The organism is Streptomyces sp. NPDC044984 (assembly GCF_040646935.1).
Taxonomy (GTDB): Bacteria; Actinomycetota; Actinomycetes; order Streptomycetales; family Streptomycetaceae; genus Streptomyces.
Window position 1 is genome coordinate 1 of record NZ_JBEZBE010000013.1, and the last position, 57,671, is coordinate 57,671.

Sequence of the window (57,671 nt, forward strand, 5' to 3'; positions counted from 1 at the left end):
CCACCCACTCTCCCGGCCCCCACCACCGCGCACCCGACGCCGAAGGTCCACACCCAAGGGACTCAACAGCCCCAGTCCACAGGGACCTTCGGCCACCACCGGCGATGAAACAGCCCGCCTGTACGCGGCGGTGTCTCACGCATCGCGTACAGGCGGGCTGAGGATCGGACAGGTGGAGGCCTCCCTCGTTGCGTTCGCTGCCCTGGGCAGTCCTTCTCGGTCAGTCGTGCGAGATCACCGCCACCGGAGCGACGGCATGATGCAGCAGCGCCTGGGTCACCGGCCCGATATGAGCGCCGACCGCCGCCCGACGGTTCTGCCTGCCCACCACCACGAGGGCGGCGTCGTAGGAGGCGTCGACCAGGTGGCGCCCGGCACCACCGATCGTGGCCTGCGCGTGAACCTCCACGGCGGGGTACCTGTCCTGCCACGGTCGCAGGACGTCGGACAGTTCGCTCCGTACCTGCTTGACCATGCCGTCGTTCAGGTCGGGCATGAGCGCGCCGCCGTAGTAGTAGGGCGGCAGCGTCCAGCCGTGAATGATCCGTAGGCGTGCGGCGCGCCGTGAAGCCGCGTCGAACGCGAAGTCGATCACCGCGTCATTGGGCTTGTGCAGGTCCAGGCCCAGGACGACGTCACGGTGGCCGGAGACGGCGGAGACCTCGCGTGCCGAGGTCTCCGCCGTCACCTCCTCTTCGCCGTGCTCGGCAGCACGGACGAGGACGACGGGCCGCTCGCACGAGGCCAGGACGGCATGGGAGACGGAACCGAGCAGGTATCCCGCCGCCTTGCCCAGTCCGCGGGAGCCCAGTACCAGCAGCTCGGCCTCCTCGGCGGCCTTCAGCAGGGCCGGGACGGGCAGGCCGGGGATCTCGTCCGTGTCGATCCGCAGCCCGGGGCGGGTCTCGCCGACGCGGGAGCGCGCCTGGGCCAGCAGGTGCTGTGCCGATGCCCGCTGGAGGTCGCTCGGCGGCACCGGCACGCCGATTCCGGTCGCAGGTGCGAAGGCAGGGGCTTGCCACTCCCACGCGGTCACGAGCCTCAGAGGCAGGTCCCTGAGCTGTGCCTCGTGCGCGGCCCAGTCTGCGGCAGCCAGGCTCGCCGGCGAGCCGTCCAGTCCGACGGTGATGGTGCGGGTCATGGAGATCCTCCTTCAGGCTGCTTCGATTCTTGGTCCCGTCAGGCGGTGACAGCAGGGGCCACTGGTCCTTGGCCAGGAGCCGGCCGTCCCGGAATCCGACTCTCCGGTGCGCCGCCTGCTGCTTGTCATCCGATGGGGAGTTCGGGTCGTACGAGCGTCCCCGATGTTCCGTGGGCGATGGCGTACGCGGCGTCGAGGGCTCCGATCGCGGCCAGGCCACCGGTCCGTTCCACGAACCGGGCAGCGGCCTCGGCCTTGGGCTTCATCGAACCCTCGGGGAAGGCGCTGTCCCGAAGTTGAGCGGGGGTCACGTCGAGCACGGGCTGCTGGCGAGGCGTGCCGAAGTCGGCGTACACGTTCGGGACGTCAGTGAGGATGAGCAGGAGATCGGCCTTGAGTTCCTCGGCCAGGAGAGCGGCGGTGAAGTCCTTGTCGACGACGGCTTCGACTCCGGTCAGCGCCCCGGTGTCGTGATCGGCCGTGACGGGGACGCCTCCGCCGCCGGCGCAGACGACGAGCGTTCCGCTGCTCAGCAGGGCGTGGACGGTGTCCGTCTCCACGATGGCCTCGGGCGCTGGGGACGGGACGACGCGGCGCCATCCCGTGGTGTCCTTGGCGATGTGCCAGCCGCGCTTGCGGGCGAGGACGTGCGCCACCTCCCGCGAGTAGACCTGGCCGACGAACTTGGTGGGCCGCGCGAAGGCCGGGTCGCCCGCACGGACCACGGTGTGGGTGACGAGCGCGGCGACCTGCCGTCCGGGGAGGGCACCTCGCAGGGCCCGGGCGAGCAACGACCCGATCATGCCCTGCGTCTGAGCACCCAGGACGTCCAGCGGGTAGGGAGTGGACAGGGCGGGATCAGCGGCGCTTTCGACGGCCAGTAGGCCGATCTGGGGGCCGTTGCCGTGCGTGATGACGAGTTCGTTGTCACGGGCGAGTGCGGCGAGGGCGGTGACGGCCCTGTCGATGTTGGCCTGTTGCACCGCGGCGTCGGGGCGTTCGCCCCGGTGCAGCAGGGCGTTGCCGCCGAGGGCGACGACGATGCGCATGGGTCAGTCCTCCAGGGTGGCGACGAGTACGGCCTTGATGGTGTGCAGCCGGTTCTCGGCCTGGTCGAAGACGAGGGAGGCGGGCGAGGAGAAGACGTCGTCGGTGACTTCGAGGCCGTCCAGTCCGTAGGTGTCGAAGAGTTGCCTGCCCAGACGGGTGCTGCGGTCGTGGAGTGACGGCAGGCAGTGCATGAACCTGGCGTCCGGGTTGCCGGTGGCCGTCATCGTCTTGTCGTCGACGCGGTAGGGCAGCAGCAGTTCGACGCGCTCCCGCCAGGTCTCCGCCGGCTCCCCCATGGACACCCATACGTCGGTGTGGAGGAAGTCGGCGCGGTGGACGGCTTCCTCCACGTCCTCGGTCAGGGTGATGCGGGCCCCGCTGCGGGCGGCGAGGGAGCGGCAGGCTGCGACGAGGCCGGGTTCGGGCCACAGTGCTCCGGGGGCGGCGATCCGTACGTCCATACCGAGCAGGGCTCCCATGGACAGCAGGGAGTTGCCCATGTTGTTGCGGGCGTCCCCGAGGTAGCAGTAGCTGATCTCCGCCAGTGGTTTCGGGCTGTGCTCGCGCATGGTGAAGACGTCGCACAGGCTCTGGGTCGGATGTGCGGTGTCGGTCAGTCCGTTGTACACGGGCACGCCCGCGTGGGCGGCGAGGTCGGTGACGGTCGACTGGGCGGAGCCCCGGTATTCGATGCCGTCGAACATGCGGCCGAGGACGCGGGCGGTGTCGGCGACGGACTCCTTGGTGCCGACATGGGTGTCGCCGGGACCCAGGTAGGTGGTGGCGGCGCCCTGGTCGGCGGCGGCGGCCTCGAAGGCGCAGCGGGTGCGGGTGGAGGTCTTCTCGAAGACCAGGGCCAGGTGCTTTCCGGTCAGGCGGGGCCGTTCGGTGCCGGCACGCCTGGCTTTCTTCAGTTCTTCGGTGAGGTCGAGGAGGTGGTGGATCTGTTCGGCGGTGAAGTCGAGTTCGCTCAGGTAGGAGCGGCCTCGCAGGTCGACGGTCATGACGGTTCCTCGCAGTGGTGCGGTCAGGTGACGGGGTCGCGTTCGATCGGGCAGCTCATGCAGCGCGGTCCGCCCCGGCCGCGGCCGAGTTCGGCACCGGCGATGGTGACGATTTCGATGCCCTGCTTGCGCAGGTAGGTGTTGGTGGTGACGTTGCGTTCGTAGCCGACGACCACTCCGGGGGACAGCGCCAGGAAGTTGCTGCCGTCGTCCCACTGTTCGCGCTCGGCGTTGCGGAGGTCCTGTGGCGCGGACAGCATGCGTACCTTGTCGAGTTCGAGCGCTTCGGCCAGCGCGGTGGCCAGGTCGGAGTTCGGAGTGACGGCGAAGCCGGCCTCGTGCCGTCCACTGGGCATCAGGGTCCACGAGCGCAGGGAGTCGGCGAGACCCGGGTAGAGGACGAAGGTGTCCCGGTCCACCATGGTCAGCACCGTGTCGAGGTGCATGTAGGCCCGCTCGGAGGGGAGTTGGACCGCGATCAGCCGACTGGCGGTGTGCTCGGCGAAGAGGCGGGCGGCAAGGTTCTCCACGGCCTGCGCGGTGGTCCGCTCCCCCATGCCGACCATGACGGCGCCGTTGCCGACGACATGGACGTCCCCGCCCTCCAGGGTGCCCACCGGTCCGTCGAGGAGCGGTGCCGGAGCGGCCCCGGCGAACATCGGGTGGAACCGGTAGACGGCCTCGGCGTGCAGGCTCTCGCGCCGCCGGGCGGGCTTGGCCATGGGGTTGACCGACAGCCGGTCGTAGATCCAGCAGGAGTTGTCCCTCGGGAAGAGGTGGTTGGGCAGTGGTGCCAGGGCGAATTCCTCGGTGCCCAACGCGTTCCACATCAGACTGTGCGGAGCGGTGAGCGGGAGGTCGCTCTTGAGCAGTCCGCCGATGAGGTACCCGGCGAGGGTCTCGCCGTCCAGATCGGAGCAGAAGGCGCGGACCGGGTCGGCCAGGGCGGGACCTACGGTGGCCGGGGTGACGATCCGCTCCAGCAGCCAGTCCCGCGCCCCGGGGACGTCGAGGGTGTGCGCCAGCAGATCGGCGAAGTAGTGCACGCGTGCCCCGTGGTCGCGCAGGACCTGGGCGAAGGCGTCGTGCTCCTCGCGGGCCCGCTTGGCCCACAGGATGTCGTCGAAGAGGAGCGCGTCGACGTTGCGCGGGGTCAGGCGGGACAGCTCCAGGCCCGGACGGTGCAGGATCACCTGGCGGAGGCGGCCGGTCTCGGAGTCGACGTGGAAGGTGTTCACGGGATGTCCTTCGGTGGGATGGGCCGCGGTCGGTCAGTCGTGGTGGCGCAGGGGAGCCCTGCCGCGGCTGCGGGGGATGACGGCCCGCCGTCCGGACGGGCCCGGCGGCGTCTCGGGGGCACGCGCGTCAGGCGCCGCGGACCCGGCCGGCCCGGGCCGCGCGGACACGTCGCCGTCGCGCTTGAGCCAGACGTAGACCGGGAGGCCGAGGAGCAGGACGAAGAGCCCGTAGTAGACGGTCTGGTAGCCGCTGCCCTGGATCGACCAGTAGGAGAAGCCCATGGCGAGCACCGCGACGGTGACGTCCCGGGCCAGTGCCCGCCGGTCCAGGCGCGCGCGGCCGTGCACCAGAAGCCAGTACAGCTGGGCGGCGGCGGAGAACAGGTAGGGGATCACCGCGGTCAGCACGCTCAGCAGCACGATCTTGGTGAAGACATCGTCGAAGCGGGTGTAGCTGAAGACGGTGATCAGTGAGGCCAGCACGGTCGAGGCCACGATGCCGAACACCGGGACGTCCTTGTCGCCGCGCAGCCTCGCGAAGGCTGCGGGGAAGAGTCCGTCGCGGGCTGCCGCGTAGGGCATCTCCGCGCACAGCATGGTCCAGCCGTTCAGGGCACCGATGCCGGAGACGATGGCGGCCACGGCGACGGCGTCACCGGCCCAGGTGCCGCCCATGATGTTGTTCGCGGCCTCGGTGAACGGCGCGGAGGACGTCAGGAGCTCGCCGTGGGAGACGGTGCCGAACACGGCGAGGGTGCCGAGGAGGTAGATGACGGCGCAGGCGAGCGTGCCGTACACGGTGGCGCGCGGCACGTTGCGGGCGGGCTCGCGGACCCGGCTCGCGACCACGGAGGCGGCCTCCAGGCCTAGGTAGCTGAACAGGGCGATGGCTCCGGCGGCGGAGATCGCGCCGAGCGCGGAGCCGCCACTGGCGTTGAAGGCGCCGAAGTTGTCCGGATCGACGAACAGCAGCCCGAGGGTCGCCATGAAGAGCAGCGGCACGAACTTCAGGACGGTGGTGACCACCTGGAAGGCGCCGGTGTTGCGGACTCCGGTGAGGTTGACGGCGGCGGGTATCCACAGCCCTGTGAGCGCGATGAGTACGGAGATCCAGGTCCGGTGGCCGGTGTTGACGAACACCTCGACGTAGCCGACCCAGGCCACCGCGATCGCCGCGTTTCCCGCCCAGGCGGTGATCCAGTACGACCAGGCGTTGAGGAATCCGGCGAACTCCCCGAACGCCTCCCGGGCGTAGACGTACGGTCCGCCACTGGCCGGTGTCCGCTTGGACAGCGCCCCGAACGTGCCGGCCAGCGCCAGCGCGCCCAGGGTGACGACGCCGAACGCGACGAGCGAGATGGGTCCGTAGGGTGCCAGGGCCGACGGGAGCGCGAAGACACCTGTGCCGATGATGCTGCCGATCACCAGGGCGGAGGCGGCGGGCAGACCGAGCGCCGCCGAGGGCCCTGCTCTGCCGCTGCTCCGTTTGGTCGAGGACATGGCTGTGCTCCTTGGGCCGGGCGCGGGAGCGCCGCGGAACGCTGGGAACGGAATCGTTCGTCACTGATCTTTCTGGTTGGGGCCGATCGAGGTGAACGGCCGCACGTCCCGTGCTGGGCCCGTTGGTCCCGGTCGCCGCGTGTCCGTTCGGCCCGGCGCCGTCGGGCGGGACCGTCGTCCGCCGTGGCGGCGACGGCCGTACGGGACACCGCCGGTGGTCGCACATCTTCCGAGCCTGTGGGATGAGCCGGACGGCCCCCGGACGTGGCCTTCCCGGCCCATGCCGGCGGACGGTGTCCCGGGAGAGGCTGGCCGTGGAAACAGAAGGCCCGGACGAGGAGGCACGGTGAGCGGTGTGGTGGTCGTCGGCGTGGACGGATCGGCGTCGAGTCTGACGGCGGTGGAGACGGCGGCACGGGAGGCCCGACTGCGCGGGGCGGCGCTGCGCGTGGTGCACGCGTGGATGTGGCCCGCGATGCACGTGCCGCTGGGACCGTCGCCGATGGGCCCGCCGGAGGGCGGTCTGCGCGGCATGGTCGACCGTCTGGTGGCCGAGGCGGTGGAACGGGCGCGTGCGACGGCGCCGGACGTCGACGTCAGTCACGTCGTGGTGACCGGTGAACCGCTGACCGTGCTGGAGGCCCAGTCCCGTGCCGCCGAGCTGGTCGTGGTCGGCTCCCGCGGGATGGGCGGGTTCGTCGGCCTGCTGGTGGGCTCGACGGCGGTCCACCTGGCGGCGCACGGCCGGTGCCCGGTGCTGGTGGTGCGCGAGCATCCGCAGGACGCCGGTCCGGTGGTGGTGGCCGTCGACGGCTCCACCGCGGGCGACAGGGCGGTGGAGTTCGCCTTCGCCGAGGCCGCGCTGCGCAAGGCGCCTCTTGTGGCGTTGCACGCCTACACGAACTGGAACGCCCCGCTGCCCTCACCGCAGGACCCGTCGGTGCCGGACGCGAACCCTCCGGGTGCGCTGGCCCGGGCCGAGGAGCGGCTGCTGGCCGAAGCGCTCGCCGGTCATCGGGAGCGCTGTCCCGACGTGGTGGTGGAGCACAGGACGGTGCACGGCGGCCCGCGCGAGACGCTGATCGAGGCGAGCCGCTCCGCCCAGCTGCTGGTGGCCGGCGCCCGGGGCCGGGGCGGCTTCGCGGGTCTGCTGCTGGGGTCGGTCAGCCAGAGCCTCCTGCACCACGCACACTGTCCGGTGGCGGTGGTGCGGGGAGCGGACGGTTCTCACTGAGCACACCTCGCCCACCGCCCGGCCGCGCCTTTCGGGGCGGTGCCGGGCGGGCGGGCGCGAGACGCGTGAGGAGGGGGCCGAAGACGGCCAGGAGCATCACGTAGGTGGTGACGACGGCTCCGAGCCGGTCCTGCGTCGGGGCGGCGAGCCCGAGGATGACGACCGAGAACTCTCCGCGCGCGATGAGCGCCGTCCCGGCCCGCAGCCGGCCGCGTCGGCCCGCCCCCTCGCGGCGGGCGGCATACCATCCGGTGGCCACCTTGGTCGCGGCCGTGACCACGGCCAGAGCCAGTGCGGCAGGCAGCTCCGGCAGGAGGTCCCCGGGGTCCACGGACATACCGAGTGCCAGGAAGAACACCGCCGCGAACAGATCGCGCAACGGGCCGAGGACGGTCCGAGCCCGGTCGGCGGCGGCGCCCGTCAGTGCGAGGCCGACCAGGAAGGCCCCGACGGCGGCCGAGACATGGACGACCTCCGCCAGCGCGGCGACGATCAGCGTGATTCCGAGCAGCCTGAGCAGCACCTGTTCGGCGTCCGCGTGGGACACGACGCGGCCGACGTGGTGGCCCCAGCGGCCGGATGCGACGATCGCCGCGACCACGACGGCCGTGGCGGCCAGGACCGCCGTGAGCGCCTGCGCCCAGGTGCCACCGGCGGTGACGACGACCAGCAGCGGCAGGTAGGCGGCCATGGCGAAGTCCTCCAGCACCAGTACCGACAACACCGCCGGGGTCTCCCGGTTTCCGAGTCTGCGCAGGTCACCGAGGAGGCGGGCGACGATGCCCGAGGAGGAGACGTAGGTGGCGCCCGCCAGCGCCAGGACGCCCGCCGCGTCCAGTCCGAGCAGCAGGCCCGCCCCGGCGCCGGGCCCGGCGTTGAGGACGAGGTCGACGACGGCGGAGGACCGGTGCCGGCCGAGGCTGGCGGTGAACTCCCGCACCGTGAAGTCCAGACCGAGCGTCAGCAGCAGGAGGATCACACCGATCGCCGCGCCGGTGTCCACGAACTCGCGGGCGGCCGGCACCGGGGCGAGTCCGCCATCGCCCAGGGCGAGACCTGACACCAGGTACAGCGGTACGGGTGACAGGGCGAAGCGCCGGGCGACCGCGCCGAGCAGGCTGAGCGCGGTCAGGATGATCCCCAGCTCCAGCAGCAGGGCGACGGGAATGTGCACCGCTCAGCCCTGGATGATGCGCTGGACGCCGGCGATGCCCTCGCGGGTCCCGATGACGACGAGCACGTCTCCTGCTTCCAAGGGCTGGACGGGGCCGGGTGAGGCGATGACGTCCTCGCCCCGGACGACCGCCACGATCGACGCGCCGGTGCGCGTCCGGGCCCGCGTGTCCCCGAGCATCCGTCCGGCGAACGGACTGTCGGACCGGACCTCGACCTGCCCCGCGCTCAGTCCGGGCACCTCGCGCGTCAGGTCGGCGAAACGCTCCGCGATGCGCGGGGCACCGAGGATCTCGGCGAGGGCGTCGGCCTCCTCGCTCGTCAGTCTGAGCACCGGGTGGGCCTCGTCGGGATCGTCGCCCGGGTAGACGACCAGCTCGAACTCCCCCGAGCGCTGGGCGACGACGCCCACCCGGTCGCCCTCGTGGTTGACGAACTCGTAGCGCAGCCCCACGCCGGGCAGCAGCACCTCGCTGACGTCCATGCCTCTCACCCTGTCGGCCGTGTCGGGTCCGGATCCGTGCGGGCGGGGCCGCGCCCCGTGGCCCCGCCGTACTCGGTTTCTTCGGCACGCGCGGCAGGTCACCCGAGTACGGGCGCCCCGGCGTGGTCCGTCCGGGGGAACACGGCCTCCTGGCCTGTCGGCGGGCCGGGTCAGGGCCGAGTGGCCCGGGCCCTGGCCCTGTCGGACCCTGGCCGGGGTGATCGCCCTGCCGGAGGGTGGAACCGAGGGGCCGCGTCCGCGGCCTCCCGAAGAGGGAGAGCCCAGTGAGTGATCCGGTGATCGTGGGGGTGGACGGTTCGGCGTCGAGCCTCACCGCGGTCGACGTCGCGGCCCGCGAGGCCCGCCTGCGCAGCACATCGCTGCGCATCGTCCACGCCATCGGCCGCCCGTCCGCGCACCTGGCGTCCGGCGCGGCACCGTGGAGTCCGGCCGACCACGGCCTGGAGCCGATGGTGCACGGGCAACTGGCCCGGGCGGAAGAGCGGGCGCACGCGGCCGCGCCGGGCATCGAGATCACTCGCTCGGTGGTGGCCGGTGACGCGACCGAGGTCCTGGAGATCGAGTCGCGGTCGGCGGCGCTGACGGTGGTCGGCAGTCGCGGCCTGACGGGCTTCTCAGGGCTGCTGCTCGGCTCGACGGCGGTGCACCTGGCCGCGCACGGCCACGGCCCGCTGATGGTGGTGCGCGGCCGCCCGGACCCGGCCGGACCGGTGCTGCTCGCCGTGGACGGCTCCCCGGCCGGGGAGCCGGCGGTGGAGTTCGCGTTCGCCGAGGCCGCGCTGCGCGGTGCCCCGCTCGTGGCACTGCACGCGTGGAACACCTGGAGTGAGCGCGCCTACGAGGGGCCCGGCGACCCGCTGACCGCGGTGGTGGCGGACGCCGACCGGCTGCGGGAGGCCGAACAGCAGCTTCTCGACCGGACCGTGGCCGCCTGGCAGGAGACCTACCCGCAAGTCACCGTCGAGCGGCGCCTGGTGCGGTCCCGGATCCGCAACGCGCTGATCGACGCCAGCCGGGAGGCCCAGCTGGTGGTGGCCGGAGCCCGGGGCAGCGGCGGCTTCACCGGCCTGCTCCTGGGATCGGTCAGCCAGGCGCTGCTGCACCACGCCCACTGCCCCGTCACCGTCGTCCGCGGCAAGGAGTGACCGTGTCCCAGCGGACCGCAGTGCCCGCCCCGTCCTCACTCCACTGCGAGGACGCCTACGGGCGGGAGGCCGCCGAGGTGGCGGACCTGCTCGGCGTCGCCCCGGCCACGGGCCTGACCACGGCCGAAGCCGAACGGCGGGCCGCCGACCACGGAGCCAACGAGCTGGCCGAACCGGCCCGCAGGCCTCAGTGGCTGCGCCTGCTGGACCAGTTCCGCAGCTGGCTGATCGGCATCCTGCTCGCCGCCGCCGTCGTCGCCGGCGTCATCGGTGAGATCAAGGACGCGGTCGTCATCACCGTCGTCCTGTTCGTCAACGCCACCATCGGCTACGCGCAGGAACGCCGCGCCGAGCGCAGCCTGGAAGCGCTGCGCCGCATGCTCGTCCCCATCGCCCGGGTACGCCGCGACGGCCGGGTGCTGAACGTTCCGGCCGGCGCCCTCGTACCGGGTGACATCGTCCTGCTGGAAGCCGGCGACCGCGTACCGGCCGACGGGCGGCTGACGGTCGCGGAGTCCGTCGAGGCCGCCGAGGCCTCGCTGACCGGCGAGTCGCACCCGGTCGCGAAGACGACCGCGCCCACCGTCGGGGAAGGCGACGGTGAAGTGCCCGTCGCCGAGCGCACCGCCATGCTCTTCATGAACACGGTGCTGACCCGGGGCCGTGCCGAGATGATCGTCACCGCCACCGGCATGCACACCGCGGTCGGCGCGATCGCCGAGGAACTGCGCACCGGTGGCGACGCGCCCAGTCCGCTGCAGATCCAGATGGACAGTCTCGGCCGGCGGCTCGCGCTCGTCAGCGGGGCCGCCGTGAGCGCCTACGCGCTCGTGGCGCTCGTTCGTGGGGAACCGCTCGCCGACCTCGCGCTGCGGGCCGTCGCGCTGGCCGTCGCGGCCATCCCCGAAGGGCTGCCCGCCGTCCTCGCGCTCACCCTCGCCCTGGGCGTCCACCGCATGGCCCGCCGCGGCGCCATCGTCAAGCGTCTGGCGTCCGTGGAGGCACTCGGCTCGGCGACCGTGGTGTGCAGCGACAAGACCGGCACGCTGACGATGAACGAGATGACCACCCGGGCCCTGTGGGTCGCCGGACGCCGGTACGACGTGACCGGTGAGGGCTACGACACCGCCGGGACCGTCCGCGCGGCCGATGGGCAGCCCGCCCCTGACCTGCGGGACGCCGTGCTGCCCTTCGCCCTGTGCAACGACGCCCGGCTCGGCGCCGAGGGCACGATCGGCGATCCCACCGAGGCCGCCCTGCTCGTCCTCGCCGCCAAGGCGGGCCTCGACACCGAGCTGCACACCCGGACCCCGCGCGTCGGGGAGATCCCCTTCGACCCCGCCGCGAAGTACATGGCCACCTTCCACCAGGGCCCCCACGGATCCGTCCACGTGCACGCCAAGGGCGCGGTCGACGTCCTGCTGGACCGGTGCACCCACCTGATGACCGACCGGGGTCCCGCTCCCCTCACCGCGGAACGCCGCCGAGAGGTCACCGACGTCGCGCGGCGCATGGGCGGTGAGGGCCTGCGCGTCCTCGGCGCCGCCACCTCCGTGAGCGACCGGCTCGATGCCGATCAGGTGGCCGGACTGACGCTCACCGCTGTCGCGGGCATCACCGACCCACCGCGTCCCCAGGCGCGCGACGCCGTAGCCCTCGCCCAGGCCGCCGGCGTCACCGTGAAGATGATCACTGGGGACCATGCGGACACCGCCACCGCCATCGCCCGCGAGCTGGGCATCACCGGCGACGTCGTCACCGGTGCCGAGCTGACCCGGATGAGCGAGCAGGACCTCGCGGACCGCGTCGAGGGCATCGGGGTCTTCGCCCGCGTCGCCCCCGAGCACAAGGTCACCATCGTCCGCGCCCTCTCCCGGCGCGGGCACATCGTGGCCATGACCGGCGACGGCGTCAACGACGCGGCCGCCCTGCGCGCCGCCCACATCGGCGTCGCCATGGGCGTCACCGGCACGGACGTCGCCAAGGAAGCCGCCGACATGGTGCTCACGGACGACGACTTCTCCACCATCGTCCGCGCGGTCCGGGAGGGCCGTTCCATCTACGACAACATCGTCACCTTCGTCCGCTTCCAGCTGTCCACCAACATCGGCGCCATCCTCACCCTGCTCGCCACCGTGCTGGCCGGGATGCCCGCCCCCATGTCGGCGATCCAGCTGCTGTGGGTCAACATCATCATGGACGGGCCGCCCGCCATGGCGCTCGGCATCGACCCGCCACGGGGCAACGTGATCCGGCGTCCGCCCCGCCCGCCCGGTGAACGCATCCTCAACGGCCGACGCCTGATCGCCGTCACCCGCTCCGGCGCGGTCATGGCCGCCGGCACCGTGGCCGTCTTCGCCGCCGCCCGTGCCCTCAGCGACGACACCGCGACAGCGACCACGATGGCGTTCACCACGTTCGTACTGTTCCAGTTCTTCAACGCCCTGGCCGTTCGCAGCGAGGACGGCCCCGTCCTGGGGCGCCACCAGCTGCACAACCGCACCCTCTGGATCTGCCTGGCGGCAGTGCTCGTCCTCCAGATCACCGCCGTCCAGGCCCCGTTCGCCCAAGACGTCTTCGACACCGTCGCCCTCAGCGCCGCCCAATGGGCCATCTGCCTGCTCACCGCCTCCGGCGTGCTCCTGACAGAGCACGCCTGGCGCTCCGTGTACTCACGGCACGGCACCACACGTGACGCGGGCGAGGTGAGCCGCCTCGAGAACTGAACGGACGGCCGGCGCGGTCACCGCATGCCTGCCGCTGCCCGGCGACCTCGCCAACCGGGCCTTCCTCCGCGAGGCCGTCGAGCGGACGGACCCGTCACCGTCGGCACCGAAACTGCAGCGGGGTCGGACCGGGCGCGGCACCCATCAGGGTCGCGATCCGGCCGAGCACGCTGTGGGCTCCCGTGGGGGTGACCGCGACGCGTCCGCGGCCGTGCAACACGACCGTGCCCGCCGACACCGTGCCGTGCGAGGGGTCACCGCCGGGCGCCTTCTCCACCGGAACGGACTCGCCCGTCAGCGAGGACTCGTCCGTCAGCAGCGAGACAGCGGACAGCACGTCCCCGTCGGCGGGCACGATGTCGCCCTCGGCCACCAGGACCATGTCCCCGGGGGCCACCTCGGCGGCCGGGAGGGAGCGTTCCTCGCCGTCCCGTACGACTCCGGCGGTGGGGGCAGTCATGGCGGACAGGGCCATCACCGCCTGTTCGGCCCGTACCTCCTGTACGACGCCGACCGTGGTGTTCACCATGATGACGAGCAGGATCACGGAGGCATCGGAGAGATCACCGGTGGCGATCGTCAAGACGGCGGCCACCAACAGCACCAGGCTCAGCGGATCGCGCAGTTGCTGCAGCACCCGCCGCCACACGGAGGCGCGCGGCTCCTCCAGGATCGCGTTGGGTCCGTGACGCGTCAGTCGGCGCGCGGCCTCGGCCGACGACAGACCCGTCGCGGAAGGAGCGGGAGACGTCGTACGGGGTGCGCCGGTGCCCGCGCCGAACCTCCGGGCGCCCCACTGCTCGCTCACGCGCCCGACGGAGTTCTGTACGTGCGTGCACCACGGACCGCCCGACGGTCACCGTCGCGCACCGCGAGGACACCGGGGCGTGTCGGGGCGAGGGCATCGGGACCGGCCCGCTCACTGTGCGCCATTCACCGAACTCCCGTCATGCGGGTGACCGCGTTCCAGGACGCCAACGCTCACCGTCGGGGTACCGCCGCTGACACCGGCCGGCGGTGACCGGCCGGTCGCCGGCGTGGGTGAGCCGGGCGCTGCGGCACCGGACGTGAGCCCGACGGTCAGGGCTGTGCGTGGCCACGCTTGTGGCCGGCGGCGTACGCGGCGAGCACTTCCGGCGTCCCTCAGGTCCGCGCGTAGGTGAGGCAGTCGACCTGCTCATGCTCGTTGCCGACGGTGATGGACGGGGCGTGGCACTCCAGCGCGGTGTTGTGCCGGCAGTCAGCCATCTTGCACGCGCCGACCCGGCCGGTGACGGACGGCTCTCCGCCCTCGAGGTCCGCGCTCATGAACGTGTCGCAGACGGGACTGCTGAGGTCTCCCACGGTGATCGCCACGGCGTGGCAGGTGTGGTCATGGTTGTAGGCGCAGCTCTCGGCCGTGCATTCACTGATGACCGGCAGTTGCGCGACGGGGGTGGCTGCCATGACGGGGCCTGCTTTCTCGAGGTGTCGTACAGATCGTTCGCCGTGGACCAAGGGGTGTCAGGAGCCGTGTTCCAGTACCACCCCGTGGAACGGCCCCTTCCTGTCCTCCACTGTGCGCGGTGACCGGTACCGGCGCACTTCGACAGGTGACTCGCCCGTCCGCGCGGATCACTCCCCCGGGAGCACGAGCGTGCAGGTCTCCCCCGGCGCGATGGTCACGGCCCGGTCGGCCAGCACCACGCGGATGGGTGACTCCTCCGAGTCGGGCACCCTGATCTCCAGCTGTCCGCTCCGGCGCCGTATGCCGATGCCCCAGTGGCCGCGGTAGCGCAGGGAGAACCCGTACTCCGACAGGGCGGGGAGGGGCACCGGGTCCAGGAAGAGGGCGTCCTCACGCGTCTCCAGTCCCGTCAGGCCGCGTTGCACCAGGTCCAGGGTCCCGGCCATGGCGCCGAGGTGGATGCCTTCGCCGGTCGTGCCGACCTGGGTGTCGGCGATGTCCGCCTCCAGGGCCTCGCGGACGTAACTCCACGCCTCGGCCCGTCTGGCCCGGGCGAGGACGAGGCCGTGGACGAGTCCGCTGAGGGTGGAGCCGTGGCTGGTGCGCCGCAGGTAGTAGTCGACGGTCCTGTGCCAGACTTCGTCGTCCACGTCGTACCCGGGACGGTCGAACAGGCTGCGCAGTTCGGCGGCCGAGAAGAGGTGTCCGAGCATCAGGACATCGGCCTGTTTCGACGCCTGGTAGCGGTTCACGGAGTCGCCCTCGGCCTCGAGGATGCGGTCCAGCCGCCGGATGCTGGGGTAGCGGGTGCGGTAGGCGTCCCAGTCCAGCTCGGCGAGGTCGCCGTAGCCGTCGAACTGGCTGATGACGCCCCGGTGGAACGGCACCCGCAGCCGCCGGGAGACCTCCTCCCACTTCGGGAGTTCGCCGCTCTCCAGCCCGATGCGTTCGAAGAGCTCCTGCCGGCGCCAGGCCGGGAGGCGCCGCACCAGGTCCAGGGCCCGGCCGAGGACCCAGGCGGCGGTGACGTTGGTGTACGCGTTGTCGTCCAGGCCCGGCCGGTCGGCGTCGGGGTAGCGGTCGTGGTATTCGTCGGGGCCGACCACACCACGGATGCGGTACCGGCCGGCGCCGGGGGTCGGCTCCGCGCTGTCCGCCCAGAAGCGGGCGATCTGCAGCAGCATCTCCGCGCCCTTGGTGTGCAGGTACTCGGTGTCGCCCGTCGCTTCGCAGTACTGCCACACGTTGTAGGCGATCGCCGAGCCGACGTGGTGCTGGAGCCGGGAGTCGTCCGGCAGCCACCGGCCCGAACGGGGGTTGAGGTGCAGCCGCTGGGTCTCCTCGCGGCCGTCGCTGCCGGACTGCCACGGATACATCGCCCCGGCCCGGCCCGCAGCGCGTGCCGCGCGGCACGCCTGCGGCAGACGCCGGTGGCGGTAGTCGAGCAGGGCCCGCGAGACCTCCGGGAAATGCAGGTTGAGGTACGGCAGCACGAACAGTTCGTCCCAGAAGACGTGGCCCCGGTACGCCTCGCCGTGCAGCCCTCGGGCCGGCACCCCCACGTCCAGGTCCGCGGTGTGCGGGGACAGCGTCTGCAGCACGTGGAACAGGTGCAGGCGCAGGACACGGCCCGCCTTCCCGGGCACCTGGATGTCCGCGCCTCGCCACAGGCGCGCCCAGGCGGCGGCGTGGGAGTCCAGGAGCGCCAGGAAGTCAGGGGCCGTGGCCACCCGGTCGAGCGCCGCGCCGAGGGGGTCGCTGATCGCCCGGTCCCGGGAGGTGTGCAGGGCCACCGTCCTGTCCACGACGGCGGGCCGGCCGGGAGCGACGGGTATCACCAGCCGGTGCACGGCACGGTGGTGGGACGGACGGTGCTCCGACGCCGTGGGCGGCTGCCCGGCGGCGACCGTGCGGGCCGCCATGCCGATGCCGATGCCGGAGGTGCTGGTGCGGCAACTCAGCCACGTCACGCCGGCCGCGGACGCGCCGGTCCGCACGTGGACCAGGTGGTGCCGCTCGAGTGATCGGTAGCGGTGCACGTTGCCGTTGGTGACGTCACCGTCGAGGGCGGACTCCACCTCGATCTGCCCGGACCACTCCTCGGCCGTGACGACGGTCCGCAGCGCGGCCAGGTGAGGGTCCGCCATGTGCACCAGCCGGACCTGCTCCACACCCAGCACGCCCGCCTCGTCGTCCCGGAACCGGAACGTACGCGTCAGGGTGGCCCGGCGCAGGTCCAGACTGTGCCGGTGGTCGAGTGGCCGGTGCGTGTCGGGAGAGAACCACGGTCCCGCCGACCCGTCGGCGAAGCGCGGACGGAACCGCAGGAACAGCCAGTTCGGGAGGTTCACCAGGTCCTCGTTCACCACCCGCCGCCCCGCCACGGCCGACTCCAGGCGGTTGTAGACCCCGGCCGCGTAGGTGGCCGGGTAGTGCACCAGGCCCGCCCTGCTCTCGGGCAGGGCGCCCCGTGTGGCGAAGCAGCCGTTGCCGAGTGTGCACAGCGACTCGCGCAGCCGCTCGCCGGCCGGGTCGTACCCCTCGTACTCCCAGGTCCACTCAGACATCCGCCGCGTCCTCTCCTTCTCCCCTCACCACATGCGCAGGAGCACGGGAGGCACGTCCGGATCAGGTCCGTTGGGGGACGACGGCCACCGGGCACTCGGCGTGGTGCAGCAGGGCGTGGGCCACCCTGCCGAGCTGCAGACCGACGTGGCCGTGGCGCCTGCGTGCCCCCACGACCACCAGGTCGGCACTGGAGGAAGCGTCCAGGAGGGCCATGTGGGCGGGACCTTCGACCGCCTGACGACGTACTTCGACCTGCGGGTGATTCCGTCCGGCGTCGCGCAGCACGTCGGTGAGGAGGGCGGAGGCGCGCTCCTCCTCGGCACCGGCGGCATCGTCCGCGATCAGGGGGTGGTCCACGTGTTCGTGGGCGGGGCGGCGCCAGGCCCGTACGGCGTGCAGGGCGCAGCCGCGCGCCTGCGCCTCGCGGAAGGCGAACCGCACGGCGGCCGAGCCTTCCGCGGAGTCGCCGAGGCCGACCACCACCCGGCCGAAGGAGCCCTGCCGGTTCCGCTCCCCGCCGCGCACCACGACCACCGGGCACACGGCACGACCGGCCACCGTGAGGCTCACCGACCCCAGCAGCATCCCCGCGATCCTCCCGCGGCCGCGGGATCCCGTGACCAGGGCGGAGGACTCATGAGCCGCGTGCAGGAGCGCGGACACGGCGTCGTCGGGCAGCACGTCACTCGACACCTTCACCTCCGGGTCGCGCAGCCGGGCGCGTTCCGCGCAGGACGCGGCGATGTGCTCGGCCATGACCTCTTCGGCCGGACGGCCGGTCCCGAAGGACGGGAGACCCCCCTCGTACCGCTCCCACAGAGAGGCGTGGACGAGCCGCAGGGACAGCCCGAGGCGCGCAGCCTCGTCCACCGCCCAGTCCACGGCCTCCAGGCTGGAATCCGATCCGTCGACACCCACGAGCAGCGGGAGCTCCACGCTCACCACCGCCTTCCTGCCCTGCCGCTGCCTCGAAGTCCCTGTCCATACCGTCGCACCGCACGGGTTCCGTCGCGACACATGGACCGGCTCGCGGACGGGGGCCTCGGCCCGGGTTGCACTGCGCCGATTTGCGACGATCGTGGAGTCATACGGCCGGAGGAAGGGCGAGGTCCCCTCCCTCGCATCGCCGGCACGGCCGCCGCGCGGAGGTCATCGAGACCATCGGTGCCGGGGAACCGCCGGGCCGGGCCTGGCTGCTCCCTCCCCGTCACCACGAGGCGAGACGAGGAGGATCGCGGTGCCTGAGACCCCGCACATCGTCAGCGATGTGATGACCCGGACGGTCGTGGCCGTCGGACGCGACGCGCCCTTCAAGGAGATCGTGCAGACCATGGAGCAGTGGGAGGTCAGCGCGATGCCGGTCCTGGAGGGAGAGGGGCGTGTCGTCGGCGTCGTCTCCGAGGCCGACCTGCTGCCCAAGGAGGAGTTCCGCGACAGCGACCCGAGCCTCTTCGAGCAGCGCCGGCGCCTGTCCGACGTCGCCAAGGCCGGGGCGGTGACGGCGGAGGAGCTCATGAGCACCCCCGCAATCACGGTCCACCCCGACGCCACCCTGGCACAGGCGGCCAGGATCATGGCCGTCCGGCACGTCAAGCGGCTGCCCGTGGTCGACGACATCGGCATGCTCCAGGGCATGGTGAGCCGCGCCGACCTGCTGAAGGTCTTCCTGCGGCCGGACGAGGAGATCGAGGAGGAGGTCCGCCGCACCGTGGTGTCCTACCTCTTCCCCGCCATCAGCCACACCATCCACGTGAACGTCCACGAGGGGGTCGTCACCCTCCGCGGGCACATCCACGACACCTCGCTCATCTCGGTCGCCGTACGTCTCGCGCGCGCCGTGGAGGGCGTCGTGGACGTCGAGCCGCAGCTCACCGGCGAATCGGCGGGCCGGGACGGGACCGGAACAGCCCGGTGACCGTGCGCGAGGCCGACCGCCGAGCCGCTGGGTCCCCTCAGGGCTGGATGTCGAGTACGTCCGACACCGGGCGGCGCGGTGTGCCGGGTCCTTTCGGGCCGTACCCCAGACGCAGGAGCATCTGGGTGCAGCCCGTCCCCGACACCGGGTCGCGCAGCGGCCAGCGCAGGTCGGTCCATTCGAGGGGCTGAGCGGCGAAGGAACTGGACAGGCCCTCGAGGGTGGCCAGCAGCAGGACGCGTTCTATGGCCTGGCCCGCGCGGAGCCAGTCCTCCGGGTGGTCGTGGCTCGTGCTGAGGAGGGCCAGCTGAGGGGTGCGCTCGAAGTCGGCGACATCACGGCCCGCCACCCTCCGGGAGGCCGCGAAGTCGCGCATGGGGGCTTTGCCCCCGCCCTTGCGCGGGCCGAAGGCGTAGTGCGGGACTCCGTCGTCGGCGCTGCCCGCCGACGGGGCGTCGGTACGCGTCCACCGCGCCAGGTCCTGGTCGCTGCCGGGGTCGGTGATGTTGCGTGCCTCGGCGTCCTGGACCAGTTCCAGCACCTCCTGCAGGTGCCACGGGGTGGGGAAGGTCAGCGTTGCTCCCTCGGCGCGGGCGGCCGCGCCGAGGGCCTCCCGCACGGGGCCGGGGATCTCCTTCTCCTCGAACGGGTAACGGCTGCTGTGACGCCGGTGGATCGCCGGGTACAGCGCGCCGAGGTCGTTCCCGTCGGTCGTAGGACCGGTCAGCCGCACGGTCGCGACCAGCGCCGGGTCGGTGGGGTCGGGCAGCAGGAGGGTTTCCGGGTACCAGCCCTCGTGGACCACGGCGACCCTCAGGTTCAGCAGGGCGGCACCGCAGCCGATGTGCAGGCCGCGGGTGTCGGGGTCGGAGTGCGGCATGGTGCGCTCGAGGTCGGCGCGGATCTCGAACGTACGGCTGCGCCGGAAGTAGCGGAAGAGCCAGGGCTGTGCGTTGTGCATGGAAGGGGCCGCGGCGGCGGCTCGGACCAGGGCCGTCACCTGCTCGTCGGCCGGTGCTCGTCGGCTCACCGGAGCTTCCCCTCTCGGACCGGCGCCCTTCGGGCACCTACTGGTCGGCCGGAGTGATGCGCCGGCCCGTCAGACGCGTGGGCCGGATCGACACCCACATGTCGCGTGCGCCGCCCGGCCATGGCTCGGTGTGCGCACGCCGGACGAGCCCACGCACGGTGTCGGGCTCCGTGACGACGCTCGCGGGGCCGACCGCGAGCACGCTCCAGCCCCGGCTCATCGCCTCGTCCACGTGGTCGACCTCGAAGGCGACCTCCGTTCCGACAGCCGCCGCGGGCACGGATTCGGGCGCGGTCCGGAAGACGATCCCGTCCTCCACGATCTCGTAGTTGACCGGGACGACCGCGGGACGGCCGTCGGACGTCGACACTGCGACGCGTCCCACACCGTGCGTGGACAGCAGGCGGCGGCATTCCTCCGGGCCGAGGTCCCGCAACTGTGGATGCAGCAGTGCGTGGCCCTGACCGGGCGGCAGGTGGACGCCCGCCCCGCGCAGGGCCGTGACGGTGGTGTCCAGCGCGGCGGCCAGGCTGACGAGGGTCGCCATCGTCGGGTCGGCCGGCTGCTCCTCCAGGTACGCCAGGTAGGCCGGCGAGATGCGGGCCCGGCGGGCCGTCTCCTCCCGGCTGAGCCCGTGCCTGTGGCGTTCGACGGCCACGCGCCGGCCGATGTCGCCGGGGTTGGGCGTCCCGGGCGGCGGAGCGGCCTCGGACAAGGCCTGCGCCCCACCTGTGCCGGGCTGGGAGGACCCGCGGGGGGTTCCGGGCTGCCCGTGCTTCACGTGCCGGATGTGCGCGTCGGGTCCCGGGAACACGAGCGTCACGTCGTCCGTGTCCGACCAGCGCACGTCATAGGGGGGTGTTCCGTCCTCGTGGTGGAGTCCGACGATCTCGCCGTCGCGCCTGGTGACGCCGGTCGCCGGGCTTTCGACGACGAGCTGGTCGCCGAGGTGAGCTCGCATGATCGCCGCCCTCTCCTCAGAATGGTCCTGTATCCAACGTGCCACGCGCGGCACACCGCCGCACGGCACGACCGGCCCGCATCCGCGGGAACGGGCCGGGCCGACCGGATGCCGGACGGCCACCACCCGGACGGTCGCGGAACTCATGACCCGGGACGCCGTCGAGGCACGGCGTGATCTGCCGTTCAAGGAGACCATCAGGCTGCTGGAGGAGAACGACGTCACCGCCGTGCCCGTGGTGGACGTTGGGGCGGTCGGCGCAGGCGTCCGGGAGACACCCGGGGCCGCGGCCCCGCCGGGGGAACGGCACGCGTCCGCCGGACCCGGTAGGCGGTCCGGCGGACGGCGCCGCCCCGGCTCAGCCGGTGATCTCGATGCGGTGTGCCTTCCCCGTCTCGGTCTTCGGGACGCGCACCGTGAGGACTCCGCTCGTCAGGTCCGCGCTGACGTGCTCGGTGTCGGAGTTCGGCGGCAGGGTCGTGCGGTAGTCGAACCGCCCCATGCGGCGGGTGTGCCTTCGGACCACCCCGGTGTGTTCCTTCTCCTTGATCTCACCGTGGATGTCGAGTTCGCCCTCGGCGACCTCGACGGTGATCTGGTCCTTGTCCACGCCGGGAAGCTCCAGTTCCACCAGGTAGGCGTCCTCGGTGTCCACGACGTCGGCCAGCGGTGCCCACGGCTCGCCCGTGCCGGATTCGGGATAGCCGCCGATGGGGAAGACGGCGTGCATGAGCTGGTCCATCCGGGTACGAAGATCGTCCAGCTCGTGCAGGGTCGCCGAGAGCCCACCCCTGCCGTGTCGTACGGGATGTGTCATGGCTGATTCTCCTGCCTTGTCGTGTCGGCCGTCGGTCACGTGAGCCATCCGGTGACCTGTCGGGGGCCGGGCCGCGGCACCCCCATGCCCTCGATGTCGCGCTCGGCGGTGTTCAGCAGCCGCCGGGCGATGTTCTGCAGGGCCCGCCCCGCCGCCAGTTCGTCGCCGATCTCCGGCACGTTCGCGTCCGCCGGATGACAGTGCGCGGTCCCCTGACCGGTGAGCTCCGTGGTGCCGGTGTCCAGCACCACGTGCGCCTTCGTGGTTCCGTCGTCGTCCTCGAAGAGGTCGAGTCGAACTCTCCACTCCGTCGTGTGCGGCATCGCTTTCCTCCTCACCTCGGTACGGACCCGTGCGGTCCCGACACGGTTCGTTCCGCGACCCGGGACCGGGCGGAGGCCTCCGTCGTCCGTTGCTCGATGCGGCGCCGGACGCGGGCGGCGAGTGCGCCCAACCGCTCGGAGGCCGTCGCCCGGGGAGCGACCGGCGCCCGGATCCGGCGGGCGGCCGGCGGCAGGCCGTCCAGGTCTGCCGTGAACCTCTCCCGGCACTCGTCGAGCGTGGGCCTGGCGCCGGTGCGCCGCCCGCCCCGCATCACCGTCTCCAGCAACGGCATGCCACCGTCAGGGGGCTGCTCGTCGGCCAGAGCGATCACATCGACGCAGCCGGGGCGGCGGAACACCTGCTTGGGGCCGGGTGCCGTCACTTTCGCCGACGACAGCTTCATCACCGGCCGGCCGTCGTACTCCACCAGCTTGTAGGCCGAGTCCAGGTACGGCGCGTCGGCCGAGACGCCGACGCGGGTGCCGACGGCGTACGTGTCGATCGGCGCCCCGGAGCGGACCAGTTCGTCCACCGCGTACTCGTCGAGACCGCCGCTCGCGATGATCCGTACGTCGGGCAGGCCCGCGTCGTCGAGGAGGGAGCGTGCCCGTACCGCCAGGGCTCCGAGGTCGCCGCTGTCCAGGCGTACCGCCGAGCCGGGCCCGCGGGCCGCGTGGTCGAGCTCCCGCAGCACGCGCGACGCGACGCGTACGCCCTCCTCGGTGTCGTAGGTGTCCACCAGCAGGGTCACCGGTCCCGGGTGGGACCGCGCGAAAGCGCGGAAGGCGTCCTCCTCCGTGGCGAACGCCTCGACGAAGGAGTGGGCCATCGTGCCGACGGCGGTCAGGCCCAGGGCGGTGGCGGCGGCCACGTTGCTGGTTCCGGCGAAGCCGGTCATCGCGCCGAGGCGAGCGGCCTGGAACCCGGCCTGCGGGCCGTGGGTGCGGCGCAGGGAGAAGTCCACGACCGGACGGCCTGCCGCCGCGAGGACGCACCGTGCGGCCTTCGAGGCGACGGCGGTCTGGTGGCTGAGCTGGTTGAGTACGTACGTTTCGGCCAGCTGTGCCTGCGGCAGAGGCGCGGTCACCTCCAGCAGGGGCTCTCCCGCCAGGACGATCCGTCCCTCCGGAACCGCCCGCACGTCGCCGGTGAACTCCAGGCCGAGCAGGGGGCGCAGGTCACGCGGTGGGCGGTGCAGCGCGGACGCGAAGGCGTCGACGTCCTCCGGGCCGACGTGCAGGCCGGACAGGTGGTCCAGGGCCGACTCCAGCCCCGCCGCGACCAGGAAGCCGCGCTCGGCGGGCAGGTCGCGGACGAAGAGGCTGAACGTCGCGGGGCCGGTCATGCCCTCCCGGAGGTAGGACATGGCCATCGTCACCTCGTACAGGTCGGTGGTCGTCGCGTCGGACATCGACGTCGCCTCCTCGGTCCTGTCCGGCCCGTCCCCACGTCACCGGCGGAACCGGCCGGCCCACAGGGGCTCCACCCGGTCCCACTCGGCGTCCCACTGCGCGTACCTCCTCCGGTCCAGCGCGTGGCGCACGCCCACCCGCGCCGCGAAGACCCCGGACGCCACGCCGACCGCCGCCGCACCGCCCGCGAACCAGCCGGTGGTCACGGCCTGGTTCTCGGTCATCGGCGGGCTGGTGACGGCCCCCTCGCCGGCCACCCACACCCGCACGGTGGTGCCCTCGGGCGTGTCCGGCGACACGAGGGTGGTTCCCGTCCGCGCCGTTCCGTCGTCGTCGGTCCAGCGGACCCGCGCCTGCTGTTTCGCGTTCTCGCCGACCTCCTCGGTGATCGACGTCACCCGGACGTCGACCTGGTGCCGCTCGGCCGACTGCGCCCGCACGGTGCGCATCGACGACTCGTACGCCGTCAGCCCCGCACCGAGCGCGGCCACCGGCAGACCGAGGACGAGGACGAGCATCAGGAAGCCGCGGAACCAGGACTCGAACCTGTCGGACGGACGTCGCAGAGGGTTCACCCTCTTCGGGGCGCGCTCCCGACGCGGTGGCGGCGGACCGGACGCGTGCGGCGGATTCCCTGCACTCATGACTCGGCCTCCAGCAGGTCGCTGGTCCGTTCCCCCCACCGTCCTGGTCCCATCATGGGACGGCGCGGGCTCCGGTCACAGGGCCGAAAGTCCCTGTGGGAGACGGCTTCCGGGTCCACAGGGACCGGCCGACGACGTGGTCCGTCTCCGCCCGTCCGGTCATATCCAGGGAACGACCGCGACCGGACACGGCGCGTGGTGCAGTACCGCATGGTTGACCAATCCGATTTGCAGACCCAGGTGTCCTTGACGTCTGCGGGCGCCAACGACCAGCAGGTCCGCCTCCGATGCCGCCTCCAGCAGGGCGTGGCGCGCCGGCCCCTCGATCACCCGCCGGTTCACCGGGGCGTCGCGGTACCGCTCCGACGCGCCGCGCAGGATGTCGTCGAGCACCCGCGCCGGCGGGCACCGGCGGGTCTCCGGGGTGTACGAGAGCAGGGCTCGTGGTGAGTCGGAAGCATCGAGCGGTGCGCTCCAGGCGTGCACCGCCACCAGTCGGCAGTGCCGCACATGGGCCTCACGGAAGGCGAACCGTACGGCCGTGCCGCTGCCCTCTCCCTCCTCGACACCGACGACGACACTCCCGAAGCGGGCATAGCGGTGCTCCGCCGCACCGCGCACCACGACGACCGGGCAGTCCGCTCGCGCCGCCACGGCGAGGCTGACCGATCCCAGGAGCATTCCGGCAAGGTCTCCGAACCCTCTGGCTCCCAGCACCAGTGCGAAGGCGTTGCGCCCTCTGCCGAGCAAGGCGGCGGTCGCGTCCTCGTGCAGCACCTCGTTCGACAGACGGACCGCGCCACCAGGCCTCGCGGGGCGCGGCGCATTGCCCCATGGTGGGGTGTACGGGGAACTCCGGCCCGGCCGACGTGGCGGCGCCCGGCAGCGTATGCCCGTCACGGCTCTTCGGAGGAGGCCATCATGGGTGAACAGGGACCACTCGCCCCCGGCGAGGCGTGGCGGGCCGTGGCCGCGTGCTTCCTCACTACCTTCGCGCTGCTCTCGCGGCACCGGATCCGTCTGCCGAAGGAGCATGTGGGCGTGCGACTGGGCTTCGCCGACGGCACCGGGGCCCGGGTCTATCGGGAGACCCGCCTCGGCAGCGGCCTGGCGAAGGACCCGTGCACGCTGGTGGTCACCTTCCGGCTGCGCCTGGTGCGCGGACCCGCGCACGCGCTGTTCCGCCGCGAAAGCCTCCTGAACACCCCCCTGTTCGTCGGATTCCCCGGTTTCACCTCGAAGTTGTGGCTGGCCCACGACGAGCGCGACCGCTACCGCGGCGTGTACGAGTGGGACGGCCCGCGGCGCGCCGAGCACTACGCGCGCTCCTTGTGGCGGGTTCTCGCGCTGGTCAGCGTGCCCGGTTCGATCCGGTACGCCGTCGTGCCGGGGCTGCGCCGCGACGACGTGATCGCGGACCCCCGACTCGTCGAGGCCCCGGAGCCAGAGGCCTCCGCGTGGTGGCGCACAGCGGCCGGGACGTGACCACGGCGATGGACGTCCTGGTCGTCGGGGCCGGTACGACCGGCCTCATCCTGGCCCTGCAGGCCCACGCCCACGGAGCACGGGTCCGGGTCGTCGAGCGGCGTCCCGAGCCGTTCCGGCCCTCCCGTGCGCTCATCCTGCATCCACGGACCCTGGAGGTCCTGCGACCGCTCGGTGTCACGGACGCCCTGCTGGAGCCGGCGGACACCGCCCCGAGGGTCCACCTGCACCTCGGCTCCCGCGTCGTCGAAACCGGCCTCGCGGACCTCGCGCTGCCCGACACGGCGTTCCCCCATCTGTCCCTCGTGCGGCAGACGGACGTCGAGACGGTGCTGGCGCGGGCGCTCGCCGGCCGCGGGGTGACGGTCGAACGGGGCACCGAACTGCTCACCGCCCGCGACGACGGGGATGGCGCGCGTGCCGTGCTGCGCTCGCGGCACGGCGTCGAGGAGACCCGCTGCCCCTTCGTCGTCGGCTGCGACGGCCCGGCCAGTGCCGTGCGGGCCTGTGCCGACATCGGGTGGCACGACAGGCCCTACGCCGAAGAGGTGGTCCTCGCCGACCTGGACCTCGGCGGCATGCCCCCTGGTGCCGACGCCCAGGTGTTCGCGGGACGCCGAGGGCTTCTGTTCCTCTTCCCGCTCGGGGAGCAGGCCACCTGGCGGCTGCTGGCCACACGGGCGTCCGCCGGCGGGGCCGGACAGGACTTCGGCCAGCCCGGCCCCGCCGTCCCGGAAGCCGAGCTCCAACGCCTCCTGAACGACACCGGGATGACAGCGCGAATCGAGCGTCTCGCCTGGTCGGCGCGGGTTCCGCTGCAGTGCGGCCTCGCTCGGCGGTTTCGCCGGGGGCGGCTCTTCCTCGCGGGGGACGCGGCCCACAACTACTCGCCGGCCACCGGCCAGGGCATGAACGCCGGTATCCAGGACGCGGTGAACCTCGGCTGGAAGCTCGGCTTCGCGGCGAGTGGATCCGGGGGCGGGTTCGCAAACGGGTTCGATGCCGAAGTGCTGCTCGACTCCTACGACAGGGAGCGCAGAGCGGCTGCCCATCGACGGCTGCTCCTGACGCACACCGCGTTCTGGGCGGAGGCGTCGACGGGCCGGCTCCCCTCGTGGCTGCGCGCGGTGGCCGTTCCGCGCGCGGCTCCCGCCGTTCCCGTGCTCCTCGGCCGGCGACGACTGGTCGCCGAGGCCGTCCGTGTCATCTCCCAACTGCGCGTGAATTACCGGCACAGTCCCCTGTCGGTGGAGGGAACACCGCCCCTGAGGGGGGCTCCTCGCCCGGGAGACCGCCTGCCCGACGCGGCCGTCAGCGTCGGAGGACCTGCCCAGCGGCTGCACGGACTGCTGGCCCGCCCGGGTGTGCACCTGCTGCTGCAACGCGACGCCGCTCCACCGCCGGACACGGCCGACCCTCGGGTGACCGTCCTGCGGCTGTGGAACAGCCCCGGCCGTGGTCTGGTGGCCGTCCGCCCGGACGGGCACGTCGGCTTCCGCTGCGGGGCCGCCGACCCAGCCGGGCTGACCGGCTGGCTCTCCCTGATCGGTGCGGCACCGTTCCCGCCCGTCCGGCCATGAGCACCGGACGACGGAGCCTCTCCTCCCGGTCACAGGGGTCCGACTGCCCTGCGGAGCAGACGGCATGAGGGCCCCGGTTGCCCGGGCGTCGGCCCGGGGCGACGGTGGAGGGAGCCGGCCGAGCCGCCAGGGAGTGGGTGACCATGCGAGCCCTCGTCTACCACGGTCCCGGACGGATCTCCTGGGACACCGTCACGGATCCGGCGATCGAGGATCCCGCCGACGCCGTCGTGCGCGTCGGAACCGCGACCGTCTGCGGCACCGACCTGCACATCCTGCGCGGGGACCTGCCCGAGGTGAAGGCGGGGACGGTCCTCGGCCACGAGGCGGTCGGCGAGGTGGTCGAGGTCGGCCGGGACGTCCACCATCTGCGCCCCGGGAACCAGGTGATCGTCTCGTCCGTCTCGGCCTGCGGCCGCTGCCGGCCGTGCCACGACCGCATGTTCGGGCAGTGCTGCGGGGGCGGTGGATGGATCCTGGGGAATCTGATCGACGGGACCCAGGCGGAGTTCGTGCGGGTGCCCTCCGCCGACCACTCCACCCACCGCCTGCCCCCCGCCCTGCCGCTCGACGACGCGGTCCTGCTCACCGAAGTGCTCCCCACCGCCTACGAAGTCGGCGTGCGGAACGGAGAGGTGGGCCCGGGGGACACCGTCGTCGTGGTGGGCGCCGGTCCGGTCGGCCTCGCCACGGTGGCGATCGCGCGGCTCTACTCACCCCGCCGGGTCATCGCGGTGGACCTGTCGGCCGCCCGGCTGGAGGCCGCCGTCCGCATGGGCGCCGACGCCGCCGAGGTGCCTGGGAGGATGATCGCCGAGCTGTACGACGGGCCCGGCGCCGACGTGGTCGTCGAGGCGTCGGGCGAACCGGAGGGCTTCGTCCTGTGCACACGCGCCGTCCGCACGGGAGGGCACATCGCCGTCATCGGCACGCCTGGCAAACCCGCCACGCTGCACCTCGAGTCCCTGTGGCGCAAGAACGTGACGATCAGCACCGGCCAGGTAGACACATCCTCCACACCCTGGTTGCTGGGGCTGTTGAGGTTCGGGCGCCTGCGCGTGTCCCCGCTGGTCACCCACACCTTCGGCCTCGACCGGGTGCTGGACGCCTACGAGCTGTTCTCCCACGGCACGACGTCCGGCGCGCTCAAGGTCGCACTGCGCCGTGAGTGAAGGGCCCTCGGCCCACAGAAGTCCGGAGATGCGTCCGGAGCCGGGCTCGGTGACTCTGAAGATCAGGGGACAGTGCCGGGAGGAGCGCCCATGCACTGGGAAGCCCTCCTGGAGTTGCGCACCTATCGCTGCCGCGCCCACTCGATTGGCTGCTCCCTGCGGTCCTGCTGCTCAAGGCGGCGGCCCTAGCGGCCCGGGAGGTACCCGAGTTCAACGGCTTCTGGACCGACGACCACTTCGCGGCCGGCGAGGATATCCACCTCGGCATGGCCGTGGCCCCCTATCCGGCGAAGGACTCGTCACCCCCACGCTGCACCACTCCGATGCCTTGGCACTTCCCTGGCTGATGAGCGCCCCGAAGGACCTGGTCACTCGGACCCGGACAGGCGGGCTGCGCGGTTCCGAGATGTCCCGGGCCACGATCACGGTCACCGACCTGGGGGATCAGGACGTGGAGAAGGTCCTCGGCGTGATCCACCCGTCGCAGGTGGCCCTGATCGGTTTCGGGCGCGTGGTCGACCGGCCGTGCGCCGTCGACGGCCTGTTGGGCGTCCGCCCCATGGCCACGGCGTCCCTCTCGGCGAACCACCGGGCGAGGGACGGGCCGTCGGGTCCCGCTACCTCGCTGCGGTCGCCCGTTTCCTGCAGAAACTGGACCATCCGTGAACATGAACAGAACCAACGCACTCGACCTGGTCAGGGAAGCCATCTCCTCCATGATCCCCGACGCAGGCATGGCCGCCCTCGCGCCCGACGACGTGTTCCGCGAGGTGCTCGGGACGGACTCGCTGGTCTTCCTGAGCTGTGTGGAGGTCCTCAGCGAGCGGTCCGTCGTCCACACCCACAGCGTGCGCCGGTCCCCGGCCCAGGGTTCGGTCTGGGCGCGTTCGTCGAGCCGGCGCGCCTCGCCGGGTTCCGTGACGGCCCGGGCCCGGCCCACCGCCAGGACGCTCCAGCCCCGGCTCATGGCCTCGTCGACGTGGTCGACCTCGAAGGCCACCTCGCTGCCGGCCGCCGTCGCGGGGGCGGCGTCGGGCGCGGTGCGGAAGGCGATCTCCCCGTCGGCCACCTCGTAGTTGACGGGGAACACGGCAGGACCGTGCGGCGTGGCCAGCGAGATCCGCCCCACGCCGTGTGTCGACAGCAGGGCCCGGCACTCCCGCTCCCCGAGATCCTTCAGGCGGGGGTGGAGCAGCGCCCTCCTCTGCCCCGGTGGCCGTTCCCGGCCGCCTCCCTGCAGTTCGAGGAGGGTGGTCCCCAGTGCGTCGGCCAGGCGGACGAGGGTCCCGAAGCCCGGGTCGGACGGGTGCGTCTCGAGGTAGTCGAGGTAGGCCGGTGACATACGGGCTCGGCGGGCGGTCTCCTCCAGGCCGAGGCCCTTCCGTCGGCGTGCGGCCGCCAGCCTCCGCCCGATGTCACCGGGGCCGCCGGCGACGGCTTCGGTGTCCGCGGCCCCGGTGGCAGCCGCGTCGCCCGTCACCGGTGCGTCCGGTGCCTCCCGTTCCGCACCGAGGTGGTGGAGGTGGGCGTCCGGCCCGGGGAAGACCAGCGTGACGTCGCCCGTGTCCGACCAGCGCACGTCGTACGGCGGTGTCCCGTCGTTGTGATGGAGGCCGACGATCTCCCCGTCCCGCCGGACGACGCCGGTGGCCGGGCTCTCGGCGATCAGCCGGTCGCCAAGGTGGGCGTGCATGACGGCGCCCCCTTTCCTCTGTGTCGATCCCACTCCAGGATCACGCCGGAGCGACGCCCGCACCAGGTGGCCGAGGCTCCCCGGCCAGGACGAGAAGGCTCTTCGTCCCACGTGAGGGCTCAAGTCCGCGTGACCGGCACCGGGGGCCGTCGTCACCGAGTCGCTGCCCCTGCCCGTCGGAATCAGCGCGGCGGGCCGGGCATCACGTGCGGGAGGACTCCGGCTCGGACGACGCGGGGCTTTCCTCGCGGTGGAGGAAAGCCCCGAGGAGGTCGCCCACGGGGTGGTCGGCCTCGGCGGGGTGGCGCAGGGCCACGGTCGGGTCGATGGTGTAGCGGTTGCGGCGGCCCACCCTGGTACGGGTGAGGTATCCGGCGGCCTCGAGGTCGGCGACGATGAGCTGGACGGCACGTTCGGTGATGCCGATGCCCGTGGCGATGTCACGCAGCCGCGTCTCGGGATCGCGGGCGATCTGCAGCAGGACGCGGGCGTGGTTGGTCAGAAAGGTCCACTGATCACCACGGGAGGAAGACACGCTCATGAATCCCCATCATACGAAGCGGGATTCGCGTATCAAACATATGCGAAGAATGATTGACGAAAAAAAATTCGCGTAATTCTTGACGGGTTCGTCGTGGGCGAGTGACGCTTGAGTCATCCCCCGAAACCGCCCGCACTTCCCGAAGGGGGCCGCTGTGTTCCTTCAGCCCTTGGCTCGTCCCGTGATCCCTGCCGAACGGGTCCCACCGGTTCCTCCGCCACGTCCGGTGACCGCTCTCCTGGCGGACTCCGTCCAGGACATCGCCGTCATCGACACCGCGCTGCGACTGGCCGTCCCGCGTCGGGCGCCTCTGCTGCTCGTCGCCGTCCTGCCCGCGCACGCCCGCTCATCCGTCACCGCCGAGGCGGACACGCACGCGGCCCGTGTGGTGATGGGCCGGGTGCTGCCCCGGGTGCGGCAGGCCGGCCTGGACCACATTCCCGTCGTCCACCGCGTCGCGCCGCGCGGCACTCGACTGCGGGCGGCGGGGGCGGTACTGGACGTCGCCGCCCGCCACCTGTCCTCGGTGCTGGTGGCCGCCGCCCGGGGACCGGCCGGACTGGACGCCCACGTCCTGACCGAGGCCTCCGCCCTGCGGTGCGGCCCGTTCGTGCACACCGTCGCGCCGACGGCCTGGACTCCGTTCCCGACTCTGCGGCGCCGCCCCGGCTCGATGGGCCGGCCTACAGCATCGGGCACGGCATCGTGATGCGCTGCCCGCCGATGTGCGGGGCACCGCCTTCCGGCCCTCGTCGGCGCCACCGCACCGCCCACAGCCGACCACCCGCGAGACCGGGGAGGTGATCGCCCAGGTGAACCAGCGGCCCGGACCCGGCTCCCCTCCGTACGTGCCAGGGTCCGGGGACCGCCCCTTCCTTCCCCTCTCCCGCTCGAGGAAGCCGATCGACCATGAATGAGCTTTCGTTCACCGTCCCGCTGTGGGTCTGGGCCGCGGTCACCCTCGTGATCGCCGTCATGCTCGCCGTCGACCTGATCGCCCACCGTGACAACCACGTGATCGGCTTCAAGGAGGCCGCGGTCTGGAGCGGGATCTGGATCGCCATCGGCCTCGCCTTCGGCCTGGTGCTGCTCGTGTGGCAGGGCGGAGAGGTCTCCTCCACCTACTACGCCGGCTACCTGATCGAAAAAGCCCTGTCCATCGACAACGTCTTCGTCTTCGCGCTGGTCTTCTCCTTCTTCGCCGTCCCAGACGCCTACCAGCACAAGGTCCTCTTCTGGGGCGTCCTCGGCGCCCTCGCCGCCCGGCTGGTGTTCATCTTCGTCGGCGCCGAACTGCTGCAGCTGTTCTTCTGGACCGCCTACCTGTTCGGCGCGTTCCTGATCTGGACCGGCTACAAGATGGCGGTCTCCAAGGACGAGGAAGTCCACCCCGACCGCAATCCCGTGGTCCGCCTGGTCCAGAAGATCGTCCCCACCGATGCCCGCTTCCACGGCGACCGGTTCTTCACCAGGATCAACGGCCGGCGGGTGGCGACGCTGCTGTTCGTGGCCCTGGTCGCGGTGGAGGCCACCGACCTGATCTTCGCCGTCGACTCCGTCGCCGCGATCCTGGCCATCACCACGAACACCTTCATCGTGTGGACCGCCAACGCCTTCGCCGTCCTCGGCCTGCGCAGCCTGTACTTCTGCCTGGCCGGACTGCTGCGCCGCTTCGCCTACCTCCACTACGGACTCGCGGTGCTGCTGGCCTTCGCGGGCGTCAAGCTCATCCTGTCCGAGACTCCCGTCGGCAAGCTGCCCATCCCCCTCACCCTCGGCGTCATCACCGTGACGATCACCGTGTCCATCGTCTGGTCCCTCATCGCCACTCGCGGCCAGAACACCGGCACCGCACCGGACACCACGAAGGCCGGCGCCCCGAGCAGCGTCTCCGCCCCACTGCAGCAACCCGCCGCCCGCCACCGTGGCGACGAGGACGCGCCATGACCGCCCTCAAGTCCTCTCACAGCCCTCCCGCTCGCCACCGCCCCGCACCTCTGCCGGCGGCCCAGAAGCGCGCTTCCCTCTCCGCGAAGAACTGCCGGATGAACCTGAGGTCATGGCGCGCTTCGAGGAGCTCCTTGCCCCCGAAACGGAATACCTCGTAGCCCTTGAGCCGAAGAGCACGGTCCTCCGCGACCATCTCCGAATAGAGGTCCGGCGCCGCCACCCAGCACCCCGAGCCCTTCGGGACCTCCCGCGCGTAGTGATGCTTGCCGTCGACCTCGATCACGATGCGCACACCTCCAGGCAGCAGAAGCAGGAAGTCCATCCGCTCCCTCGCAAACCGCCGCGGTTTGCTGAGGATCTCGCGGTGCCGCCGGGTGAGTGGATCGAAGTGCACGTAGACCTGGGGCAGCAGGGCAGGTTGCGACATGCCATCGGGATCGGCGTAGCGGCTGGCGAAGGCGAAGAACACGAACCTCTCCGCCTCAGAGGCGAGCGACGCGTGCAGCCTCTGGTAGAGCGATCGGGCGACCTCACGCTCGGCCACGCCGTTCATGCCCGTCTCCGCCCTCCACCAATCAACGAGATCACCCCAGGTGAGGCCGGCATCCGTCAGCGGACGGTCGTAGACCAGGCAGCTGTCCGCGTGCTCGACGATCTCGACAGCACCGTCTATGAGGTGGCTCATCACGATCTCCGGCTTGTGACCGGTGGATGCGAAGACGATGTTCTTGAGCCCCCCGTCGACACCCCTGATCCCGCTCGCCTCGACTCCTGCCGCATCCAATTCGTCGAGCGAGGCCCAGATCGGTGAGAACAACTCGTTCAGATACCCGCGGCGTGCCGCCCAGCTTCCTCCCATGTCATTACGGCTCCAGTAGCCCTGAAAGCTGCGGAAGTCCCTGAAGGGAGGGCTGAAGGGTATCCCGAGCCTTCTGAGCACAGCCTTCAAGCTGCGGAGGGTCCTCAGCTATCTCGTCCTCTTGCAGTCGGACAGCCTTGCTCCTACAAGGTCGGCAGCATCGTCTCGCCCATTGCCAGGGCGTCGTCGCCAAGACGGCCGACAGCCTGGACGCGGTCAGCGCCATGGACACCGAGTTCGACACCGGCTTGATCACCCTGACGACCGCCACAGAGCCCGGCCAGCTGTTGCGCGCCTCGATCCCCTCTTTGCACACCTCTCGCCCCGCATACAGCGGGGCCGCTTGCATAACATGAGGAACGTGACAGTCCGTACACAGCTCCGCCGTACGCGACCGTCCTTCGGACGGTGGCGTGCGCTGCTGCTGCTCGGGCTGCTCGCCGGTCTGCTCGGCATGCACGCCCTCGGGCCTGCCGACGCGGTCGCGGCAGGCGGCCATTCGCCACATCACTCCCCCGCCGTCACGACACACGCGGGTACGGGGACGGCCGACGAGTTCATCTGTCACGGCCCCGAGAGCAGCGACGGGCACACACAGCACGCCGATGCCACCTGCGCGTCCGGGGCGGTCGGCGCGGGTCCGGTTCTGCCCCCGCTGATACCCGACCCCGTCGGTCCGGCCCCATCCGCCGATCACCTGCCCGGCGCCTTCACCGCCACACCCTGGGGCGGGCGTGCCCCGCCCACCCTGGCCGAACTGCAACTCCTGCGGATCTAGGACAAGGCCGAGCCGTACCCGCCCCACCGTCAGGGCGGATACGGGGCTCAATCGTGTCCCGCGCCGACCGGCGCGCCCACCTTCGTACCTCGCAGGAGTACACCCATGACCAGCACCCGTTCCCTCGTCCGCCGTGCCGCCCTGGGCGTCACGGCCGTGACCGCCGCCCTCGTCCTCGCCGCCTGCGGCAACGGCGACGCCCCCTCCGACACCGGCTCCGGCACGCAGACGTCCGCCCCGACGAGCGCCGAGGACACCGCCGGCGCCCACAACGACCAGGACGTCGACTTCGCGCAGGGCATGATCCCGCACCACCAGCAAGCCCTCCAGATGGCACGGATGGCCCAGAGCCGGGCGTCCTCCGCCGAGGTCAAGGATCTCGCCTCCCGGATCGAGAAGGCCCAGGCCCCGGAGATCGAGACCATGTCCGGGTGGCTGGAGGCATGGAGTGAGGACGTACCCTCCGACATGCCCGGCATGGATCACGGCGGGCATGGTGACGACGACTCCTCCGACATGCCCGGAATGATGGGCGCCGAGGACATGGACCAGCTCATGGAGGCGTCCGGCCATGACTTCGACACCATGTTCCTGACCATGATGATCGAGCACCACGAGGACGCCGTGGACATGGCCGCCACCGAGAAGGACAAAGGCCGGTACGGGCCGGCCAAGACCCTGGCCGACGACATCATCACCGCGCAGACCGCCGAGATCGAGGAGATGAACAAAATCCTCGACGAGAGCTGACGCCTCACGGCGGGCGACGGGGCGGGTCCCCTGTTCCGTCGCCCGCTTCACGATCCTCGTCGCAACCTGTGAAAAACCTCAACACGAAAGTTCACTCCCGCGCAACCGCGCCGGTCGAGCAGGAAGTATTCACCGGCAGACGGTGCACTCCAGGAAGCGGAACCCGCGCGCTCAACCGCGGAGATCCCCTGCACCACGCAGCGGGACGCCATCGCCGCGGCCCAGCCGGCTCTCGACCGATGCCTGTCAGCAGCTGCGAGGAGACCCTCACAAGATGGAGCCGCGCTCAACCGGGGATGACATGGAACGGAGCGTCGAGAAGCCACTTGACTGCCTGAGGGCCAGCCCGTCACCAGCTTCGACCGGGATGCGACTCGCTGGCGGTACGCGGCTGCCGAGGCCGCTTGAGGGACCGGGTGACGCATCGTTGCTTCCGAAGGGGAGGCTCCAGGGCTCAGGTTGCTTGGCGCAAGGTCCGAAGCACGTACCCGCCTGCCAAATACACCGCTTGCCGGATCCCCACGAGCAGCACACATCGTCATGCGTGAGCGGCCGCCACGGGACAAGCCCGCCGGCTCCAGAGCCGGCATCAGCGAAGAGCTGTGGCGCCGAGGGCCCTCGTGAAGGGGGCGGATGGAGAGGACGCCACCCCGCCACCCACCTGACGATCCGTCAGGAAAGTCGGCAAAAGGTCAGCATTGGTTCGGCTGAAGCTGCCCGCAGGCGCCCATACCTTGAGAACTGCGGACAGCTTCAGAGGCGCCCGGGAGGCAGGAACGAAGGCCCGCGCCAGGGGATGGCCACGTCACCGGGCAGGCGTGGCAGCGATCCTGACCCCCTTGGTTCAAACCCCACGTTTCCGCAGGTCAGCGCTTCTTTCCTCGCGGCTTCAAGGGTGCGTTCGGCAGCTCCGGCGCGGGCAGCGGAGCCCCGTCGTAGCCGTGCACCTCGCCGAAACGGGTTCCCCTCATCCAGTCCTCGCGCGCCTGGACGATGTCGTCATGTGACCGTCCGATGAAGTTCCACCACATGACGATCTCCTCCTGGAAGGGCGGCCCGCCCAGGAGCAGCAGCCGGGCCGGGTCGCTCGCCCGGTTGGCCAGGGTGAGGGCGGTGCGACCCGGGGGCGCGTATCCCAGTTCGGCCGGTCGCAGGGGCGTGTCGGCGAGGAGGACGTCGCCGCTGTCGACGAGGACTCCGTGTTCGTAACCGGGGTCCACGTCGAGGGTCACGCGGGCGCCCGGGTCCAGGGTGATCTCGGCGCCGAGCAACGGGGTGAAGGTGCGCACCGGTGAGGTGTCGCCGGCGAGCGTGCCCAGGAAGACGCGCGCCTCGCCGCCGTCCAGCGTGACCGGGGAGGGGACGTGGTGCTGGAAGTCCCGGGCCGTGTCGCGGTGTTCCGCGGGCAGTGCCACCCACAGCTGCGCGCCGTGCAGGATCCGGGTGCTCCGGGTGGAGACCTCGGAGTGGCTGATGCCGTACCCGCCGGTCATGAGGTTGAGTTCGCCGGGCCGGACGAAGGCGTGGCTGCCGAGGCTGTCGCGGTGTTCGATCTCACCGCTGAACAGCCAGCTGACCGTCTGCAGGCCGGTGTGCGGGTGCGGCGGCACCCGCATGCCGCCGGACTCGGTGATGTCGTCGGGACCGTAGTGGTCGGCGAAGCACCACGCCCCGATGAGGGTGCGCGCCCGCTGGGGCAGGGTCCGCCGCACCCGCATGGCCCGGGGGCCGCCGAGGGGTACGTCCCTCGGGGTGAGGATCTCGATGCCCGGCGGGGGCGGTCCGTCGACGTCCGCGCCGCAGAGCGCCTCCGTCGGGTGCGTTTCCGTGTTGCTCATGTTCCGATCCTCCACCACCACAGAAAAGTTCGGAATTCAACTTTAATGGGTACGATCATAAGGCGAGCGTGCCGGGATCGCGCGCCGACGGCCGTGAGCCGACGGCCGTCCCCGGGAATCCGCAGGTGAACCGTCTGCGAAAATGGGCGCGACCGCTCGTCGCACAACGGGAGCCCGCACGGTGTCACCACAGCACGAAGCCCCCACGACCTCCGCGGCCTCCGGGGGCCGCGAGGACCTCAAGGCCGACTGCGCCAACTGCTTCGGCCTGTGCTGCGTGGCCCTGCCCTTCGCCCGCTCCGCCGACTTCGCCGTCGACAAGGCCGCGGGGCAGCCGTGCTCCCACCTCCGGGCGGACTTCCGCTGCGGCATCCACGAGCGGCTGCGCGACGAGGGCTACTCCGGCTGCACCGTCTTCGACTGCTTCGGCGCCGGGCAGAAGGTCTCGCAGGTCACCTTCGGCGGCACCGACTGGCGCCGGGCGCCGGAGTCCGCGCGCGCCATGTTCCAGGTCTTCCCCGTGATGCGGCAGCTGCACGAGCTGCTCCACTATGTCACCGAGGCCCTCGGGCTCGCCGCGGCCCGCCCCGTCCACCGGGAGCTGCGCAAGGCGCTGGCCCGGATCGACGGCCTGACCCGCGGCAGCGCCGAGTCGATCACCGGGCTGGACGTGAACGCGCTGCGCGGCGAGGTCAACCCGCTGTTGCTGCGGGCGAGCGAACTCGCCCGGGCCCGGGTCCCGGGCCGCAGGAGGAACCACCGCGGAGCCGATCTGATCGGTGCGCGGCTGTCCGGCGCCGACCTGCGCGGGGCGAGCCTGCGCGGCGCCCTCCTCGTCGCCGCCGACCTCGGCGGGGCGGATCTGCGCGACGCCGACCTGATCGGCGCCGACCTGCGCGACGCGGACCTGCGCGGTGCCGACCTCACCGGCGCCCTCTTCCTCACCCAGGCTCAGCTCGACGCGGCCCGGGGCGACGCGGCCACCGTGCTGCCCCCTGCCCTCAGCCGGCCCGCCCACTGGTAGGCGCGGGCGGTCCCGACAGTCCGGCGAGCACCTTGTCGGGGGTCAGCGGGAGTTCGCGGAAGCGGACGCCGGTGGCGTGGTGGACGGCGTTGCCGATGGCGGCCGCGCTGCCCACGTTGCCGATCTCGCCGATCCCCTTGCTGCCCATCGGGTTGAGGCGGGTGTCGTCCTCCTCGATCCAGTGCGCCTCCACGGCGGGCACGTCGGCGTGCGCGGGCACGTGGTACGACGCCAGGTCGGACTCGGCGAAGTCGCCGAACGCGGCGTCCATCGTGCTGCCCTCGGTCAGCGCCATGCCCAGCCCCATGACCATGCCGCCGATGAACTGGGAGCGCGCGGTACGGGCGTTGAGGATCCGTCCGGCGGCGAAGACACCGAGCATCCGGCGCACCCGGACCTCGCCGGTGACGGAGTCGACGGTGACCTCGGCGAAGTGCGCGCCGAAGGCGTGGCGGGCGTAGGGGCTCTCGGTGTTCGCCCGGCCCGTCGTGTCGGCGTGGGCGGTGATGCCCTCGTCGGGCAGCCGGCCGGTGAGGCCGCCGAGCCGGCCCGCGAGCCTGGTGCACGCGTCGTGCACGGCCCATCCCCAGGAGGCGGTTCCGGAGGACCCCCCGGCCAGGGACGCGGACGGCAGGTCGCTGTCGCCGATGTCGGCCCGTACCCGGTCCAGGGGCACGCGGAGGGTGTCGGCCGCCACCTGGGCGAGCACGGTACGGGCTCCGGTGCCGATGTCGGTGGCGTTGACGCGGACGACGAAGGTCCCGTCCGGCAGTGCCCGTGCCTCGGCGGTGGACGGCTGCACGAGGACGGGGTAGGTGGCCGCCGCGACGCCCGTGCCGACGAGCAGGGGTCCCTCCGCCCGGGTGCGGGGGCGGGGGTCCCTGCGGTCCCAGCCGAAGCGGCGCGCGCCCTCGCGCAGACACTCCGCGAGGTGCCTGCTGCTGAACGGTTTGCCGCTGTCCGGTTCGCGCTCGGGTTCGTTGCGCAGGCGCAGTTCGACCGGGTCCGTGCCGAGGGCGCCGGCGAGTTCGTCCACCGCCGACTCCAGGGCGTACATGCCGGGGCATTCACCGGGTGCGCGCATCCAGGAGGGACTCGGCACGTCGAGCCGGACCACGCGGTGGAGCGTGCGGCTGCTCGGGGTGGCGTACATGACGCGTGCGGGGACCGCCGCCTGCTCCACGAACTCCTTGATGCGGGAGCTGTGCGTGACGATCTCGTGGGTCAGGGCGGTCAGCCGGCCGTCGGTGTCCGCGCCGAGCCGCAGCCGGTGCAGGGTGGGGGCCCGGTGGCCGACGACGGCGGGGAGGTGGCGGCGGGGCAGGGCGACGGTCACCGGCCGGCCGGTCTCGCGGGCGGCCATGACGGCGAGCACGACGTCGGGGCGCGGGGTGCCCTTGGAACCGAAGCCGCCTCCCACATGGCCGGTGTCGACGGTGATCCGGTCCTCGGGCAGCCCGAACAGCGCGGCGAGCACGGCGCGCACCGCCGTACCGCCCTGGCTGGAGGTGTGCACGACGAGGCGGTCGCCCTCCCACTCGGCCGTACTGGTGTGGGGCTCCATGGGGTGGTTGTGCAGCGGCGGCACACGGTAGGAGACGTCGATCCGGACGGGAGCCGCGGCGAAGGCGCCGTCGGGATCCCCGTACTCACGGCGGGCCGGGTGGCCGGCGTTGGCGGTCTCCGGCTCGTACGCCCCGGGGTGGTCCGCGGTGAGGCTCACGTCGTGCTCCTCCACGGCGTACTCGACCCGGACCGCCGCGGCGGCGGCACGGGCCTCCTCCGGGGAACGGGCGACGACGAGCGCGACGAACCAGCCGCGGTGCGGCACGCGGGGGTCCTGCAGCACGGCCAGGGTGGGGTCGTCGGGCTCGGCGAGCCGGGGAGCGTTCTCGTGGGTGAGGACGGTGAGGACGCCGGGCCGGCCGAGGGCGGCCGTGGTGTCGACGGCCGTCACCCGGCCGCGGGCGACGGTCGCGGGGACCGGCCAGGCGTGGGCGCGGTCCGGCAGGGGGTGCTCGGCGGCGTAGCGGGCGCCGCCGGTGACCTTCTGGCGTCCTTCGCGGCGTTCGGCCGGGGCACCCGGCGCGGTACCGGTGCCGGTCATGAGTCCTCCGTGAGGTGTCGGGTGCGCCGGGCCGGCGGCGCGAGCCGGGTCAGGACGTCCACGGCGAGGTTCCGGGCGAGGGGCACCTTGTGGCCGTTGTCCCGCAGCGGCCGGGCCGCCTCGAGTTCCAGGTCCACGGCGTGGGCGAAGGTGTCCGCGGTCGCCGGGGCGCCGCGCAGCGCGGCCTCGGCGCGCCGAGCCCGCCACGGTTTGTGGGCGAGCGCGCCGAAGGCGAGCCCCACGTGGGCGACGGTGCCGTCGTCCGCCGTGTCCAGGACGGCGGCGACCGACGCCAGGGCGAACGCGTACGAGGCGCGGTCGCGGGCCTTGCGGTAGGCGGAGGGCAGCGACGCCGTGGCGGCCGGCAGCACCACGCCGGTGATCAGTTCGCCGGGCCGGATCTCGGTGTCCCGCTCCGGGTGGTCGCCGGGGAGCCGGTGGAACCGGTCCGCCGGGACGTCCCGGGCGCCCTGGCCGCCGTACAGTTCCACGCGGGCGTCCAGGGCGGCCAGGGCGACCGCCATGTCCGAGGGGTGGGTGGCGACGCAGTGCTCGGAGTGGCCGAGCACCGCGTGGTCGCGGTGGGTGCCCTCCCGGGCGCCGCAGCCACTGCCCGGTGTGCGCTTGTTGCACGGCTTGGAGAGGTCCTGGAAGTAGGGGCAGCGGGTGCGCTGGAGGAGGTTGCCGCCGGTGGTCGCGGCGTTGCGCAGTTGTCCTGAGGCGCCGGCGAGGAGCGCCCGGGACAGGGCGGGGTAGCGGTCGCGGACCAGGGGGTGGGCCGCGAGGTCGCTGTTGCGGACGGTGGCGCCGACGCGCACGGAGCCGTCGGGCAGTTCCTCCACCGTGTCCAGCGGCAGCCGGCTGACGTCGACGAGGACGCCGGGGCGTTCCACGCCCAGTTTCATCAGGTCGACGAGGTTGGTGCCGCCACCGAGGCAGCGCGCGCCGGGATGCGCGGCGAGCGCCTCGACCGCCTCCTGAACGGTGCCGGCCCGTACGTATCCGAAGGATTTCACTCAGATCACGTCCCGCACGGCCTCGACGATGTGCGGATAGGCGCCGCAGCGGCACAGGTTGCCGCTGAGCCGTTCGCGGATCTCGGCGGCGTCCAGCGGGACGGGGCGTCCCGAGGGGGTGGCCGGGTCGGTGACGTGGGACGGATGGCCGGCCGCGGCCTCGGCGAGGGCGCCGACGGCGGAGCAGATCTGTCCCGGCGTGCAGTACCCGCACTGGAAGGCGTCGCGGTCGAGGAACGCCTGCTGCAGGGGGTGCAGGCCGTCGCCGCCGTCGGCGAGGCCCTCGACCGTGGTGACGTCGCTGCCGTCCAGGGACACGGCCAGGAGCAGGCAGCCGTTGACGCGGCGGCCGTCGACCAGGACCGTGCAGGCCCCGCACTGGCCGTGGTCGCAGCCCTTCTTGGCCCCGGTGAGGCCGAGGTCCTCGCGCAGGACGTCCAGCAGGACCCGCCGGTGGTCGAGGAGGAGGGTGTGCGGCTTGCCATTGACCCTGAGAGTGGTTTCCGAGCGGTGCTCGGTGGTGGGTTCGCTGCTCATGAGGGGGCTGGCCTTCCGGGCGGGCGGCGCTCAGCCGGCGGCGTCGTCGACGCGGAGCCGTACCTGTTCCTCCAGGCGCCGGAGGCTGGTGTCCAGGGCGTCGCCCACGGCCTTCTCCCCCGGGTCGTGGCTGTCGTCGAAGAAGGACAGGTGCACCGTGACCTCGCTGGCCCCGCTACCGATGCCGGCGACCTGCAGCCAGCCGGTGTAGCCGCCCTGCTCGCGCGTGCCCCATTCGAGCCGCATCTGGTCCCGCCGGGCACGCAGCAGCGCGGAGGTGTCCTCGTCGGAGCGGTCCTCGTGCACGGTGACGGCGGGCAGTTCCCCGGCGTGCACGTGCAGGTCCTCGGGCAGCCAGTCACCCATCTGGTCGATGTTGGCCGCCTGGTCGAAGACGTGCTCGGGTGATGCGGGCATCGTGTGGGAACGCTCGTACTCGGTCATGGCGGTACCGTCCTTCGTCTCGGTTGTCCGGCAGGGCCGGGGCTGCCGCGGGGACAGCCCCGGGACACGGCGCTATTCGTTGCCGAAGACCGCCTTCTGCACCTGGTCGGGGCCGTCGAACCGCTTGGTGCCGGTCTGCCCCAGCTTCTTGACGAGGGTGTCGTCCGCGCCGTTGCTCTTCGCCACCGAGACGAGGTCGTCCTTGTCGGCGGGGTAGTCGGCGCCCTTGAGGGCCTTCTGCAGGTCGATCGGGTTGAGGTCGGCCATGGCAGCCTCCCGTGGTGGAGCGGCGCGGCGTGTCCGCGCGGGGAAGTGGCGGGTACCCAGGGCGCCCGGGAGTGATTCAGCCCCGGCCCCCGGCCCTGGACCGAGTAGGCGGCGCCGCCGGTCCGAGTACGCGTACTCAGGCGCGGGGAGCCCGCCGTGCCCGAAGCTGGCCGGCAGGAATCCCGTCTGCCGGAAGGACGTCCCTTGCTCAGCCGTGCCGCCGCCGTCCTGCTGCCGCTGTTCGGGCGGCTCACCGTCACCCGCGAGACCGACGGGCCGTTCCCCGCGGGCAGTGTCTTCGTCGCCAACCACGACTCGATGGCCGATCCGGCGCTCGTGCTGGCCGCCCTGCGCGAGGTGGGCGTGGCACCGGCCGTCCTGGCGACGGCGGGGCTGTGGCGGGTGCCGGTGCTGGGGCGCGCCCTGTCGAAGGGCGGGCACGTTCCCGTGCACCGGGGATCGGCCCGCGCGGCGGACGCGCTGGAGGCCGCGGCGGAGGTGGTGCGGTCGGGACGCCATGTGCTCATCTACGCGGAAGGGGGCCTGCCGTCGCGCCGGGACGCGGGGTGTGCCGCGCCCCGACCGTTCCGTACCGGTCTGGCACGGCTTTCGGCCGCCACCGGCGCCCCGGTCGTCCCCGTGGGCCAGGCGGGGGCCCGGCGGCTGGCCTCCGGACCGGTCGCGAAGCAACTGGCCGGCGTGCTCACCGCTCCGGTGCGCCGTCCGCGCCTCCACGTCCACATCGGCCGTCCCGTGCGTCTGCCGTCCGGGACGGCGGCCGGTACGGAGGCGGCGCACCGGGCGGTCGCCACCGCCTGGCGGCGGGCCGCCCGGGCCGTGGGCGAGCAGGTCCACGACGGCTGACCGGGCGGCTACCGGTCGTCCGGGTCCGTGCGGGCGGCTACCGGTCGTCCGGGTCCGTGCGGGCGGCTACCGGTCGTCCGGGTCCGTGCGGTCGGCCAGGCGTTCGTAGCGCTGCCGGGCGGCCTGCGGGCTGCGCAGGCCGAGGCCGAAGGCGATCTCGGGCCAGGTCATGCCGCGTCCGCGCGCCATCTCGAGGAGTCCGACCTCCAGTTCGTCCATCTCCGCGCGGGCACGCGGCACGAGGCTCAGCGCGGCGGTGATGTCCGCGCGGTCCACCTCGGGTTCGCCGTCCTCGGGCAGCGCGGCGCCGCTGAGCAGGAAGGCCACGAGCCTGACCGCCTCGTGCGGACCGATCACGCCGGGGTGGATCTGGCGGCGGCGCTGTGCGTCCGTGGCCGCGTGCCGCTCGGCGATGCGGAACAGGGAGGCGTGCACCCGTTGCGCCCGTGCCGCGTCGGAACTCGGCGGTGTGAAGGGGTCGTCGGAGTGTTCGTGAGTCTTCGCAGGCATGGCACGAGCATCACAGGATGAACATTTTGTTGTCAACAGAAAATTCTCTCCGGAGGTCGATGACTCCCCGCGCCCCCGCACGTCCACACCTGCGACGGACTCACCCGCCGACCGGGACGCAAGACGAGGGGACAACACACCATGAGCGCCGAGCGGACCACCACGGACGACGCCTTCTCCTACCACCTGACCCGCACGCTGGACGCCCCTGTGGGCAGGGTGTGGCAGGCGTGGACCACCCCGGACCGGTACGCCCGCTGGGCGTACGCCGCTCCCGGCTCCGTCGAGATGGACGTACGGCCGGGCGGCGCCTGGAAGGCCACCGTGGTCACGCCGGACGGCGACGGGTTCCCGCTGACCGGGTCCTACCTCGACGTCGTCGAGAACCGCCTGCTGGTGGTGGGGATGGACGTGCCGGGGAAGCCCGAGCCGTCGGTGATGGCCGCGGAACTCGCCGAGGACGGCGGCCGGACGCGGATCGCGCTCCGCCAGACGTGTGACACGGCGGAGGAGCGCGACATGGCCGAGCGGGGCAGCACCATGCTCCTCGACGGCCTGACCGCCTTCCTGACCGAGGACGCCTGGGCGACGGGCCGGGCTCGCGTGGTCGGACCCGCCCGCCGGTGCGACGCTGGGGTGGACAGGTTCCGAGGACGAGAGCCCTGGAGGGAGACCGATGGGACGGGACGTCCCGGCGCTCACCTTCACCCGCGAGGACCGCCGCCGCTACCGGATCAAGATGCAGGAGTGCCTCGAGACGTTCGCGCAGATGCTGCGCGAGTCACGCTTCGAGGCCGAGCGGCCCCAGGTGGGGCTGGAGATCGAGCTGAACCTGGTCGACGACCGGGCCGAGCCCGCGATGCGCAACACCGATGTGCTGGAGGCGATCGCGGACCCTGCCTGGGCCACGGAGCTGGGCCGGTTCAACCTCGAGATCAACATCCCGCCGAGGCGGCTCACGGCGGGCGGCCCCGACTCCTGGGAGTCCGAGATCCGCGACGCGCTGAACCACGCGGAGGAGCGCGCCAGGTCGATCGGCGCCCGTCTGATCATGACGGGCATCCTCCCCACCCTGCGCCAGGAGGACGTCGGCGAGGGAGCGCTGTCGGAGAACCCGCGCTACCGGCTGCTCAACGACCAGATCTTCGCGGCGCGCGGGGAGGACCTGCACATCGAGGTGACCGGCATCGACCGGCTGCGCACCTACGCGGACACGATCACCCCGGAGGCCGCCTGCACCAGCACGCAGTTCCACCTCCAGGTGTCCCCGGAGCAGTTCGCCGCCTACTGGAACGCGGCGCAGGCGATCGCCGGCGTCCAGGTCGCGCTCGCCGCCAACTCCCCCTTTCTGTTCGGCAAGGAGCTCTGGCACGAGACCCGGATCCCGTTGTTCGAGCAGGCCACCGACACCCGTCCGCAGGAGATCAAGGTGCAGGGCGTGCGGCCCCGGGTGTGGTTCGGGGAGCGCTGGATCACCAGCGTCTTCGACCTCTTCGAGGAGAACCTGCGCTACTTCCCGGCCCTGCTCCCCCTGTGCGACGAGCAGAACCCGGCGGAGACGCTGGAGCGGGGCGACATCCCCGAGCTTGCCGAACTGACCCTGCACAACGGCACCATCTACCGCTGGAACCGCCCGGTCTACGCCGTCGCCCAGGACAAACCGCACGTACGGGTGGAGAACCGGGTGCTGCCCGCCGGCCCGACCGTGGCCGACACCCTCGCCAACGGCGCCTTCTACTACGGACTGACCCGCGCCCTGGTGGAGGAGGACCGTCCGGTGTGGTCACGGATGTCCTTCTCGGCCGCCGAGGACAATCTGCGGACGGCGGCGCGGTACGGCATCGACGCCCGGCTGTACTGGCCCGGGATGGGCGAGGTGCCCGCGTCCGAACTGGTGCTGCGGCGGCTGCTGCCGCTGGCGCACCGTGGGCTGGAGCGCTCCGGCATGGACGACGCCTGGCGCGAGCCGCTGCTCGGCGTCATCGAGCAGCGCTGTGTCACCGGCCGCAACGGAGCGGTGTGGCAGAAGGAGATGTTCCACCACATCGAGGACTCCGCGCGCTGCGGCCGCCACGAGGCGCTGCGGCGCATGACGCAGCAGTACATCGACTACATGCACCTCAACGCCCCGGTGCACACCTGGCCCGTGGACTGATCCGGGCGGACGTCCGGGCGGGTCTCCGGGCCGGGCCCGTACACCCCCGTCCGTCAGCCCGGCCGGCGTCCGGTGTCGGAGTCACCGGGGTCGACCCCGGTGGAGGCGGACTCGTCCTTCGTGCCGCCGGGGCGTGCGGAGCGGCCCCGGCGGCCCGTGCCCCGCCTGCCCTCCTCACCCCGGTCCGCGTACTCCTCGCCCCGTCGCACGTCGCTGCGCGCGACGTCGCCCGGGACGGAGGTGCGCTCCTCCTCGACGTGCTTGCGGCCCGCTCCGCGCGACGGCGCGTGTTCCTCCGCGTGGAAGGAGCGGCGGGCGCTCGGGTTCTCCTCCTGCCGCGTCTCGTCGACGTCCGGGGACCAGCCGTGGTGCGCACTCCCCTGGTGACGGCCGGCCCCGCGGCCCCGTGACGGTCGCGGCGACTTGCGATCCTCGGGCATGTGTCGGCCCACCTGTCCACTCTGTAGGGGCACGTCCCTCAGCACCCCTGCAGTAAAAGCGTCCCACTCCTTGCATTCCGGGTCACGTCGGGTGGTTCGGGGTCGGTCGCGCTCCCTGCCATGCGGACGGAAGCATCACCCGCAAGTGGGCCACGGCGGCGTTCCCCGTGCCCCGGACCGCCGGGAGCGACCCGTACCGGGGGAGGTGTCCGACGCCGTACTGACGGCCGTCGGACGGTTGTTCGCCTCCGGCCACCACTCCCCTACCGCCCGGGACGGGACGCCCACCGTGCCGGGCGCCCGGACCCGGCCCCTTCGTGCCGCGGGGGCACGCGAACGCGGTGCCGGCCGCGATGAAGGCACATCACCTGGGTGCCGATGCCGCCGTCATCGGCGAGGTGGCCGCGGAGCACCCCGGCACGGTCGTCGCGCGGACCAGGCCCGGGGGCACCCGGGTGGTGGACCTGCCGATGGGCGAACGGCTCCCGCGGATCCGCTGACCGGAAGCGGTGTGCCCGGGCGGGTATGCCCAGGCGGGTGTGCCCGGGCGGGTGTGCCCGCCGGCCGTGTGCGGTGTGCGCCGGTGCGCCACCCGGACCGTCCGGGTGGCGCACCGGCGTCAGCGGCCGGCGGTGCGGTCCAGGATCGCGGTCACCTCGCGGCGCACCTCGTCCCGTGCCTCGGCGGGGAGTGACCCCAGGTCGGTACGGTCGAGGCTCTGGAGCACCTGCTCGGCTCCGGTGTGGCACGGGGTGGTCTCGCTGATCACCTCGTAGCCGTCCCGGACGGCGACGAAGAGGCGGCGCCCGCCGTCGCCGTCGGCGTGCACGGCGGTGGCGACGACGAAGGGCGGCTCCCCGCCCGCCTCACCGGCCGCCTTGTGGTATCCGCTGGCCACGGGGTCGCGCCAGCGGATGCCGAGCAGCAGATGGCGCTTGGCCACCACGTCGGCCAGGTCGGTCTCGTAGGTGCCGTCCCGGTCCAGTACGGTCGCCCGCGCGTCCAGGACCAGCGCCGCGGGCAGCAGACAGCGCAGGGTGCTGCCCACGATGTTGCCGCCGACGGTGGCCGTCCGGCGTACGGCGCCGGTGCCCACGGTGGAGGCCGCGCGGCGCAGCACGTCCGGCACCCGGTCGTCCACCTGGTGCAGCAGGACGGCGGCGCCCAGCGCCTCGCGTTCTATGAGGTTGGCCTGGGGCAGCTTGCGCAGGGACATCGCCTGCTCGGGGAAGCCGTCGCGCTGCCAGAGGGCCCACACGAGGGTGGCTCCGCCGACGGGCACCGCTCCTTCGGCCAGATACCGCTGGGCTTCGGACAAGGACGTGGGCAGACGCAACAGCACGACGGTCGACCTGCTTTCCTGAACAGGGCCGGGAAACCACGGCGTTTCACGGGGTGATCACGGGCACTGCATTGTCCGTACCCGTGCGGGGGCGCGTACAGGGCTCACGGGTTCGCCGTTGTGCACCCGTCGGTGACGGGACCTCGCGTTTCCCCGGCCGTGCGCCGGGGAACGGCCGGGGCTGATCGCCGGGTCGGCGCGTGTCCCGGTCACTGGAGTCGGCGGATCTCTCCGCGCACCCGGTAGAAGCCGCCGGCCGCCGGGTGCAGCGCGTCCACGACGTAGCGTGCGCCGGGCACCCGTATCGCCCGCGGGAACTGCACGTTCCAGGAATCGTCGTAGCCGTCGGACACGACGTGGACGCGCAGTCGGCCGTTGTGCTGCACGCATTCGACGACGACGGCACCGGAGGGAGCCTGCGCGACGGTCGCCACCGCGGTCGCGGCCGTGGCCGGCGCGTAGGTCGGCAGCGCCGCGGCGAGCTTGACGTCCCGCGCGACCGGCACCGTGCCCTGCTGCGCCGCGGTGACGGCGGCCTCGCTCGCGTCCACGCACACCAGCGAACCGTCCGTGGTCACCAGGTAGAGCCGCTCGTTCCGGTACTGCATGGACAGCGCCGAGCCGCCTCCCGTGCCGAGCTTCCACAGGCGCGTGCCGTCCCGGTCGAAGCAGTAGACGGACGACGCGGCGTCGCCGGCGAAGACGAACCGTCCGCCCGGGGAGGTGGCGCAGGAGTACACGGCGCTGTCGCAGGCGTAGGTGGCCTCGATGGTGCCGGTCGCCTTCGACAGCCGCTGCACCACGCGGTGCGCCGTACCGGCGTAGACGGTGTCGTCCTCCTGCCAGCCGAACAGCACCCCGCCGCGGGTGGGGGTGTGCCACAACTCGCCGCCGCCGTCGGGCGCGTAGGCCGTGACGCCTCCGTGGTGGCCGTGGTAGACGGCCCGGTCGTCGGCGCGGACCATCCAGGCGTGCTCACCCTGGCTGCGGCGGGTCCACTGGTGCTCGTCCTCGTGGTCGATGACGGTGAGGCGGCCGGCCCGGTCCGAGACGTTCAGCACGCCCTCGTGGATGTCCAGCCAGAAGATGTCGACGTCCGCGGCGATGTCGTAGGCGGCGAACGGCAGCTTCGAGGAGAGGTCGTAGACCCGGCCGTCGTCACAGCCCGCGTAGATCCAGAAGTCGTCCGCGACCAGGCACTTCACCCCGTCCGGCAGGCTGAAGCGGGCCAGTACCTCGCCCTCGTGGTCCAGGGTGAAGACGTCACCGGACTGGTTGCCGACCCAGCAGCGCTCGTCGTCGACGTGGATGCCGAACGCCGAGGAGCCGGTGCCGAACCGCCACAGCACGGGGGCCACGGCACGCGCGGTGGACGGGGCGGAGGCCACCTGACGCCGGGTCACCGCGCGCGGGGCCCGCTGCCCCTGCACCGCCGGCGCATAGCCCTTGCGGACCTTCTCCCCCACCTTCTTCGCCGCGGCGGCCTGCGCCTTCACGGCCGTGGGGAACGTCGTCGTCTGGGTCTGTCCCGTCGCGCCGATCCTGCCGTAGCGCACCGTCACCGTCTGGCCGTCGACCGTGACTTCGTAGAACTTGTGCGCGGCGCCGTCCTCCTGCGACAGCTCCAGATACGTCGTCGACACCGTGGCGCCAGCGGACATGACACACCCCTCCCAGACGGAACCCGCGGCCGCTCCGCCGGGTCCTACTGATCGAACCGTAGGCGCAGCCACTGACAATGGGGTCGGTCGTCGTCGCCGACCCCTCGCCCACGCGTGAACGAACGGACCCATGAACGCCGTAACCCTGCTGGACGTCCTGCTGGACGCCGCCCGCCGTGCCCCCGACCAGGTGGTCGTCCATGTCCGGGGGGACGGCGGTGAAACGCCCGTCACCTTCCGGCGGCTGCTGGAGGACTCCCTGCGCGTCGCGGGCGGTTACCGCGACGCGGGAGTCGCGCCGGGCACCTGCGTGCCGGTGGTCGCGGACCGCGGCGAGGACTTCCAGCCCCTGTTCTGGGGCGCGCTCGCGGCCGGTCTGGTGCCGGTGCCGCTGGCACCCGACGTGCGGCGGGTCCGCCCCGTGTGGGAGCACCTCGGCCGCCCCCCGGTCGCGGTGGACGAGGCCTGCGCGGACGTGGCCGGCCGGCTCCCGGACGGCGCCCGGGTGCTGCGGCTGGAGGAGCTGAGGACGTCCGCCGCCGTCGGGTCGCCCGCCACCGCCGACCCGGAGGACCTGGCGTTCCTGCAGTTCTCCTCCGGCAGCACCGGGGCGCCCAAGGGTGTGGAGCTGACCCACGCCGCCGTGCTGGCCAACCTCCGCCAGCTGATGGAGGCCGCCGCGCTCACCGACCGGGACGTGGTGGTCAGCTGGATGCCGTACTTCCACGACATGGGGCTCATCGGCACCCATCTGGCGCCGCTCGCCGCGCGGGCCAAGCAGGTGCGGATCGCCCCGCTGTCGTTCGCGAAGAACCCCCGGCTGTGGTTCGAGGTGGCCGCCGCGCACCGGGCCACCCTGCTGTCCGCCGCCAACTTCGCCCTGGCGCTGACCATCCGCCGGGTCCCCGAGGAGGTGTTCGCGGACCTCGACCTGAGCACGGTACGGCTGATCCTGGTGGGCGCCGAGCCGATCTCGCCGGCGGTGTGGCGGGACTTCACCGCCCGGACCCGGCCGTCCGGGCTCGACCCCCGGGCGGCGACGCCCGTGTACGGACTGGCCGAGGCGACCCTGGCCGTCACGTTCCCGCCGCCGGGCGAGGTGGCCGTGCCCGTGGCGCTGGAGCGTGCCGCGCTCAGCCGGGGACGGGCGGTGGAGCGGGAACCGGGCGGCGACGCCGTGGAGTTGATGGACGTGGGGCTGCCGGTGCCGGGGTGCTCGGTGCGTGTCACCGACGACCGGGGCCGTCCGCTGGGCGACCGGCGGGTGGGGCACGTCGAGGTGCGCGGTCCGCAGGTCGCCCGGGGGTACCACGGTCTGCCGGAGGCGACCGCGGCCGCCTTCGCCGACGGCTGGCTGCGCACCGGTGACCTCGGTTTCCTCCGGGACGGCCGGCTGTGCGTCAGCGGCCGGCACAAGGACGTGCTCTTCGTCAACGGCCGTACGTTCCACGCCCCGGACATGGAGGAGGTCGCGGCGGCCACGCCCGGGGTGCCGGCCGGGACGACGGCGGTGATCGGGTCGACCGACCCGGTGACCGGCGGGGAGCGGGTGGTGGTGTTCGTGGCCTGGGCCCGGCCGCCGCATGCGGCGGCCGGGGTGCTGGACCGGGTGGCGGGGCGGGTCCGGGCGGCGCTGGGCCACGACGACGTGCGGGTGTTCGCGCTTCCGCCGTCCGCCTTCCCGCGCACGACCAGCGGCAAGGTGCAGCGGCAGCGGATGCGGTCGCGGTTCGAGGCGGGGGCGTACCGGCCCATGGCCGCCTCCGGGGCGGTCCCGACGGGCCGGGAGCCGCTGCGGCCGTCCGGCGGCCCGGCGCCGACGCCCCGCTCCCGCGCCCAGGTGCGGCGCGTGGTGCGGGAGGTCTGGGCGGAGGTGCTGGGGATACCGGAGCCGTCGTTCGGGGACCGGGACCGGTTCGCCGAGCTGGGCGGCGGCTCGCTCAAGGCGATGGAGGCGCTCGCCGGACTGGAGCGGGCGCTGGACGTGACGCTCGGGCCGGCCGTGATGCGCGACGACACGGTGGCCGCGCTCACCGACCACCTCCTGGACGCGGCGGGGCGGCAGGCGTCCGGGCGGCGGGAGATCGCGGGCGGCACGCCGTCGCGGGGCACGGAGACCGCCGTGGTGGGGCTGGCCTGCCGGTTCCCCGGCGCGGGTACGCCGGAGGAGTTCTGGGAGCTGCTCACCGCCGGCCGCGACGCCGTGACGACGGTGCCCGCGGGCCGCTGGGGCACGGCCGGGGCGGAGGACGGACGGTGGGGCGCCTTCCTGGACGACCCCGCCGCCTTCGACGCCGGCCACTTCGGGATCGGTGCCGAGGAGGCGCGCGCGCTCGACCCGCAGGCGCGGATCTTCCTCGAACTCGCCCACGAGGCACTGGAACGCGCCGGATACGCCGGGCCGCGCCGCCACGGCCTGCGGATCGGCGTCTTCGCCGCCGTCGGCGACAGCGGCTACCGGCAGGTCCTCGCCGAGGCCGCCCCCGGCGGTGCGCCGCCGGCCGAGGCCGTCCTGACCGGCAACCTCCCGAACCTCGTCGCCGCCCGCGTGGCGCACTGTCTCGACCTGGACGGCCCGGCGCTGGCCGTGGACACCGCCTGCTCCTCGGGCCTGGTGGCCCTGCACCTGGCCCGGCGCAGCCTCGCGGACGGCGAGTGCGACATCGCGGTCGTCGGCGGCGTCAACCTGCATCTGACCCCGGCCGCGCACCGGTCCCTGGAGGCGGCGCAGGCCCTGTCGCCGACCGGGCGCGGCCGCGCCTTCGGCTCGGCGGCCGACGGGTTCGTACCGGGCGAGGGCGGGGCGGCACTCGTCGTACGGCGCCTGGCGGAGGCCCGCCGTGACGGTGACGCGGTGCTCGCCGTCGTCCGTGGCACCGCCGTCAACAACGACGGTACGTCGCTGAGTCTGCTGGCGCCCAATCCGCTGCGCCAGCGGGAGGTGATCACCCGGGCGTACGAGGACTGCGGCGTCGACCCGGCGTCGGTGACCTACGTCGAGGCGCACGGCACGGGCACGGCCGTCGGCGACCCGATCGAACTGCGGTCCCTCGCGCACGCCTTCCCGCCCCGCCCGGACGGCCGGCCCCGGCTGCTCGGCTCGGTGAAGACCAACATCGGGCATCTGCTGAACGCGGCCGCGCTGCCCTCGCTGGTGAAGGTCGTCCTGGCCCTCGGCCACGGCCGGCTGCCCGCCTCGCTGCACCACACCCCGCCCTCCCCCGCGGTGGAACGGTCCGGGTTCGCCCTGGTCACCGGGGAGACCGGCTGGGAGTCGGACGGGCCGCGCAGGGCGGGCGTCAACGCCTTCGGCTTCGGCGGCACCAACGCGCACGCCGTCCTGGAGGAGGCCCCGCCCGCGCCGGTGCGCACCGCGCGCCGGGCGGCTGGCGGCCCCCGTCTGCTGACCCTCTCGGCGGGCAGCGCGGAGGGGCTGGAGGCGTGGACGTCGCGGCTCGCGGAGCACCTGCGCGAGCACCCGGAACTCGACGAGGCCGACGTCTGCGCGACGGCCGGTGCGGCGCGGGACGACCGGCCCCACCGTCTCGCGCTCGTCGCCGACGGCGACCTGCCAGAACGGCTCGCCGCGGCGTCCACGGCGCTTCGGGGCGCGCTCACCGGGACGGTGACGCACCGGCCCCGGACCGTCTTCGTCCTGCCCGGTCAGGGCGGCCTGCGGCCGGGTCCGGGCCGGGCGCTGTACGCCACGGCACCGGTGTACCGCGCCACGCTCGACGAGGCGTCGGCGCTCGTCGGCACGGTGGGCGGGCGGGAGCTGACGGACTGGTGCGCCGACGGCGACGTGTCCGAGGACGACCTGGCCGCGACGGAGGTGGCGCAGCCGCTGCTGGTCGCGCACGGGGTCGCCCTCGCCCGGCAGCTGACCGCCTGGGGCGTACGGCCCGACGCGGTCGTCGGGCACAGCGTCGGCGAACTCGCGGCCGCCTGCGTGGGCGGGACGCTGTCCCTGCGCGAGGCGGTCACGTTCGCGGCGGAACGTGGCCGGCTCATGGGCGGGTCGACCGCACCGGGCGCCATGGCGGCCGTACTGGGCGCCGGGGAACGGGAGGTGGCCGCCCTGGTGGACGCCTCCGGGGGTGAACTGGCGGTCGCGGCGTACAACGGGCCGGGGCGGCTGGTGATCTCCGGCACCCCCCACGCGGTCCGCCGGGCCTCGCGGCGGCTCACCGGACAGGGCGCGGCGGTCCGCCCGTTGCGGGTGTCGCGCGCCTTCCACTCCCCGCTGATGGAGCCGGTGGCGCAGGCCCTGGCGGACGCGGCGCGCGGGCTGACGCCGACGGCGCCCACGACGCCGGTGATGAGCACGCTCACCGCCGCGTGGCAGCCGCCGATGACCCCGGACCACCTGCGCGAACACGCCCTGCGCCCGGTGCGGTTCGACCGGGCGGTGGCGCGTCTGGTGGAGGAGGGCTACGACACGTTCGTGGACCTCGGTCCGACCCGGACGGTCACGGCGGACGGCGATGTCTTCATGGTGTCCATGCCAGCGACACCGTTCGGTGCACGGGAGTTGCTGGAGGTCGTGGCACAACTGTGGACCCGAGGCGTACCAGTGGACCGTACGGCACTCGACGAGGGACACCGACGGATACCGCTCCCGCCCTACCCGTACCAACGACGCAGGTACTGGCCCGAACCCGCAGCGCAGGGCTTGCTGCACGACATCGTGTGGCGGAACACGCCCTCCGCGGGCAGTCGTGCCGCCGGGGCGGCACGGGTGGGCGATGGGGGCACCTCCCAGGCCGTTCAGGCACTGGGGGAGGCACCTCGCGAGCGCCGAGCGGCGCAACCCCACCCCCGGCCCGTGGCAACGCACCCCGGCGTCGTAGTGACCGGTGCGGACCCGACAGCGGTACGCCGACTGGCAGACCGACTCGTCGACCAGGGGGCGGATGACGTCGAGCCTCCGGAAACCGTGATCCTGCTCGCCGACACGGCCCGACCCCAAACGCTGCCGGACCTGGAACAGCACCAGCACCAGGCAGTCACGGCGCTACGCGAAGCACTCGCACTGCTCGACCGCACCGGCGCCCGCCGCCTGCTGGTGGTGACCCGGGACGCACACGTCACGGGCCACGGCCCGGAGCACCCGGACCCCGCCCAGGCGATCCTCGGCGGCCTGGCCCTGGCCGTCCCCGAGGAGTCGGGGGTGATCGCGAACTGGATCGACCTCTCCTCCCTCGACGACGAGGAACAGCACCTGCGGGCACTGCTCGCCGAGGCGTCGGCGCCGCAGGCGGAGGGAGCCGTCGCATGGCGGGCCGGGCAGCGCTCGGTGCGGACCGTCGTGCCGCGCACCGGGGAACACGCGGCCGACACGGCCCCGTTGCCCGCCGACGGCACCTACCTCATCACGGGCGGCGCCGGAGGCATCGGCTCCGCACTGGCCCGGCACCTCGCCGACCGCGCCCGCCCCGTCCTCGTACTGGCGGGCCGCTCGTCCCACCCGCCCCGGGGCCTGCTGGAAGAGCTCACCGCGCTCGGCGCCGACGCCCGCTACGTCAGGGCCGACCTCACCGTCCCCGACGACGTGGAACGGCTCGTCGCCGGGCTGCCCCCGCTGGACGCCGTCTTCCACGCGGCCGGGGTCGCCCGGCCCGGCAGTCTGCGCGGCACGGACGTGCGGGAGACGGTCGACGCGCTGGGCGCGAAGACGCTCGGCACCGTCCTGCTGGCCGGGGCGCTGGACCGGCACGGGCAGCGCCCCGGGGTGTGCGTCGCGTTCTCGTCGGTGTCGTCGGTGCTTCCCGGCCTGGCCGGCGCCCTGGGCGCGTACGCGGCGGCGAACGCCTTCCTCGACTCCTTCGCCGGCGCCGAGCGGCGGGCGGGCCGCCCGTGGCTGTCGGTGAACCTCGGCCCGTTCGGCGAGACGGGTCTCGCCGCCGGGGGCGCCGCCGGTCTCGCGACCGCCGCGGGCCGTCCGCTGGCGACGGCGCCCGCGCTGGCGGCCCTGTGGTCGGCCTGCGGCACGAACGTGGCGCAGCTGGTGCTCGCCGATCTGACACCCGTGGCGCCTCCCGCCGTGCCGGTGCCGCCGCCCACGGCCGACGGGACAGATGGGCGGACCCCGGCCTCCCCCGGTACGGCCGACGAGACGAGTGGGCGGACCCCGGCCTCCCCCGGTACGGCCGCCGTGCTGCGGGAGCTGCTGGCGCGGTCCCTCGAGGTCCCGCCGGCGGCCGTCGACGACGACACGCCGTTCCTGGCCCTCGGCCTGGACTCGCTGGGCGCCGTCGACCTCGTCAAGCGGCTGGAGCGGAAGCTGGGGCGGGACCTGCCCACCACGCTCTTCTTCGAGCACCGGACCGTGCGCGAACTCGCCGCCCACCTCGACGACCGGACCCCGGACCGCCCGGACGGCGAGCCCTTCGCGCTGACACCCGTCCAGCTCGCGCTGCACACCAGCAGCCTGCTCCACCCGGACGTCCCGGCGCGCGGTCATCTGCGGCTGACGGTCCGCGGACCGCTCGACACCGGCCTCCTCGGCCGGGCGCTGGCACACCTGGCGGAACGGCACGGCATGCTGCGGCTGCGGGTGGACACCTCGGGCGCCCGGCCGGCGCAGCGGGTGGCGGCGCCGGTTCCGGTGGCGGACTGGTACGAGGTGCTGGACTGCGCCGCCGAGGACGTGGCCGGTATCGAGTCCGCCGTGTGCAACCGGCCCTTCGACCTGACGGCGGGTCCGCCGGTGCGTGCCGTGCTGCTCCGCCAGGAGCCGGAGCTCGCCCATCTGCTGCTGGTCGTGCACCACGCGGCCGCCGACGGGTACAGCCTCAACGTCCTCGCCGAGGAACTGTGGGCCGCGTACACCGCGCTGTGGCACGGCGAGCCCGCACCGCAACAGGCGCTTCCCGCACCGGACTTCGCGCGGTACGCGGCGAGTACGCGGCGCTCCGGCGTGCCGGACGCCGTCCGGCGTTACTGGGCGGAGCGTCTCGCCGCGCGCGGCGCGCCCCTGCGGCTGCCCTACGACGGTGATCCCGACGCTCCCGCGACCGGCCCGATCGTGCAGCACCACGGCGCGTTCGACGCGGAGTCGAGTGCCGGTCTCGAACGGCTCGCCGCCGCGCACGGCGTGTCCCTGTTCCATCTGCTCCTCGCCGCGTACGTGCGCTGCCTCGCGCGGTGGACGGGGCGCCGGGACGTCGCCGTGAACGTGGCCAGGGCGGGCCGCGACGACCGCTTCGAGGGGGTGGAGCGGCTCGTCGGTCCGCTCGCCGACACCCTGCCGCTGCTGTGCGAGGTGGACGACGGGGAGCCGGTCGTGGCGCTGGCGGAGCGGTTGCGCCGCCGGTGGCTGGAGAGCGAGCGGCACGCCGGGGTGAGCAGCCTGGACCTGGCCGGCATGCTGCCCGGCGACGGTGCCGGCCCCCGCACGGTGAGCCCGGCGGGCTTCAGCTTCGCCCGGTTCCCGGCCGCGGCGGCCCCCGGCTGCCCGGTGGAGGTGGGGGCGACCGCGGCCGGCACCGGGTCGGCGACGACCCGGCTGTCCCTGCTGTGCTGGGCGGACGGTCCGGTGCTGCGCGTGTCGTGGAACTTCCCGGCGCCGCTGTTCGAGCGGGCCACCGTGGCCCGTCTGGACCGGGAGTTCCGCGGGGAGCTGGCGGCCGCCTCGCGCACTCCCGCCGGACCGGTGCCGTCCCCCCGGCCCGACGGACACGTTCCCCTGGTCACCCGGCTGCTCGACCGGTTCCGTACGCGCTCCGGCGCGATCGCCGTCGACGCCGGGGACGCGTCCCTCACCTACGGGGCGCTCGACCGCGCCTCCGCCGCGCTCGCGGCACGGCTGCGTGCCGACGGCGTCCGTCCGGGCGACCTGGTCGGGCTGCTCACCGAGCAGGGCGCGGACACGGTGGTGGGTGTGGTGGGCATCCTGCGGGCCGGGGCCGGCTGGGTCCCGATGGATCCGGAGCACCCCCGGGCGCGGCTGGCCGATCAGCTGACCCGTACGGGCGCCTCCACGGTGGTGTGCCACTCCCCCACCCTGCGCCTCGCCCAGGCCCTGACCGGCGTACGGACGGTGGCGGCCGACGCCCCGCCCGCCGACGCCCCGCCCGCCGACGACGGCCGCCCCGTCGCCGTCGCGCCGGACCCCGGGGCGGTCGCGTACGTCATCTTCACCTCCGGGTCGACGGGACGCCCGAAGGGGGTGCCGGTCTCCCACCGGGCGATGGAGAACTACCTCGACTGGGCCGTCGACACCTTCGGCTACGGCCCCGGCGACCGTCTCGCGCAGACCGCGTCGCCGTGCTTCGACGCCTCGGTGCGCCAGTTGCTCGCGCCGCTGATGGTGGGCGGCACCGTGGTGACCGTGCCCAGGCACCTGCTGCGCGATCCCGAGCTGCTGCTGGCGCACGTGGAGCGGGCGCGGGTGACCGTGTGGAGTTCCGTTCCGACGCTGTGGGAGCAGCTGCTGTCCGCCGCCGAGGTACGGGCGGCGCGGGGCGTGGCACCCGTGGACCTGTCGGCGCTGCGCTGGGTGCACGTCGGCGGTGAGGCGCTGCCCGTGGAGCATGTGCGGCGCTGGTTCGACCTGTTCGGCGGCGGCACGCGCATCGCGAATCTGTACGGGCCGACCGAGGCGACCGTCAACGCCACCTGCCACATCATCGGGGCGCGCCCGGGCGACGAGGTACGGCGGCTGCCGATCGGGCGGCCCGCGGCCGGTGCCCTGCTGGAGGTGGTCGACGCCGACGGTGCCGTGTGCGGCGCGGGCGAGGCCGGGGAACTGCTCATCGCGGGCGTCGGTCTGACCACCGGCTATCTGGGCGAACCGGAGCTGACCGCGCGGGCGTTCACGATG

45 protein-coding genes and 6 pseudogenes (1 of these 51 running past the window's edge) are annotated in these 57,671 nt (G+C 73.0%); 20 read left to right on the forward strand and 31 right to left on the reverse strand.

Annotated elements, in window-relative coordinates:
- Positions 1-220: 220 nt before the first annotated feature.
- The 5 genes from AB0A94_RS16015 to AB0A94_RS16035 all read right to left on the reverse strand — a co-directional run bounded on the left by AB0A94_RS16015 (position 221) and on the right by AB0A94_RS16035 (position 5,933).
- Entirely contained in the window at positions 221-1,141 is a 921-nt protein-coding gene (locus tag AB0A94_RS16015; RefSeq protein WP_361744658.1) for a universal stress protein, read from the reverse strand.
- A gap of 125 nt (positions 1,142-1,266) precedes the next feature.
- On the reverse strand, positions 1,267-2,190 hold the full coding sequence (locus AB0A94_RS16020) for a carbamate kinase (RefSeq protein ID WP_361744660.1): 924 nt from the start codon (positions 2,188-2,190) through the stop codon (positions 1,267-1,269).
- 3 nt (positions 2,191-2,193) lie between these two features.
- Positions 2,194-3,195, reverse strand: a complete 1,002-nt coding sequence (gene argF, locus AB0A94_RS16025) for an ornithine carbamoyltransferase (protein ID WP_361744662.1) — start codon at positions 3,193-3,195, stop codon at positions 2,194-2,196.
- Between the two features lie 23 nt (positions 3,196-3,218).
- Complete coding sequence (locus AB0A94_RS16030) at positions 3,219-4,433, reverse strand: arginine deiminase (RefSeq protein WP_361744664.1); 1,215 nt, start codon at positions 4,431-4,433, stop codon at positions 3,219-3,221.
- 33 nt (positions 4,434-4,466) lie between these two features.
- Positions 4,467-5,933 carry an amino acid permease gene (locus AB0A94_RS16035; protein WP_361744666.1) on the reverse strand — a complete coding sequence of 489 codons (1,467 nt, stop codon included), beginning with the start codon at positions 5,931-5,933 and terminating at the stop codon, positions 4,467-4,469.
- A 346-nt stretch (positions 5,934-6,279) separates the two neighbouring features.
- On the opposite strand from AB0A94_RS16035, the gene AB0A94_RS16040 reads away from it, so the two are divergent.
- Positions 6,280-7,167: a universal stress protein gene (locus tag AB0A94_RS16040; RefSeq protein WP_361744668.1), complete on the forward strand. Its 888-nt coding sequence runs from the start codon at positions 6,280-6,282 to the stop codon at positions 7,165-7,167.
- Here AB0A94_RS16040 and AB0A94_RS16045 read toward each other — a convergent pair.
- Together AB0A94_RS16045 and AB0A94_RS16050 are read right to left on the reverse strand one after the other, a co-directional pair.
- Positions 7,097-8,341 carry a cation:proton antiporter gene (locus tag AB0A94_RS16045; protein ID WP_361744670.1) on the reverse strand — a complete coding sequence of 415 codons (1,245 nt, stop codon included), beginning with the start codon at positions 8,339-8,341 and terminating at the stop codon, positions 7,097-7,099. The two genes, AB0A94_RS16040 and AB0A94_RS16045, sit on opposite strands and share 71 nt — an antisense overlap.
- 3 nt (positions 8,342-8,344) lie before the next feature.
- Positions 8,345-8,824: a cation:proton antiporter regulatory subunit gene (locus AB0A94_RS16050; RefSeq protein WP_085575897.1), complete on the reverse strand. Its 480-nt coding sequence runs from the start codon at positions 8,822-8,824 to the stop codon at positions 8,345-8,347.
- A gap of 284 nt (positions 8,825-9,108) precedes the next feature.
- Here AB0A94_RS16050 and AB0A94_RS16055 point away from each other — a divergent pair, with 284 nt between their 5' ends.
- Both AB0A94_RS16055 and AB0A94_RS16060 read left to right on the forward strand, forming a co-directional pair.
- Positions 9,109-9,990 (forward strand): universal stress protein, encoded by an 882-nt coding sequence (locus AB0A94_RS16055; RefSeq protein ID WP_361744673.1) that lies wholly within the window; start codon positions 9,109-9,111, stop codon positions 9,988-9,990.
- 2 nt (positions 9,991-9,992) lie between these two features.
- On the forward strand, positions 9,993-12,716 hold the full coding sequence (locus tag AB0A94_RS16060) for a cation-transporting P-type ATPase (RefSeq protein ID WP_361744675.1): 2,724 nt from the start codon (positions 9,993-9,995) through the stop codon (positions 12,714-12,716).
- A 94-nt stretch (positions 12,717-12,810) separates the two neighbouring features.
- Here AB0A94_RS16060 and AB0A94_RS16065 read toward each other — a convergent pair whose 3' ends face one another.
- The 4 genes from AB0A94_RS16065 to AB0A94_RS16080 all read right to left on the reverse strand — a co-directional run bounded on the left by AB0A94_RS16065 (position 12,811) and on the right by AB0A94_RS16080 (position 17,667).
- Positions 12,811-13,524 (reverse strand): HAD-IC family P-type ATPase, encoded by a 714-nt coding sequence (locus tag AB0A94_RS16065; RefSeq protein WP_361744677.1) that lies wholly within the window; start codon positions 13,522-13,524, stop codon positions 12,811-12,813.
- A gap of 335 nt (positions 13,525-13,859) precedes the next feature.
- Positions 13,860-14,162 (reverse strand): DUF1540 domain-containing protein, encoded by a 303-nt coding sequence (locus AB0A94_RS16070; protein WP_361744679.1) that lies wholly within the window; start codon positions 14,160-14,162, stop codon positions 13,860-13,862.
- Positions 14,163-14,330: 168 nt separating this feature from the next.
- Complete coding sequence (locus AB0A94_RS16075; RefSeq protein ID WP_361744681.1) at positions 14,331-16,730, reverse strand: glycosyl hydrolase family 65 protein; 2,400 nt, start codon at positions 16,728-16,730, stop codon at positions 14,331-14,333.
- Between the two features lie 61 nt (positions 16,731-16,791).
- Positions 16,792-17,667 carry a universal stress protein gene (locus AB0A94_RS16080; RefSeq protein ID WP_361744974.1) on the reverse strand — a complete coding sequence of 292 codons (876 nt, stop codon included), beginning with the start codon at positions 17,665-17,667 and terminating at the stop codon, positions 16,792-16,794.
- A 301-nt stretch (positions 17,668-17,968) separates the two neighbouring features.
- Between AB0A94_RS16080 and AB0A94_RS16085 the strand changes: the two genes are divergently transcribed.
- Complete coding sequence (locus AB0A94_RS16085; RefSeq protein ID WP_361744683.1) at positions 17,969-18,646, forward strand: CBS domain-containing protein; 678 nt, start codon at positions 17,969-17,971, stop codon at positions 18,644-18,646.
- Between the two features lie 37 nt (positions 18,647-18,683).
- Here AB0A94_RS16085 and AB0A94_RS16090 read toward each other — a convergent pair whose 3' ends face one another.
- Positions 18,684-19,607 carry a nitroreductase family protein gene (locus AB0A94_RS16090; RefSeq protein WP_361744976.1) on the reverse strand — a complete coding sequence of 308 codons (924 nt, stop codon included), beginning with the start codon at positions 19,605-19,607 and terminating at the stop codon, positions 18,684-18,686.
- A 106-nt stretch (positions 19,608-19,713) separates the two neighbouring features.
- Positions 19,714-20,637 (reverse strand): DUF1918 domain-containing protein, encoded by a 924-nt coding sequence (locus AB0A94_RS16095; protein WP_361744684.1) that lies wholly within the window; start codon positions 20,635-20,637, stop codon positions 19,714-19,716.
- A gap of 145 nt (positions 20,638-20,782) precedes the next feature.
- Between AB0A94_RS16095 and AB0A94_RS16100 the strand changes: the two are divergent.
- Positions 20,783-20,881, forward strand: a pseudogene (locus AB0A94_RS16100) (inosine-5'-monophosphate dehydrogenase); the annotation flags it as partial.
- 114 nt (positions 20,882-20,995) lie between these two features.
- Here AB0A94_RS16100 and AB0A94_RS16105 read toward each other — a convergent pair.
- From AB0A94_RS16105 to AB0A94_RS16125, 5 genes and pseudogenes are all read right to left on the reverse strand, one after another.
- Positions 20,996-21,454, reverse strand: coding sequence for an Hsp20/alpha crystallin family protein (locus tag AB0A94_RS16105; RefSeq protein WP_361744686.1), 459 nt, complete (start codon positions 21,452-21,454; stop codon positions 20,996-20,998).
- A gap of 35 nt (positions 21,455-21,489) precedes the next feature.
- Positions 21,490-21,777 carry a DUF1876 domain-containing protein gene (locus tag AB0A94_RS16110; protein ID WP_361744687.1) on the reverse strand — a complete coding sequence of 96 codons (288 nt, stop codon included), beginning with the start codon at positions 21,775-21,777 and terminating at the stop codon, positions 21,490-21,492.
- A gap of 11 nt (positions 21,778-21,788) precedes the next feature.
- On the reverse strand, positions 21,789-23,189 hold the full coding sequence (locus AB0A94_RS16115; protein ID WP_361744689.1) for a nicotinate phosphoribosyltransferase: 1,401 nt from the start codon (positions 23,187-23,189) through the stop codon (positions 21,789-21,791).
- Between the two features lie 39 nt (positions 23,190-23,228).
- Positions 23,229-23,765 (reverse strand): hypothetical protein, encoded by a 537-nt coding sequence (locus tag AB0A94_RS16120; protein ID WP_361744691.1) that lies wholly within the window; start codon positions 23,763-23,765, stop codon positions 23,229-23,231.
- A gap of 228 nt (positions 23,766-23,993) precedes the next feature.
- Positions 23,994-24,629 (reverse strand): annotated as a pseudogene (locus tag AB0A94_RS16125) (universal stress protein); the annotation flags it as partial.
- 126 nt (positions 24,630-24,755) lie between these two features.
- Here AB0A94_RS16125 and AB0A94_RS16130 point away from each other — a divergent pair.
- The 5 genes and pseudogenes from AB0A94_RS16130 to AB0A94_RS16150 form a co-directional block, all read left to right on the forward strand.
- Positions 24,756-25,319: a hypothetical protein gene (locus AB0A94_RS16130; RefSeq protein WP_361744693.1), complete on the forward strand. Its 564-nt coding sequence runs from the start codon at positions 24,756-24,758 to the stop codon at positions 25,317-25,319.
- Positions 25,292-26,899, forward strand: coding sequence for an FAD-dependent monooxygenase (locus AB0A94_RS16135; RefSeq protein ID WP_361744694.1), 1,608 nt, complete (start codon positions 25,292-25,294; stop codon positions 26,897-26,899). The genes AB0A94_RS16130 and AB0A94_RS16135 overlap by 28 nt, the downstream gene beginning before the upstream one ends.
- A gap of 143 nt (positions 26,900-27,042) precedes the next feature.
- Positions 27,043-28,071, forward strand: coding sequence for an alcohol dehydrogenase catalytic domain-containing protein (locus tag AB0A94_RS16140; protein WP_361744696.1), 1,029 nt, complete (start codon positions 27,043-27,045; stop codon positions 28,069-28,071).
- 167 nt (positions 28,072-28,238) lie between these two features.
- Positions 28,239-28,418 carry a hypothetical protein gene (locus AB0A94_RS16145; RefSeq protein ID WP_361744978.1) on the forward strand — a complete coding sequence of 60 codons (180 nt, stop codon included), beginning with the start codon at positions 28,239-28,241 and terminating at the stop codon, positions 28,416-28,418.
- A pseudogene (locus tag AB0A94_RS16150) lies at positions 28,418-28,618 on the forward strand (2-oxo acid dehydrogenase subunit E2); the annotation flags it as partial. The gene AB0A94_RS16145 and the pseudogene AB0A94_RS16150, both read left to right, overlap by 1 nt.
- Before the next feature lie 291 nt (positions 28,619-28,909).
- Here AB0A94_RS16150 and AB0A94_RS16155 read toward each other — a convergent pair.
- Both AB0A94_RS16155 and AB0A94_RS16160 read right to left on the reverse strand, forming a co-directional pair.
- Positions 28,910-29,764: pseudogene (locus AB0A94_RS16155) on the reverse strand (pyridoxamine 5'-phosphate oxidase family protein); the annotation flags it as partial.
- A gap of 202 nt (positions 29,765-29,966) precedes the next feature.
- Entirely contained in the window at positions 29,967-30,305 is a 339-nt protein-coding gene (locus AB0A94_RS16160; RefSeq protein WP_361744698.1) for a helix-turn-helix domain-containing protein, read from the reverse strand.
- Between the two features lie 226 nt (positions 30,306-30,531).
- Between AB0A94_RS16160 and AB0A94_RS16165 the strand changes: the two genes are divergently transcribed.
- Positions 30,532-31,014, forward strand: a complete 483-nt coding sequence (locus tag AB0A94_RS16165; protein WP_361744700.1) for a universal stress protein — start codon at positions 30,532-30,534, stop codon at positions 31,012-31,014.
- A gap of 200 nt (positions 31,015-31,214) precedes the next feature.
- On the forward strand, positions 31,215-32,252 hold the full coding sequence (locus tag AB0A94_RS16170) for a TerC family protein (RefSeq protein ID WP_361744701.1): 1,038 nt from the start codon (positions 31,215-31,217) through the stop codon (positions 32,250-32,252).
- 16 nt (positions 32,253-32,268) lie between these two features.
- Here AB0A94_RS16170 and AB0A94_RS16175 read toward each other — a convergent pair whose 3' ends face one another.
- The gene (locus AB0A94_RS16175) at positions 32,269-33,204 is read right to left on the reverse strand and encodes a hypothetical protein (RefSeq protein WP_361744703.1); all 936 of its coding nucleotides are present in this window, start codon (positions 33,202-33,204) and stop codon (positions 32,269-32,271) included.
- A 271-nt stretch (positions 33,205-33,475) separates the two neighbouring features.
- Between AB0A94_RS16175 and AB0A94_RS16180 the strand changes: the two genes are divergently transcribed.
- Entirely contained in the window at positions 33,476-33,892 is a 417-nt protein-coding gene (locus tag AB0A94_RS16180) for a DUF6153 family protein (protein WP_361744705.1), read from the forward strand.
- Between the two features lie 105 nt (positions 33,893-33,997).
- The gene (locus AB0A94_RS16185) at positions 33,998-34,642 is read left to right on the forward strand and encodes a DUF305 domain-containing protein (RefSeq protein WP_361744707.1); all 645 of its coding nucleotides are present in this window, start codon (positions 33,998-34,000) and stop codon (positions 34,640-34,642) included.
- 866 nt (positions 34,643-35,508) lie between these two features.
- Here the strand turns inward: AB0A94_RS16185 and AB0A94_RS16190 are convergent.
- The gene (locus tag AB0A94_RS16190; protein WP_361744709.1) at positions 35,509-36,480 is read right to left on the reverse strand and encodes a pirin family protein; all 972 of its coding nucleotides are present in this window, start codon (positions 36,478-36,480) and stop codon (positions 35,509-35,511) included.
- 181 nt (positions 36,481-36,661) lie between these two features.
- Here AB0A94_RS16190 and AB0A94_RS16195 point away from each other — a divergent pair, with 181 nt between their 5' ends.
- Positions 36,662-37,504 (forward strand): pentapeptide repeat-containing protein, encoded by an 843-nt coding sequence (locus tag AB0A94_RS16195; protein ID WP_361744711.1) that lies wholly within the window; start codon positions 36,662-36,664, stop codon positions 37,502-37,504.
- Here AB0A94_RS16195 and AB0A94_RS16200 read toward each other — a convergent pair.
- The 5 genes from AB0A94_RS16200 to AB0A94_RS16220 all read right to left on the reverse strand — a co-directional run bounded on the left by AB0A94_RS16200 (position 37,482) and on the right by AB0A94_RS16220 (position 41,875).
- Entirely contained in the window at positions 37,482-39,611 is a 2,130-nt protein-coding gene (locus tag AB0A94_RS16200) for a xanthine dehydrogenase family protein molybdopterin-binding subunit (protein WP_361744713.1), read from the reverse strand. The genes AB0A94_RS16195 and AB0A94_RS16200 overlap by 23 nt on opposite strands.
- Entirely contained in the window at positions 39,608-40,627 is a 1,020-nt protein-coding gene (locus AB0A94_RS16205) for a xanthine dehydrogenase family protein subunit M (protein WP_361744714.1), read from the reverse strand. Before AB0A94_RS16205 ends, AB0A94_RS16200 begins: the two co-directional genes overlap by 4 nt.
- Positions 40,628-41,164: a 2Fe-2S iron-sulfur cluster-binding protein gene (locus AB0A94_RS16210; RefSeq protein WP_361744716.1), complete on the reverse strand. Its 537-nt coding sequence runs from the start codon at positions 41,162-41,164 to the stop codon at positions 40,628-40,630.
- 30 nt (positions 41,165-41,194) lie between these two features.
- Positions 41,195-41,608 (reverse strand): SRPBCC family protein, encoded by a 414-nt coding sequence (locus tag AB0A94_RS16215; protein ID WP_361744718.1) that lies wholly within the window; start codon positions 41,606-41,608, stop codon positions 41,195-41,197.
- A 72-nt stretch (positions 41,609-41,680) separates the two neighbouring features.
- Positions 41,681-41,875, reverse strand: a complete 195-nt coding sequence (locus tag AB0A94_RS16220) for a DUF2795 domain-containing protein (RefSeq protein WP_361744720.1) — start codon at positions 41,873-41,875, stop codon at positions 41,681-41,683.
- Positions 41,876-42,079: 204 nt separating this feature from the next.
- Here AB0A94_RS16220 and AB0A94_RS16225 point away from each other — a divergent pair, with 204 nt between their 5' ends.
- Positions 42,080-42,739, forward strand: a complete 660-nt coding sequence (locus tag AB0A94_RS16225) for a lysophospholipid acyltransferase family protein (RefSeq protein WP_361744722.1) — start codon at positions 42,080-42,082, stop codon at positions 42,737-42,739.
- 66 nt (positions 42,740-42,805) lie between these two features.
- Here AB0A94_RS16225 and AB0A94_RS16230 read toward each other — a convergent pair whose 3' ends face one another.
- Positions 42,806-43,249, reverse strand: coding sequence for a DNA-binding protein (locus tag AB0A94_RS16230; RefSeq protein ID WP_361744724.1), 444 nt, complete (start codon positions 43,247-43,249; stop codon positions 42,806-42,808).
- Between the two features lie 141 nt (positions 43,250-43,390).
- Between AB0A94_RS16230 and AB0A94_RS16235 the strand changes: the two are divergent.
- Positions 43,391-43,819: pseudogene (locus AB0A94_RS16235) on the forward strand (SRPBCC domain-containing protein); the annotation flags it as partial.
- A 106-nt stretch (positions 43,820-43,925) separates the two neighbouring features.
- Entirely contained in the window at positions 43,926-45,404 is a 1,479-nt protein-coding gene (locus tag AB0A94_RS16240; RefSeq protein ID WP_361744726.1) for a glutamate-cysteine ligase family protein, read from the forward strand.
- Between the two features lie 53 nt (positions 45,405-45,457).
- Here AB0A94_RS16240 and AB0A94_RS16245 read toward each other — a convergent pair whose 3' ends face one another.
- The gene (locus tag AB0A94_RS16245) at positions 45,458-45,844 is read right to left on the reverse strand and encodes a hypothetical protein (protein WP_361744728.1); all 387 of its coding nucleotides are present in this window, start codon (positions 45,842-45,844) and stop codon (positions 45,458-45,460) included.
- A gap of 314 nt (positions 45,845-46,158) precedes the next feature.
- Between AB0A94_RS16245 and AB0A94_RS16250 the strand changes: the two are divergent.
- A pseudogene (locus AB0A94_RS16250) lies at positions 46,159-46,344 on the forward strand (hydrogenase expression/formation protein HypE); the annotation flags it as partial.
- A gap of 119 nt (positions 46,345-46,463) precedes the next feature.
- Here the strand turns inward: AB0A94_RS16250 and AB0A94_RS16255 are convergent.
- Both AB0A94_RS16255 and AB0A94_RS16260 read right to left on the reverse strand, forming a co-directional pair.
- On the reverse strand, positions 46,464-47,186 hold the full coding sequence (locus AB0A94_RS16255; RefSeq protein WP_361744730.1) for an FAD binding domain-containing protein: 723 nt from the start codon (positions 47,184-47,186) through the stop codon (positions 46,464-46,466).
- Between the two features lie 209 nt (positions 47,187-47,395).
- Entirely contained in the window at positions 47,396-48,847 is a 1,452-nt protein-coding gene (locus tag AB0A94_RS16260; protein ID WP_361744732.1) for a WGR domain-containing protein, read from the reverse strand.
- Positions 48,848-48,977: 130 nt separating this feature from the next.
- On the opposite strand from AB0A94_RS16260, the gene AB0A94_RS16265 reads away from it, so the two are divergent.
- On the forward strand, positions 48,978-57,671 hold the 5' portion of the coding sequence (locus tag AB0A94_RS16265; RefSeq protein ID WP_361744733.1) for an amino acid adenylation domain-containing protein. 3,243 nt of this gene lie beyond the right edge of the window; 8,694 of the gene's 11,937 nt are visible here — the first part of the coding sequence; it begins with the start codon at positions 48,978-48,980; its stop codon lies off the right edge, out of view.

Excerpts from the sequence above, each read along its gene's own strand:
- AB0A94_RS16015 (WP_361744658.1), bottom strand. The coding sequence starts at position 1,141 with ATGACCCGCACCATCACCGTCGGACTGGACGGCTCGCCGGCGAGCCTG.
- AB0A94_RS16020 (WP_361744660.1), bottom strand. The coding sequence starts at position 2,190 with ATGCGCATCGTCGTCGCCCTCGGCGGCAACGCCCTGCTGCACCGGGGC.
- argF (WP_361744662.1), bottom strand. The coding sequence starts at position 3,195 with ATGACCGTCGACCTGCGAGGCCGCTCCTACCTGAGCGAACTCGACTTC.
- AB0A94_RS16035 (WP_361744666.1), bottom strand. The coding sequence starts at position 5,933 with ATGTCCTCGACCAAACGGAGCAGCGGCAGAGCAGGGCCCTCGGCGGCG.
- AB0A94_RS16050 (WP_085575897.1), bottom strand. The coding sequence starts at position 8,824 with ATGGACGTCAGCGAGGTGCTGCTGCCCGGCGTGGGGCTGCGCTACGAG.
- AB0A94_RS16070 (WP_361744679.1), bottom strand. The coding sequence starts at position 14,162 with ATGGCAGCCACCCCCGTCGCGCAACTGCCGGTCATCAGTGAATGCACG.
- AB0A94_RS16075 (WP_361744681.1), bottom strand. The coding sequence starts at position 16,730 with ATGTCTGAGTGGACCTGGGAGTACGAGGGGTACGACCCGGCCGGCGAG.
- AB0A94_RS16090 (WP_361744976.1), bottom strand. The coding sequence starts at position 19,607 with ATGCACAACGCACAGCCCTGGCTCTTCCGCTACTTCCGGCGCAGCCGT.
- AB0A94_RS16095 (WP_361744684.1), bottom strand. The coding sequence starts at position 20,637 with ATGCGAGCTCACCTCGGCGACCAGCTCGTCGTCGAAAGCCCGGCGACC.
- AB0A94_RS16105 (WP_361744686.1), bottom strand. The coding sequence starts at position 21,454 with ATGACACATCCCGTACGACACGGCAGGGGTGGGCTCTCGGCGACCCTG.
- AB0A94_RS16110 (WP_361744687.1), bottom strand. The coding sequence starts at position 21,777 with ATGCCGCACACGACGGAGTGGAGAGTTCGACTCGACCTCTTCGAGGAC.
- AB0A94_RS16115 (WP_361744689.1), bottom strand. The coding sequence starts at position 23,189 with ATGTCCGACGCGACGACCACCGACCTGTACGAGGTGACGATGGCCATG.
- AB0A94_RS16130 (WP_361744693.1), top strand. The coding sequence starts at position 24,756 with ATGGGTGAACAGGGACCACTCGCCCCCGGCGAGGCGTGGCGGGCCGTG.
- AB0A94_RS16140 (WP_361744696.1), top strand. The coding sequence starts at position 27,043 with ATGCGAGCCCTCGTCTACCACGGTCCCGGACGGATCTCCTGGGACACC.
- AB0A94_RS16160 (WP_361744698.1), bottom strand. The coding sequence starts at position 30,305 with ATGAGCGTGTCTTCCTCCCGTGGTGATCAGTGGACCTTTCTGACCAAC.
- AB0A94_RS16170 (WP_361744701.1), top strand. The coding sequence starts at position 31,215 with ATGAATGAGCTTTCGTTCACCGTCCCGCTGTGGGTCTGGGCCGCGGTC.
- AB0A94_RS16185 (WP_361744707.1), top strand. The coding sequence starts at position 33,998 with ATGACCAGCACCCGTTCCCTCGTCCGCCGTGCCGCCCTGGGCGTCACG.
- AB0A94_RS16190 (WP_361744709.1), bottom strand. The coding sequence starts at position 36,480 with ATGAGCAACACGGAAACGCACCCGACGGAGGCGCTCTGCGGCGCGGAC.
- AB0A94_RS16200 (WP_361744713.1), bottom strand. The coding sequence starts at position 39,611 with ATGACCGGCACCGGTACCGCGCCGGGTGCCCCGGCCGAACGCCGCGAA.
- AB0A94_RS16210 (WP_361744716.1), bottom strand. The coding sequence starts at position 41,164 with ATGAGCAGCGAACCCACCACCGAGCACCGCTCGGAAACCACTCTCAGG.
- AB0A94_RS16215 (WP_361744718.1), bottom strand. The coding sequence starts at position 41,608 with ATGACCGAGTACGAGCGTTCCCACACGATGCCCGCATCACCCGAGCAC.
- AB0A94_RS16220 (WP_361744720.1), bottom strand. The coding sequence starts at position 41,875 with ATGGCCGACCTCAACCCGATCGACCTGCAGAAGGCCCTCAAGGGCGCC.
- AB0A94_RS16230 (WP_361744724.1), bottom strand. The coding sequence starts at position 43,249 with ATGCCTGCGAAGACTCACGAACACTCCGACGACCCCTTCACACCGCCG.
- AB0A94_RS16240 (WP_361744726.1), top strand. The coding sequence starts at position 43,926 with ATGGGACGGGACGTCCCGGCGCTCACCTTCACCCGCGAGGACCGCCGC.
- AB0A94_RS16245 (WP_361744728.1), bottom strand. The coding sequence starts at position 45,844 with ATGCCCGAGGATCGCAAGTCGCCGCGACCGTCACGGGGCCGCGGGGCC.
- AB0A94_RS16260 (WP_361744732.1), bottom strand. The coding sequence starts at position 48,847 with ATGTCCGCTGGCGCCACGGTGTCGACGACGTATCTGGAGCTGTCGCAG.